This is a genomic window from Mycobacteroides sp. LB1 (assembly GCF_013449725.1).
Classification (GTDB): Bacteria; Actinomycetota; Actinomycetes; order Mycobacteriales; family Mycobacteriaceae; genus Mycobacterium.
Genome location: NZ_JACCFF010000004.1, coordinates 228,244 through 285,914 on the forward strand (window position 1 = coordinate 228,244; position 57,671 = coordinate 285,914).

General features: G+C 64.6%; 47 protein-coding genes and 1 riboswitch (2 of these 48 only partly in view). Of the genes, 21 read left to right on the top strand and 26 right to left on the bottom strand.

Going from position 1 to position 57,671, the window contains the following annotated elements; all coding sequences use genetic code 11:
* The 4 genes from MLB1_RS17315 to moaA form a co-directional block, all read right to left on the bottom strand.
* Nucleotides 1-449: the 5' portion of a class I SAM-dependent methyltransferase gene (locus MLB1_RS17315; RefSeq protein WP_180751075.1), read on the bottom strand. Its footprint begins 340 nt before the window's first position; only the first 449 of its 789 coding nucleotides appear in the window; the start codon lies at nt 447-449; the stop codon falls past the left edge of the window.
* 133 nt (nt 450-582) lie between these two features.
* Complete coding sequence (locus MLB1_RS17320) at nt 583-1,653, bottom strand: transglycosylase family protein (protein WP_180751076.1); 1,071 nt, start codon at nt 1,651-1,653, stop codon at nt 583-585.
* Between the two features lie 10 nt (nt 1,654-1,663).
* Nucleotides 1,664-1,836: riboswitch (cyclic di-AMP (ydaO/yuaA leader) on the bottom strand.
* Between the two features lie 296 nt (nt 1,837-2,132).
* Entirely contained in the window at nt 2,133-2,381 is a 249-nt protein-coding gene (locus tag MLB1_RS17330) for a MoaD/ThiS family protein (protein WP_180751077.1), read from the bottom strand.
* On the bottom strand, nt 2,382-3,374 hold the full coding sequence (moaA, locus tag MLB1_RS17335) for a GTP 3',8-cyclase MoaA (RefSeq protein WP_180751078.1): 993 nt from the start codon (nt 3,372-3,374) through the stop codon (nt 2,382-2,384).
* Nucleotides 3,375-3,466: 92 nt separating this feature from the next.
* Between moaA and MLB1_RS17340 the strand changes: the two genes are divergently transcribed.
* Nucleotides 3,467-3,880, top strand: coding sequence for a cold-shock protein (locus MLB1_RS17340; protein ID WP_180751079.1), 414 nt, complete (start codon nt 3,467-3,469; stop codon nt 3,878-3,880).
* A 28-nt stretch (nt 3,881-3,908) separates the two neighbouring features.
* Nucleotides 3,909-4,601, top strand: coding sequence for a DNA alkylation repair protein (locus MLB1_RS17345; protein WP_180751080.1), 693 nt, complete (start codon nt 3,909-3,911; stop codon nt 4,599-4,601).
* On the opposite strand, the gene MLB1_RS17350 is transcribed toward MLB1_RS17345, so the two are convergent.
* Both MLB1_RS17350 and MLB1_RS17355 read right to left on the bottom strand, forming a co-directional pair.
* On the bottom strand, nt 4,598-5,107 hold the full coding sequence (locus tag MLB1_RS17350) for a DUF2771 domain-containing protein (protein ID WP_180751081.1): 510 nt from the start codon (nt 5,105-5,107) through the stop codon (nt 4,598-4,600). The two genes, MLB1_RS17345 and MLB1_RS17350, sit on opposite strands and share 4 nt — an antisense overlap.
* Nucleotides 5,104-6,882: an MFS transporter gene (locus MLB1_RS17355; protein WP_371750639.1), complete on the bottom strand. Its 1,779-nt coding sequence runs from the start codon at nt 6,880-6,882 to the stop codon at nt 5,104-5,106. Before MLB1_RS17355 ends, MLB1_RS17350 begins: the two co-directional genes overlap by 4 nt.
* Nucleotides 6,883-6,919: 37 nt before the next feature.
* Here MLB1_RS17355 and MLB1_RS17360 point away from each other — a divergent pair, with 37 nt between their 5' ends.
* A complete protein-coding gene (locus tag MLB1_RS17360) occupies nt 6,920-7,657 on the top strand; it encodes a DUF3027 domain-containing protein (protein ID WP_180751083.1) in 738 nt (245 codons plus the stop codon).
* A 77-nt stretch (nt 7,658-7,734) separates the two neighbouring features.
* On the opposite strand, the gene MLB1_RS17365 is transcribed toward MLB1_RS17360, so the two are convergent.
* Both MLB1_RS17365 and MLB1_RS17370 read right to left on the bottom strand, forming a co-directional pair.
* A complete protein-coding gene (locus tag MLB1_RS17365) occupies nt 7,735-8,196 on the bottom strand; it encodes an SRPBCC family protein (protein WP_180751084.1) in 462 nt (153 codons plus the stop codon).
* 41 nt (nt 8,197-8,237) lie between these two features.
* Nucleotides 8,238-8,483, bottom strand: a complete 246-nt coding sequence (locus MLB1_RS17370) for a DUF2530 domain-containing protein (protein WP_180751085.1) — start codon at nt 8,481-8,483, stop codon at nt 8,238-8,240.
* 93 nt (nt 8,484-8,576) lie between these two features.
* Here MLB1_RS17370 and MLB1_RS17375 point away from each other — a divergent pair, with 93 nt between their 5' ends.
* Genes MLB1_RS17375 through MLB1_RS17390 form a run of 4 tightly spaced genes read left to right on the top strand, consistent with a single transcriptional unit; the run spans nt 8,577 to nt 11,492 of the window.
* The gene (locus MLB1_RS17375; protein ID WP_180751086.1) at nt 8,577-9,008 is read left to right on the top strand and encodes a MarR family transcriptional regulator; all 432 of its coding nucleotides are present in this window, start codon (nt 8,577-8,579) and stop codon (nt 9,006-9,008) included.
* 34 nt (nt 9,009-9,042) lie between these two features.
* Nucleotides 9,043-10,353 (top strand): MFS transporter, encoded by a 1,311-nt coding sequence (locus tag MLB1_RS17380; protein WP_180751087.1) that lies wholly within the window; start codon nt 9,043-9,045, stop codon nt 10,351-10,353.
* Nucleotides 10,354-11,166 (top strand): RNA methyltransferase, encoded by an 813-nt coding sequence (locus tag MLB1_RS17385; protein ID WP_180751088.1) that lies wholly within the window; start codon nt 10,354-10,356, stop codon nt 11,164-11,166.
* Complete coding sequence (locus MLB1_RS17390; RefSeq protein ID WP_180751089.1) at nt 11,163-11,492, top strand: DUF2537 domain-containing protein; 330 nt, start codon at nt 11,163-11,165, stop codon at nt 11,490-11,492. The genes MLB1_RS17385 and MLB1_RS17390 overlap by 4 nt, the downstream gene beginning before the upstream one ends.
* Before the next feature lie 43 nt (nt 11,493-11,535).
* Here the strand turns inward: MLB1_RS17390 and sepH are convergent, their stop codons facing one another.
* From sepH to MLB1_RS17425, 7 genes are all read right to left on the bottom strand, one after another.
* Nucleotides 11,536-12,372 (bottom strand): septation protein SepH, encoded by an 837-nt coding sequence (gene sepH, locus MLB1_RS17395; protein WP_180751090.1) that lies wholly within the window; start codon nt 12,370-12,372, stop codon nt 11,536-11,538.
* Between the two features lie 148 nt (nt 12,373-12,520).
* Nucleotides 12,521-13,039, bottom strand: a complete 519-nt coding sequence (locus MLB1_RS17400; protein WP_180751091.1) for a lipoprotein LpqH — start codon at nt 13,037-13,039, stop codon at nt 12,521-12,523.
* Nucleotides 13,040-13,116: 77 nt separating this feature from the next.
* Nucleotides 13,117-13,593, bottom strand: a complete 477-nt coding sequence (locus MLB1_RS17405; protein WP_180751092.1) for a lipoprotein LpqH — start codon at nt 13,591-13,593, stop codon at nt 13,117-13,119.
* Between the two features lie 89 nt (nt 13,594-13,682).
* The gene (locus MLB1_RS17410) at nt 13,683-13,991 is read right to left on the bottom strand and encodes a DUF202 domain-containing protein (protein ID WP_180751093.1); all 309 of its coding nucleotides are present in this window, start codon (nt 13,989-13,991) and stop codon (nt 13,683-13,685) included.
* Nucleotides 13,988-14,341, bottom strand: a complete 354-nt coding sequence (locus tag MLB1_RS17415) for a DUF202 domain-containing protein (protein WP_180751094.1) — start codon at nt 14,339-14,341, stop codon at nt 13,988-13,990. Before MLB1_RS17415 ends, MLB1_RS17410 begins: the two co-directional genes overlap by 4 nt.
* Nucleotides 14,342-14,385: 44 nt before the next feature.
* Nucleotides 14,386-14,760 carry a hemophore-related protein gene (locus MLB1_RS17420; RefSeq protein ID WP_180751095.1) on the bottom strand — a complete coding sequence of 125 codons (375 nt, stop codon included), beginning with the start codon at nt 14,758-14,760 and terminating at the stop codon, nt 14,386-14,388.
* A 49-nt stretch (nt 14,761-14,809) separates the two neighbouring features.
* Nucleotides 14,810-15,142: a hypothetical protein gene (locus tag MLB1_RS17425; RefSeq protein WP_180751096.1), complete on the bottom strand. Its 333-nt coding sequence runs from the start codon at nt 15,140-15,142 to the stop codon at nt 14,810-14,812.
* Between the two features lie 146 nt (nt 15,143-15,288).
* Between MLB1_RS17425 and MLB1_RS17430 the strand changes: the two genes are divergently transcribed.
* Both MLB1_RS17430 and MLB1_RS17435 read left to right on the top strand, forming a co-directional pair.
* Nucleotides 15,289-16,512, top strand: a complete 1,224-nt coding sequence (locus MLB1_RS17430) for a bifunctional glycosyltransferase family 2/GtrA family protein (protein WP_180751097.1) — start codon at nt 15,289-15,291, stop codon at nt 16,510-16,512.
* Nucleotides 16,482-18,362 (top strand): glycosyltransferase family 39 protein, encoded by a 1,881-nt coding sequence (locus tag MLB1_RS17435; protein ID WP_180751098.1) that lies wholly within the window; start codon nt 16,482-16,484, stop codon nt 18,360-18,362. Before MLB1_RS17430 ends, MLB1_RS17435 begins: the two co-directional genes overlap by 31 nt.
* A gap of 20 nt (nt 18,363-18,382) precedes the next feature.
* Here the strand turns inward: MLB1_RS17435 and serC are convergent, their stop codons facing one another.
* Nucleotides 18,383-19,498 carry a phosphoserine transaminase gene (gene serC, locus MLB1_RS17440; protein ID WP_180751099.1) on the bottom strand — a complete coding sequence of 372 codons (1,116 nt, stop codon included), beginning with the start codon at nt 19,496-19,498 and terminating at the stop codon, nt 18,383-18,385.
* Nucleotides 19,499-19,700: 202 nt separating this feature from the next.
* On the opposite strand from serC, the gene MLB1_RS17445 reads away from it, so the two are divergent.
* Together MLB1_RS17445 and MLB1_RS17450 are read left to right on the top strand one after the other, a co-directional pair.
* Nucleotides 19,701-20,738: a diiron oxygenase gene (locus tag MLB1_RS17445; RefSeq protein WP_180751100.1), complete on the top strand. Its 1,038-nt coding sequence runs from the start codon at nt 19,701-19,703 to the stop codon at nt 20,736-20,738.
* A complete protein-coding gene (locus MLB1_RS17450) occupies nt 20,738-22,420 on the top strand; it encodes an FAD-dependent oxidoreductase (RefSeq protein ID WP_180751101.1) in 1,683 nt (560 codons plus the stop codon). Before MLB1_RS17445 ends, MLB1_RS17450 begins: the two co-directional genes overlap by 1 nt.
* On the opposite strand, the gene MLB1_RS17455 is transcribed toward MLB1_RS17450, so the two are convergent.
* A complete protein-coding gene (locus MLB1_RS17455; protein WP_180751102.1) occupies nt 22,421-22,885 on the bottom strand; it encodes a VOC family protein in 465 nt (154 codons plus the stop codon).
* Between the two features lie 48 nt (nt 22,886-22,933).
* Nucleotides 22,934-24,070, bottom strand: coding sequence for a citrate synthase 2 (locus MLB1_RS17460; RefSeq protein ID WP_180751103.1), 1,137 nt, complete (start codon nt 24,068-24,070; stop codon nt 22,934-22,936).
* A 120-nt stretch (nt 24,071-24,190) separates the two neighbouring features.
* Here MLB1_RS17460 and pdxH point away from each other — a divergent pair, with 120 nt between their 5' ends.
* Nucleotides 24,191-24,838, top strand: coding sequence for a pyridoxamine 5'-phosphate oxidase (gene pdxH / locus MLB1_RS17465; RefSeq protein ID WP_180751104.1), 648 nt, complete (start codon nt 24,191-24,193; stop codon nt 24,836-24,838).
* Here pdxH and kstD read toward each other — a convergent pair.
* A complete protein-coding gene (gene kstD, locus MLB1_RS17470; RefSeq protein WP_180751105.1) occupies nt 24,804-26,510 on the bottom strand; it encodes a 3-oxosteroid 1-dehydrogenase in 1,707 nt (568 codons plus the stop codon). The two genes, pdxH and kstD, sit on opposite strands and share 35 nt — an antisense overlap.
* A 73-nt stretch (nt 26,511-26,583) precedes the next feature.
* On the opposite strand from kstD, the gene MLB1_RS17475 reads away from it, so the two are divergent.
* Both MLB1_RS17475 and MLB1_RS17480 read left to right on the top strand, forming a co-directional pair.
* Nucleotides 26,584-27,180 (top strand): TetR/AcrR family transcriptional regulator, encoded by a 597-nt coding sequence (locus MLB1_RS17475; RefSeq protein ID WP_180751106.1) that lies wholly within the window; start codon nt 26,584-26,586, stop codon nt 27,178-27,180.
* A gap of 5 nt (nt 27,181-27,185) precedes the next feature.
* Entirely contained in the window at nt 27,186-27,809 is a 624-nt protein-coding gene (locus MLB1_RS17480) for a GAP family protein (RefSeq protein ID WP_180751107.1), read from the top strand.
* A 3-nt stretch (nt 27,810-27,812) separates the two neighbouring features.
* On the opposite strand, the gene MLB1_RS17485 is transcribed toward MLB1_RS17480, so the two are convergent.
* From MLB1_RS17485 to MLB1_RS17500, 4 genes are read right to left on the bottom strand one after another with little or no spacing between them, the layout of a single operon-like run.
* Nucleotides 27,813-29,561 carry an AMP-binding protein gene (locus tag MLB1_RS17485; RefSeq protein WP_180751108.1) on the bottom strand — a complete coding sequence of 583 codons (1,749 nt, stop codon included), beginning with the start codon at nt 29,559-29,561 and terminating at the stop codon, nt 27,813-27,815.
* A 51-nt stretch (nt 29,562-29,612) separates the two neighbouring features.
* Nucleotides 29,613-30,779: an acyltransferase PE gene (pe, locus tag MLB1_RS17490; RefSeq protein WP_180751109.1), complete on the bottom strand. Its 1,167-nt coding sequence runs from the start codon at nt 30,777-30,779 to the stop codon at nt 29,613-29,615.
* Between the two features lie 57 nt (nt 30,780-30,836).
* A complete protein-coding gene (locus MLB1_RS17495; RefSeq protein WP_180751110.1) occupies nt 30,837-33,809 on the bottom strand; it encodes an RND family transporter in 2,973 nt (990 codons plus the stop codon).
* Between the two features lie 32 nt (nt 33,810-33,841).
* Nucleotides 33,842-35,263, bottom strand: coding sequence for a condensation domain-containing protein (locus MLB1_RS17500; RefSeq protein ID WP_180751111.1), 1,422 nt, complete (start codon nt 35,261-35,263; stop codon nt 33,842-33,844).
* Nucleotides 35,264-35,562: 299 nt separating this feature from the next.
* Here MLB1_RS17500 and MLB1_RS17505 point away from each other — a divergent pair, with 299 nt between their 5' ends.
* The 7 genes from MLB1_RS17505 (at nt 35,563) to MLB1_RS17535 (ending at nt 53,366) form a co-directional block, all read left to right on the top strand.
* Entirely contained in the window at nt 35,563-46,767 is an 11,205-nt protein-coding gene (locus tag MLB1_RS17505; RefSeq protein ID WP_180751112.1) for a type I polyketide synthase, read from the top strand.
* Between the two features lie 182 nt (nt 46,768-46,949).
* Complete coding sequence (locus MLB1_RS17510) at nt 46,950-48,239, top strand: MFS transporter (RefSeq protein ID WP_180751266.1); 1,290 nt, start codon at nt 46,950-46,952, stop codon at nt 48,237-48,239.
* A gap of 62 nt (nt 48,240-48,301) precedes the next feature.
* Nucleotides 48,302-49,279 (top strand): GlxA family transcriptional regulator, encoded by a 978-nt coding sequence (locus MLB1_RS17515; RefSeq protein ID WP_180751113.1) that lies wholly within the window; start codon nt 48,302-48,304, stop codon nt 49,277-49,279.
* Entirely contained in the window at nt 49,276-50,043 is a 768-nt protein-coding gene (locus MLB1_RS17520) for a DJ-1/PfpI family protein (RefSeq protein WP_180751114.1), read from the top strand. The genes MLB1_RS17515 and MLB1_RS17520 overlap by 4 nt, the downstream gene beginning before the upstream one ends.
* Nucleotides 50,044-50,115: 72 nt before the next feature.
* On the top strand, nt 50,116-51,399 hold the full coding sequence (locus tag MLB1_RS17525) for a citrate synthase (protein ID WP_180751115.1): 1,284 nt from the start codon (nt 50,116-50,118) through the stop codon (nt 51,397-51,399).
* A gap of 142 nt (nt 51,400-51,541) precedes the next feature.
* Nucleotides 51,542-52,954, top strand: coding sequence for a DHA2 family efflux MFS transporter permease subunit (locus MLB1_RS17530; RefSeq protein WP_180751116.1), 1,413 nt, complete (start codon nt 51,542-51,544; stop codon nt 52,952-52,954).
* 28 nt (nt 52,955-52,982) lie between these two features.
* Nucleotides 52,983-53,366 carry a MarR family transcriptional regulator gene (locus tag MLB1_RS17535; RefSeq protein ID WP_180751267.1) on the top strand — a complete coding sequence of 128 codons (384 nt, stop codon included), beginning with the start codon at nt 52,983-52,985 and terminating at the stop codon, nt 53,364-53,366.
* Here MLB1_RS17535 and MLB1_RS17540 read toward each other — a convergent pair.
* The 3 genes in view from MLB1_RS17540 to MLB1_RS17550 are tightly spaced (at most 9 nt apart) and all read right to left on the bottom strand, a layout consistent with a single transcriptional unit that may run on beyond the window.
* The gene (locus tag MLB1_RS17540) at nt 53,359-54,828 is read right to left on the bottom strand and encodes an NAD(P)/FAD-dependent oxidoreductase (protein ID WP_180751117.1); all 1,470 of its coding nucleotides are present in this window, start codon (nt 54,826-54,828) and stop codon (nt 53,359-53,361) included. The two genes, MLB1_RS17535 and MLB1_RS17540, sit on opposite strands and share 8 nt — an antisense overlap.
* Nucleotides 54,829-54,837: 9 nt before the next feature.
* Nucleotides 54,838-56,175 carry an aspartate aminotransferase family protein gene (locus MLB1_RS17545; protein WP_180751118.1) on the bottom strand — a complete coding sequence of 446 codons (1,338 nt, stop codon included), beginning with the start codon at nt 56,173-56,175 and terminating at the stop codon, nt 54,838-54,840.
* Nucleotides 56,172-57,671 carry the 3' portion of an APC family permease gene (locus tag MLB1_RS17550; protein ID WP_180751119.1) on the bottom strand. 63 nt of this gene lie beyond the right edge of the window, so the window shows 1,500 of its 1,563 coding nt (coding positions 64-1,563); the start codon falls outside the window, past its right edge — the gene reads right to left on this strand; its stop codon occupies nt 56,172-56,174. Before MLB1_RS17550 ends, MLB1_RS17545 begins: the two co-directional genes overlap by 4 nt.

Sequence of the window (57,671 nt, forward strand, 5' to 3'; positions counted from 1 at the left end):
GGCCGGGTGGCCCGGTGGAGTGCGGCGGCGTACTGCTGATGGTCTTCGTGGTCGAAACAGTGATACACGGCGCTGTCGATCACGGTGTCGAACTTTCCGTCCCAGCCGTCGAGCTTGGTGGCGTCGGCGACCTGGAGGTCGACGGTTACGCCCGCGGCGGCGGCGCGTTCCTTCGCCTGTTCGATGGCGGAGGGGGAGAAGTCTAGGCCGGTGACCGACAGGCCTTGTTGGGTGAGGTAGATCGAGTTCTCGCCGAGACCGCAGCCGATGTCCAAGACGTTGCCGCGCAGCGCACCATATGCGGCGAGCTCCTTGATTCGAGGCTGCGCGTCCCTGATATCCCAGGGCACACCCGCGGCCGGGGCGCCCTCGAACATGGGTTTGCCGTTGTAGACCGCTTCGAATGCTTCGTGGCTCGGTACGTCTGGGGGAGTGGTCGATGCCGTCATGGAGACCAAGGTACGCCTAGAATCCGGGACGTCAACCCCCTTGACAAGGCGCCTACCATTCCATCCGAAAGGGTTACCGTGCAACGAAAATCGCCCCGGCCGTCAGGGCCGGGGCGATTTTCGAATGCGTGAGTTAGCGCTGCGCCAGGGCGAGGATTGCGTCGCTGGCCTTGACATCCTGCGTCTGCATCGCGAAGACGATGTCCTTCAGGTAGGACACTCCGCGACCATCGGAGGGGGTCACATCGGTGGTGCCGGGAGGCAGGTTGTTCGGATCGGGCAGATGACGAACAACACCCGCGATCGACTCGGCGTTTGGCACGCCGTTCGCGGCCACCGGACCGGCGTCGAACGCGGCTTTGCCTGCGGCGAATCCGATGTCCGCGGCATCCGGGACACCCGCAGGAAGCGGAATCTCGGGAGCAGCGGCGGGCTCGGGTGCCGGGGCGGGCTCGGCGGGTACGGGGCCGGACTGGAACTCGTACGGTAGGACCTGATCCTCGGCGGCGGGAGCCTCAGGAGCGGGCGCCTCATCGACGACGGGGGCCTCAGGTGCCGGGGCGGCGACGAAATCGGGGGCCGGGGCCTCCTCGGCCGGAGCCTCGGGCTCGGGTGCCGGGGCGGGCTCGGCAGGTGCGGGGCCGGACTGGAAGTCAACTTCCTGGGCCTCAGGGGCGGGCGCCTCTTCGGGTGCCGGGGCTTCTTCGACTACGGGAGCCTCGGGCGCCTCGGCGACGAACTGCTCGTCCGCCTCGGGGGCCGGTCCGGGTGCGGGCTCGGTGGCCTGCGCCTCATGGTGCGCGGCAGGGGTGATGTTCGCGGCAGGAGCGGTCCGGGGGGTGGAACCGGAGAGGCCACGGCCGCAGACCGGCCAGGCGCCACGGCCTTGGCCTGCGAGCACCTTCTCGGCGATCGCGATCTGCTGTTCCTTGCTGGCCAGGTGAGCGGACGGGGCGAACTGGCCGCCACCGCTGTTGATCCAGGTGCTGGGCGAGAACTGCAGCCCGCCCTGGTACCCGTTACCGGTGTTGATGGCCCAGTTGTTCCCAGACTCGCAGCGCGCGACCTGATCCCACTCGCCGTCGGTGGCTGCGTTGGCCGTCGCGGCCATCATCAGACCGCCACCGACAAGGCCTGCACCTGCTACTGCGACCTTGGCCGCCTTAGCGCCCGCCTTGGTGGGCTTACTGTGCCGTCCACTCATATGTCCGTCGTGTTCCTCTCTGTGACGCACCTGCGAAGTGAGCTGTCGGGTTCGAGCGAGAGGTCGCCCGGCCCGGTTTCCCGGGCTTCACCCCAAGAACCAGTGAGGTTCGTGCTGGAGATCGAGATCTCCGGCGGTTGGGTTCCCCGCCTCCGTCCCTTGATTTACCGACGAGGTGCCATACCCGAGGGACGGAGCTCGGTGCGCGGATATGGACTTCGAATGACCGTACGTGCCCATGCGCGTCTCGTCATGTTGGACATTCCACGGTGTTTCGTCCACGGCGGGGTGGGTTTATTCCCGCCGTGGACGAGGTCTGTGCAGGTTGATGCGTAGCTCCACCGTCCCGTGTCCACGCCGTGACCCGACTGTGACCTGAGGTGGTGTGTCGCATATCACGAAATTTCCTGGAGATCTCTACACGCAACTCTCAGAGTTACCTTAGAACTTCCTTAAGAAGCGGTTGTGCCAGCGCACTTCTACCCGCCAGCGAATGGAGGCAGAACATCCACGACAGCCCCCGATTCGGGCCGGTCGGAACGGTCGCGGACCGCCACGCCGTCATAAAGAAAGGAACAACGCGCCAAAACGCGTTCCAGTTCCGTCCCCCTCGCGGCCAGATGGCGGGTGAGATCGTCGAAAGACGACCCTGCGGGGAGTTCGACGATCTCTTCCTGCCGACCCGCCGCGGTCGCGGCGGCAGCGAAGTATCGGATTCGGATGCTCACCTAGCCGCCGATCGCGCTCATGGGACGATCCGGCTGCAGGAAGGTTGGGTCGTTGATGCCGTGGCCCGGCTTCTTCGCCCACATGGCTGCCTGCCATGCCGATACCACCGCGGCGTCGTCGGCGCCCGAGCGGAGCAGTCCGCGCAGGTCTGTCTCGGTGCTGGCGAACAGGCAATTGCGTACCTGGCCGTCAGCCGTCAGTCGAGTGCGGTCGCAGTCCCCGCAGAACGGCCGTGACACGGACGCGATGATTCCGACCGTAGCGGGACCCCCGTCCACCAGCCAGCGTTGCGCTGGGGCGCTGCCGCGGGGTGCCGGATCTTCGGTCAGGGCGAATTCGCGGCTCAGCGCGGCATGGACCTCTTCGGCCGTCACCATCTGGTCCCGGCTCCAGTTGTGTTCGGCGTCCAGGGGCATCTGTTCGATGATCCGCAGCTCGTATCCGTGGTCCAGGCTGAACCGCAACAGCGAGACGGCATCTTCTTTGTACTGCCCGGGCGTCAAAACCGCATTGAGCTTTATCGGTGTCAGCCCGGCGGCAGTGGCGGCCTCGAGCCCCCTGAGGACATCTGGCAACCGGTCCCGACGGGTGGTCGCGGCGAAACGGTTGGTGTCCAATGTATCCAGTGACACGTTGATGCGATCCAGTCCGGCATCCCGCAGTGCGGTGGCCTGACGTTCCAGGCCGATGCCGTTGGTGGTGAGCGCGATGTCCGGCCGCGGTGCGAGGGCCGACACCGCCGCGACGAGCTTCGCTATATCCCTATATATCAACGGCTCCCCGCCGGTGAACCGGACGCTTCGGATCCCCAGCTGGGTTACCGCGATACCGATGAGGCGAGTGAATTCGTCAGCGGTGAGCAGTGCGTCGCTGCGCAACCAGTCGAGTCCCTCTGCGGGCATGCAGTAGGTGCACCGCAGATTGCACCGGTCCGTCAATGACACTCGTAAGTCAGTGGCGACCCGGCCGTGGGAATCGATGAGCGGGGTCATATTGCCAGCGTAGCGGCCACTTGCGCGGTCCGAGTAGGATGACCAGTCACCGCGTCCTATCTGGGGCGCGTTAATTATGTGAGGTGAGTGCAGTGCCAACCGGCAAGGTGAAGTGGTACGACGCCGAAAAGGGCTTCGGCTTCCTGTCGCAGGAGGACGGCGAGGACGTCTATGTCCGCTCCTCGGCGCTGCCTGCTGGAGTGGAAGGTCTCAAGGCCGGGCAGAAGGTCGAGTTCGGCATGGCCGCCGGCCGTCGCGGGCCGCAGGCATTGAGCGTCAAGCTGATTGACCCGCCGCCGACGGTGTCCAAGCCGCGCCGCGAGAGCGTCGGCCCGGTCAATCACAAGCACACCACCGACGAACTGCACGGGATGATCGAGGACATGATCACCCTGCTCGATGGCACGGTGCAGACCGAGCTGCGCAAGGGGCGCTACCCCGACCGCAAGATCGCTCGAAAGGTGTCCGAGGTCGTGCGCGCGGTCGCTGCCGAGCTGGACGCCTGACCTGACGCCCGTCCGCGCCGAGGATGTGATGGCGGCGCTGGACGCCATGGGTGATCCGGACCGTGCCAAGAAATCGGCCCGGTTCTTCAAGACCGGGCCGGGTGAATACGGCGAAGGTGACGTCTTCGTGGGTGTGTCCGTGCCGGCTCAGCGCACGCTGGCGCGGCAGTTCCGTGGCATCGGGCGCAATGAGGTGACGCGGCTTCTGGCCAGCGGGGTACACGAGCACCGATTGACGGCGCTGATCCTCGCGGTCTGGGAGTTCGAACATGCCAAGGGTGCGCAGCGGCAGGACTGGGCGGACACCTATCTCGAACAGGTCCGCGCCGGCCGGGTGAACAACTGGGATCTGGTCGATTCCTCGGCTGAGCAGATCCTTGGCGAATGGCTTGTCGGCCAGGACTATTCGCTACTGCTGGAGCTGGCCGCCGAGGGCGACCTGTGGCGTCGACGGGTGGGTATCATCGGCACGTTCGCCTTCACCAAACGCGGTGATGTGCAACCCCTGCTTGCCGTGGCACCTTTGGTGATCGAAGACCGTCGTGACCTCATCCAAAAGGCTTACGGCTGGATGCTGCGCGAGGCCGGAAAGCGTTGCGGCCCAGAGATGCTTCTCGGGTATCTGGACGTGAATGCCGCAGCCATGGGTCGGACCGCGTTGAGCTACTCCACCGAGCATCTTGATGCCGAGGTGCGCGCGGGCTATCGCTTCAGGGGTTAGTTCTTCCAGACCGTCGCCACGGACCAGATGGCGCGCGCACGGAAGACCTGCTCGCCGAGCTCGTTGACGCCGACCGTCGGCACCGATACCTCAATCCCCACCAGTTTCCTCCCGGAATCGTTGACGGTGGGCACGGTGACTGCCGTGCGGTGATCCCGATGAATGGTCTCGTCGGCGTACTTGATCGACGGGTCTGTCAGGTCGGCGTACACCGGCTTGACCGACCACGGGCCCTTGGCGATCTGCCCATCAACCGAAAGCTGAACGGGTTCAATGCTGTTCACGGGAAGCTCGGCGATACGGCCTGGCGGGTCACAATCGGTGAGTGTCCGGTCGCAGTAGAGCAGCGGCGCAACCCGCACCAGCGTGCCGTGGGTGAACGCGCTGATCTCGGGCCGCTCCTTCGGGCCTTCCCTGTACTCGCGCAGCTGCCAGGCGATGAACCCGACCATGGCCGCGGCCGTCAGCACCAAGACGACGGCAAGTGCCGCCAGCTTCATCTTCACGCGATTACCTTGCCACCCTCTTGTTCGGCCATCACCGGGCGGTTGCCGCCCAGGCCCGGAATCAGTGATGCGCCACGGAAACTGGCCAGCGTCTGCGCCAGGCCGAGGATGAGCACCGCCGACACCACGGTGAACCCCACCCACAGATCGGTGTAGATCATCACGCCGATCGCGCCGCCGAGCACCCAGGACAGCTGCAGCAGCGCCTCGGACCGCCCGAACGCCGACGCACGGGATTCCTCGGGCAGGTCGTCCTGCAGCGAGGCGTCCAAGGAGGCCTTCGCGATGGCGCTGACTCCCGAGGTCACCAGTGTCGCGAACACCACGACCGCCAGGACGCCCGCCATCGCCGCCGCCAATGCCACTACCGTCACCGCGCTGGCGCAGCGCACCACGAGCAGGGCGGGACGGCCGAGCTTGAGCCGGGCACTGGTGGCGTTGCCGGCGAAATTGCCGATGGCTGCGGCCGCGCCGATCATTCCCAGTATCGCGAGCTGTTGGAAGCCATGCGCGTCATGGGATTTAGCGACGAATGCCGGGTAGAGGGTGAGGAATCCCACCATCACCTTGATGGTGCCGTTGCCCCATAGCGCGGTGATGATGTTGCGGCCCAGTGGCTGGCGGATCTTGTCCTGCTGCTTATGAGAGCGTCGCAACAACACGGTCGGGTGTTCGCCGTCGTCGCCGTGATAGCCAAAGGTGGTGGGCACCTCACCGGCGGTTACCTCGACCCACTTCGGGATGCGCATGGATGCCCAGGCGCCCACCGCCGCGGCCGCGATGATGACGAAAAGCGCTCCGGGTAAATGAAATAGCCGAGTAAACGCGAGTTCGAAGCCCGCGGCGATGGCTCCGCCCACAATGGTCCCGCCGACCAGGCCGAAGGTGGTGAGTCGGGAATTGACTCGCACCAGGTCGATGGTTGGGGGCAGCACGCGTGGTGTCACCGCGCCACGTAATACACCAAAGGATTTGGACAGCACCAGCATTGACAATGCGCATGGATACAACACCCAAGGCGGGAAATTGCCGCTGGCGGTGTCGTAGTTGGCGATCATGATGACCGCGAGCACGGCGCGCAGCCCGAACGAGGCGGCCAGCGCAACCCGGCGCCCGTGTTGCAGACGGTCCAGCGCGGGACCGATCAGCGGGGCGATGACAGCGAACGGTGCGATGGTGATGAGCAGATACAACGCCACCTTGCTCTTGGATTCGGCGGTGGCGGCGGCGAAAAAGAGCGTGTTGGCAAGGGCCACTGCCATCGCGGCGTCCACCGCGAAATTGGCCATGACCGGATAGGTGAGCGCGGTCAGGCCCGACTTGTCAGCACCGTCAGCGGTGGCGGCCTTGTGGAACAGCCCGTACATGCGGGAGCCCATCTCACGGCTGCGCATCGCGGCGACGCGGGTGACGGTCAGCTTCGACGGGGCCTCGTGCTCGGTCGGGGGCCGTCGCCGCGGCCGCTCACGGCGTTCTTCCCCTAAAGGTGGCAGGTAGCGGTTCGATGAGCCGCTTGCGCGAAGAGGGTCCCGCGTCGATGAGCCGCTTGCGCGAAGAGGGTCCCGCGTCGATGAGCCGCTTGCGCGAAGAGGGTCCCGGTTGGAGCCGCCCGTCGGGTAGTTGGCCATACCGGGGTGGGAGTTGGCATCGCGTGCGTCGGATTTCGGGGAATCCTGACCGCGCTGACCTGGCTGGGAGCCACTACCGTCCTGGCGCTTCCCGAACCGCGCGTAATCCGATTGTCCTCGCGCAGGCGGCCCATCCGTCTCCCGCATGTGTCGATTGTCCCTCACGGTGAGAAGATGATCAGCGATGGACATCACTATCTCCGGCCACGACGCCCTCTACAGCTGTATTGAGCAGGCGCGTACTGCCGTTATCGAGTTCAGTGGGGAGACCGTGGGCAAATACCTCGGGGCCTCCTCCGAGGACGCCGATCTACATGCGTTGACCCACCGTTTCGAGGCCGACCTGCCGGGATATCGCGGGTGGCACTGGGAGGTGGTGATGGCCGCGGCACCTGGTGCCAGGGCCGCGACCGTTAGTGAGGTGGTGCTCGTTCCCGGCACGGAGGCGCTACGCGCTCCGAACTGGGTGCCCTGGGATGAGCGCATCCGCCCGGGTGACCTGGGCCCGGGTGACTTGCTCGCGCCGCCGCCGAATGATCATCGTCTGGTGCCCGGATACACCGACGGCGGGGATCCGGAGGTCACCGAGACTGCGGGTGAGATTGGGCTAGGGCGCAAGCAGGTGCTGAGCCTCACCGGTCGCCTCGATGCCGCGCAGCGCTGGTTCGACGGCAATTGGGGCCCGGATACCGAGATGGCGCGTGCCACCCGCAGGGTGTGCCGGTCCTGCGGTTTTTATCTGCCGCTGGGCGGATCGCTGGGTGTCGCGTTCGGCGTGTGCGCCAATTCGATGTCGGCTGACGGTCGCGTCGTACACATCGAGTACGGGTGCGGTGCCCATTCGGATACGCCGCAGCCGGTCAACTCGGCAACGCCGTTGTACGAGCCCTTCGACGACGGCGTCCTGGACGTCGACGCCTGACGCCCGCCACCGAGCGCGAGCCTGACGCGGAAATCGGGCACGAAAACCGCGTCACGCCCGCACTCGGCGTTTAGGGACTAGGCCCCTTCCGCGGCGGCCTTGATCTTCGACAGCGAGGTCCGCATGCCCTCGAGCAGCACCTCGTCGAATACCTCGGTGCCGCCGAACATCAGGTTCTGCAGATTGGTGGAAACGGCCGACCGTTTGTCACCCAGCACCCGGCGCTCGACGATCCTGGTGCCTCCTTGTGCGGTGGGCTCGAGTTCGTAGCTCCACTCGCTCAGGTTGTCCTTGATGAACCAGGCAAGTCGCTTGTTGGGCTCGACGGCGGTCAGTACGGCCCGTGTCGGCCACACCTTCCAGCCCTTGCGGTTGTAGTTGATGACATTGGTGCCCGACTGGACGGGGCCGCGGACGAACATCTTGCGGGTCTGGGGGCTCCAGCGCGGCATGTTGTCGAAGTCGGCGATCAAACCCCACACCGTGTCCACGGGCGCGTTGATCTCGACGGCGGCTTCCAGCAGTGATGCGTTGGGCATGAGGATTCCTTCTCTTTCTGGGGTCTGACGTTGGATTCGGGCTACAAGCCGGTTTGTGCGCCGCGTGAACCGCGCCGGGCCGCGCGCACTTGCAGCAGGACGATGGTGGTGCCGAGGGCGCCGGTACCGAGCCCGGCGAGCGTGATGGGACGCCAGCCCTCGAACGCAGGGATGGTGAAGGCAAGGATGTTGGCGATCACCCACAGCACGGTGCCTGCCACGACGACCGGCCACGGATTGAGCAGTGCGGCCGGGAGCGGGGGCGGTTGGGGCGCGGGGGTGTCCACTAGATGCGCAGCATACGCACGGCGCGACGGTGGGTGGGGCGCTAGTCGGGTTTGTCCCTGTGAAAGCCCTGGACGTGCAGTAAGGTTTGGGCCGTGAGCGACCCCGATGCCCGGCTGGCCAGCGATCTGTCGCTCGTTGTCATCCGCCTGGCCCGGCATCTGAGGTTTCGTCGAGCTGAATCCCCGGTCTCCCTGACGCAGTTATCGGCATTGGCCACATTGCTCAATGAGGGCGCAATGACGCCAGGTGCGCTGGCCGCCCGCGAGCGCGTGCAGCCGCCGTCGATGACGCGGGTGATCGCCTCGCTGGCCGAGCTCGGGATGGTGGAGCGCTCGGCGCATCCGACCGACGGACGCCAGGTTGTTGTCTCGCTTTCGGAGGCAGGCGCCGACATCGTTCAGGCCGATCGCAGTGCCCGCGAGGAATGGCTGCGTGAGCACCTGACCGATTTCACCCCGGAGCAACGAACGGTGCTGCGGGAGGCGACCGACCTGTTGTCGGCGCTGGTCAATGAAAACGGTTAGCTGACAATCTCGTTAGTCTCTAAAATGATCTCCTGTGGCAGATCGCGGCGGGATATTCGTATCGCTGCGCACACGTAACTACCGGCTGTGGATCAGTGGCCAGATGGTGTCGCTCATCGGCACCTGGATGCAGCGTGTGGCGCAGGACTGGCTGGTGCTGGACCTTTCGCACGGCAATGCCTTCCTGCTGGGTGTGGTGATGGCGCTGCAATTCGGACCGACGCTGCTGTTGTCGGCGTGGGGCGGGGTGTTGGCCGATCGCTACGACAAGCGGCGAATGCTGATGTTCACCCAGACACTGATGGCTCTCTGCGCACTGACTGTGGGTGTCCTGCAGGTCACCGGGCTGGTGCAGATCTGGCACGTGATGACCGTCGCGTTCGCGATGGGTTGCGCGGCGTCGATCGAGGCGCCCACGCGGCAGTCCTTCACCATCGAGATGGTGGGCCCCGAACACCTCCCCAATGCCGTGGGGCTCAATTCGATGGTGTTCAACCTGGCCGGCATCGTCGGCCCGGCGATCTCCGGGGTGCTGATCGGGATGATCGGGACCGGCTGGGTCTTCCTGCTGAACTTCGTCAGCTTCATCGGCGTGGGGATCGCGCTGTGGCGTATGAATCCAGACGAACTGCGCACCAGTGACCCGGTTCCGCCGGCAAAGGGCCAACTACGCCAAGGGTTCTCCTATGTCTGGCACCGGCGCGATCTGACGATGATCATGCTGACGGTGTTCCTGGTGTCGACTTTCGGGCTCAACTTCTCGTTGTCGCTCGCGGTTTTGGCGCGGGAGACCTTTGGTCAGGGTGCGGAGTCGTACGGTCTGCTGTCCACGTCCCTGGCGATCGGCACGCTTCTTGGTGCGACTATGGCGGCCCGCCGCACCAAGAAGGTGCGGCTACGGTTGTTCTTCAGCGCGGCAATAGCTTTCGGAATTTCCGAGTCAGTGGTCAGTGTGATGCCGACCTATTTCGCGGTGGCCGTCGCGCTCATCCCGACGGGGCTGCTTGCGCTCACCTTCACCACCGCGGCGATGAATATCATTCAGCTGTCCGTGGATTCGCAACTTCGGGGAAGGGTGATGGGCATTTACATGGTGGCGTTCCTGGGTGGTACCCCGCTGGGTAGTCCGTTGGTGGGTTGGTTGGCCGATCTTCATGGAGGACGGATGCCGCTGTTGGTCGGCGGGGTGGTGTCGGTGGCCGCCGGATTGGCGTGTGCGGCGTATCTGCGCCGTCATCCGTGTCCGGTTGTCGTCGAGGAGATTCCGGAGACCGACGATGTCGTTCCGCCCGCTCCCGCCGCAACCCCGGTGTGTGAGCCGACGCCGCTGGCAAGGCGGGGCTAGATGCTGGTCGTTGATGTAGACAACGCAGCGGACCCGCGGCTCGACAGCTTCCGTGATCTCAATAGCGTCGACCGCCGGCCCGATCTGCCCAGCGGCAAGGGTCTGGTGATCGCCGAGGGTGTACTGGTCGTGCAGCGCATGCTGGCCTCGCGTTTCGCCCCCTTCGCATTGTTGGGCACGGACCGCCGATTGACCGAGCTGGCAGGTGATCTCGAGTCGGTCGACGTGCCGTACTACCGGGCAAGTGCCGAGGTGATGGCGGAAGTCGTCGGGTTTCATCTCAACCGTGGGGTTCTGGCGGCATCGCGGCGTCCCGAGGAATTGGCGGCCGCCGAGCTGATGGAGAGCGCACGCACGGTTGCGGTGTTGGAGGGTGTCAACGACCACGAGAATCTGGGCTCGATTTTCCGCAACGCCGCCGGGATGGGGGTGGATGCCGTGTTCTTCGGCAGTGGATGCGCCGACCCGCTGTACCGGCGGGCGGTTCGCGTGTCGATGGGGCACGCGCTGTTGGTGCCGTTCGCGCGTCTTCCGGAATGGCCGAAGTCATTGTACCGGTTGCGGGACAATGGATTCCGGTTGCTGGCGATGACGCCTGCCGGTAACTCGCGGGCGCTGGCCGAAGCGATACCGCCCTTGCGGGACGAGAAGGTGGCGTTGATGGTGGGCGCCGAGGGGCCGGGATTGACCGACGTCGCGCTGCGTGCCAGCGATGTGCGGGTGCGCATCCCGATGGCTAACGGCACCGACTCGTTGAACGTCGCGACCGCTGCGGCGCTGGCCTTCTATGAACGCGCTAGGCTCGCGCCATGAGTGCCGATGAGGCCCCCGTAAGCGGGAGGCGCGCCGAGCTTGCGGGAAGACCATCGGGCAGCGCCGACACGCCGTGGGCTGAGGGGATCGTGTCGGCGATGTGTGTGGCCGTGGTGGTCGCGGTCGGTGTGGTGGTGCTGAGTCTCGGGCTGGTGCATGTGCACCCGCTGTGGGCCGTACTGCTCAATATCGTTGCAGTGGCCGGCCTTTCGCCGACTTTATGGGGTTGGCGGGAGCGCCCGGTGTTGCGGTGGTTCGTGCTGGGTATCGCGATCGGAATCGCTGGCGGATGGGTGGCCGCCGTGGCAACCGCGCTGATCACCTAGACCGCAGCGCGGTGTCCGGCCCGCGGGCTGGATCCGTCGGCCGCTAGTTCTGGCCGCCGGAGCGAACGCCCAGCAGTACGTCTTCCCATGTCGGCACTGCAGGCTTGTTCCGCCGTGAGCGTCGAGGTGCGGGGACCGACTGGGTGTCGGCTTGCTCGTGGGCGACCACGGGTTCGGGCTCGCGGACGGGTTCGCGGACGGGTTCGCGATCACGTTGCGGCGCGCGGTGCTCGTTGAACAACTCCGGCTCGGGATCGGGGAGCAGGGGAGCCACTGGTGCGACGGGGCGCAGGCTGCGCGTGAACGTCGGGTCGATCAACTCGCGCGCGGAATCGTCGAGTGCGGTCACGGTGCCGCCGTGGGCTCCGGGAGTGAACCGGTAATGAGCCTTGTTGTCTGACCGCCCGGCACGCCATTGCAACTGGACGGTCCAGCGTCCGTCCTCGACCTTCCACGCGTCCCATTCGATGCCGTCGGGGTCGAGTCCGCGTGCGAACATCGCGCCGGCCACGGTGTCGGATAGCGTGTTGACCGTGGGGCCGTCATTGCGGACGGGGTGGGCCGCGCTGGCCATCTGGGCCGCGCGCTGTCGTTCCAGTAATACGGGATGGGCGAACCGTTCAATCCGCGATACGTCGACTCCGGCGGTGGAGGCGACCTGTTCGACGGTGGCGCCGGCACGGATGCGAGCCTGAATTTCCCGGGGTCGCAACGAGCTCTCCATTTCGATCTGAATCTGCCCCAGACGGGACAAATCACCGCGTGCGGCGGCACGGAGTCGGTCGTCGGCGTCAATCGCGAACTTGTCGGCGCTGTTGGCGTCCTGGCAGATCACTCGCTTGCCGTCGACTGATAGGCCGATGACTTTTAGTTCGCGCATGATGCCCTCCTCGCCCTGGCCTGGATGACCCAGTTCTTCGGGACCTTAATGCAGGTAGAGGGCCATTCCGTGGTGACACGCGGGGGTGGGGGCTACTTGCTTTTGCGGACACTTCGCGCTATGTGACGCAAGTGGCAGATGTTGTTTGCTATCGGGGGCACGCCGCGTCGACCCGGAACGGCTTGGTCCCGGCGTTCTTCATCGATGATTTGTTGAAGCCCATGATCGTGCCCTCGACGGTGTAGCGATCCCCGTCCTTGGTTGCGGTGGCGACCTCACCCTTATGCGGGAGACTTTCGATGTAGATGTACCGGGTGCCGTTGACATCACCCAGATTGACGGCATCGACAGTCGGGGGATCGCCCTTGAGGATCACCCCACGATCGTCGGTGACTTTCCCGATGGTGATGAATACCCCGTGATCGGGGCCCGGCGAACATCTGGTGGGAGCGTCGGTCTGCACCGTCTTCCCGTCGACACTTATCGTTGCGGTCGCGCCCTTCGGCTTACCGGGACTGGTTGGTGTGGCGCCGCGTACCGGTCCGGTGTTGGGCATTCCGTCGACAGAGGTGCCCGAGATCCTCGTGATACCCGTGCTTTTGGAGCACCCGGTCAGTCCTGCAGCGAGCACTGCCGCCCCGAGGATGGCCATGGATATGTGTTTCACGCTGCCCCCTGTGGTCTCTGGAAAAGACTAGCCGGGCAACACAAGTGCTGCCCGGCTAGGCCGATATCTCGTTGCCGCTATGGGCAGGTGACTTCGATTTCGAACGGCTTCTCGACAGGCTGCATGGGGTTGGCCATGTCGACGCCGGTTGCCGTGCCGCTGATGTTGTACTTCTTGCCATCCTTCTTCGCGGTGGCCTTGCCGCCCGGCGCGCCCTCGGCGTAGCCGAGCGTGACGCCGTTGATGTTGCCGAGGCCCACCGACGTCACGCTGGGTGCATCGCCTTCGCTCAGCACGGCCGCGACAGCTTGCATTCCGCTGCCGATGGCGATGTTGAACTTGCCGCCGGCGGCGGTGCAGGCCACGGATCCCTCGAGCTTCTGCTCCTTGCCGTCGATGACAACCTTGGCAGTGCTGTTGGTGGCGACGGAGCCTCCATTGCCACTCACCGTGGTGCCCTTGGTTTCGGACTTGTCCTTATCGCTCGAACAGCCGACCAAACCTGCGGCGATAATCGCCGCGCCGCCAATGGCGACCACAAGCCCACGCTTCATAGCGTTCTCCTTATGTGTGATGGGGGTGGAGCCGAACAGGACAAAGTATGGGGCGATAACGGAACGCGGTCCGCGGAACGCGGGTATACCTACGTAACCAGATTTGAAATGTCTATACCTGCTGACAGCAGGGCTACCGCGACCGTCGTCACGGTGGTCAGCGCGATGACCTTGCCGCCGTGGTACCAGTGCCCGCGGGCCAGCGAGTAATGACGCACCGTGCTGATCGCGACGATCCCGAGCACGACCGCTGATGCGATCAATGACGCCCCCGCGGTCTGCTTGTTGATGAGCGCATGGGTCATGAGCACAGCGGCAGTTCCGGCGGCGGCCAATCCGGTGCGGCGCCAGGCCAGCGCGGTGCGCTCGGCGGCGTTGGTCTCGTGGGCCCGCGTCATCGGTAGAAGACCGCAATCGACGCGAGGATCGCGACCAACCCGATGCTGACGGCGAGCAGGGGCACCAGCATGGTGCCCCGGAGAGGTTGGGCCCGGTCCATCCGTTCCTTGACATCGCGCCAGTGGAAGTAGGCGCCGATCGATACCACCACCGCGAGCGCCAGACAGGAGGCCGCGAGCACATGCCGGACGCCGGAGTGATGAAACGGTTGGACGAGGGTCTGGACCGCTACGCCTCCCGCGAGTAGACCGAGCGCGGTGCGGATCCACGATAGAAATGTGCGTTCGTTGGCCAGGGTGAATCGGTAGTCGATCGACCGGTTCTCGTCGTCGGTGGGTGGCTCCGTCACACGTGCCAACCTAGCCCGGGGTGGCGTCGGGTCCTACCGGTGTTCTAACGTTCGGATGCCTCGACCGCCCATCCGCAACGAATCATGAGATCTTTCAACGGTTGTCGTAGACGTGCAATGTCTGCCGCCACGTCCGGGTGGGCCTTCAGGTACTGGAGGACCTGTTCGTTCGGCCGCACCGCATCCGATTTCACTGCCGTGTACGCGTCTCGGACGTCGGGGTGTTCGTCCATGTAATCGGCTGTCGTGAGAGCCACCCCGGCAGCGACTCGTTGGTACCCGGCCGCATCGCAATTGATGACGGGCGGTGCCGGCTCGGGCTCGGCGGCGGCCTGTGGCACCCCGCCGAGTATCGCCGCCGTAACCCCGATACCAGCCAAAAGCCCTGCACGGCGGGTGTGTTCATTCACAAGCCTCATGACAACTCCTTTTCGGGCAACAGGTACCTACTGCTGTGTTCGGCCGACATCACGTCGGCCCATACCTGCCGGGCCATTTACCACCGTCCGGCGCGGGTGCGGGGGCAGTCGGCGGATGCGGTGGCCGCGGTACCGGACCACGGCATATCTTCGGAGTTCCCGCCGTCCCGCAGCCGCTGATCGGTGGCGAGAAGCTCGAATCAAAGGACATCCCGATCGGCACGCACAGATCCATCGACATGTCATAGGTCATGCCCTGCGGACACTCGGCGGCTGCCGACGCGTCGGGTGAGCCGACGATGGCTGCCACCAAGGCGCCGCCGGTCAGCATGACTGCCGCCACACCTGCACCGGCACGTCCGATCGCGGTGATCACTCCCATATACGGACCCCTATGTGGGTTTGAGCATGACCAACGAACTTCGTGGTCCGAGCATACGGAATGCGCCCGGTTCCGTCGCGGCGTTCACAGGAGACTCGCAGCGGCAACCCAGTGACACCGGAGCCCCGGCAACCATTGTTTCTGTCGTGACCAGTGTGATGCAGCCGATCGACATCAAGACGGCGCCTACCGCGATACTCGCGACGACCCTCGACATCGTGATCCCGGTGTACAACGAGGAGAACGACCTGGAGCCCTGCGTGCGCCGCCTGCATGCGTTCCTGGCCAACGAGGTTCCGTACACGGCACGCATCACCATCGCCGACAACGCCAGCACCGATCGCACCCTGCAGATCGCGCATCGGCTTGCCGACGAGCTCGACGACGTCGACGTGCTGCACCTCGAGGAGAAGGGGCGGGGACGGGCCCTGGCTGCGGCCTGGCTGTCTTCGGATGCCGAGGTCGTCGCCTACTGCGATGTGGACCTGTCCACCGACCTCAACGCGCTGATGCCGCTTGTCGCACCGCTGATCTCGGGGCATTCGGATGTCGCCTACGGCTCGCGGCTCAACCGTAATTCGCGGGTGGTCCGCGGCCCCAAGCGCGAGTTCATCTCACGCACCTACAACTTGATCCTGCACGCCTCGCTGCAGGTTCGGTTCTCTGACGCACAGTGCGGATTCAAGGCAATCCGCACCGATGTGGCGCGCCAACTGCTCCCGTTGGTCGAGGACAAGGAATGGTTCTTCGACACCGAGCTCCTGGTGCTCGCGGAGCGGGTCGGCCTGCGCATCCACGAGGTACCCGTCGACTGGGTGGATGACCCGGACAGCCGCGTCGACATTGTTGACACCGTGCGCAAGGACCTGCTCGGCATCTGGCGGCTGGGTCGGGCACTCATGCTCGGCACCCTGCCGCTGGAAGAGCTACGCCACAGCCTCGGCCGCGAACCGCTTGTCGAGGGTGTTCCTCCCGGTATGGTCGGCCAGCTGGTTCGGTTCGGAATCATTGGTGCGGCAAGCACATTGGCCTATGCCATGCTATTTCTGGTGTTGCACGGGGTGGTGGGGGATCAGGCCGCCAACTTCCTGGCACTGCTCGTTACCGCCGTCCTAAACACCTCGGCCAACAGATTCTTCACCTTCGGTGTGCGGGGGCGGCACAATGTCGCCAAGCACCAGTTCCAGGGCCTTGTCATATTCGGCATCGGGCTGGCCCTGACCAGTGGTTCGCTGGTCGCCATGCATCACCTCGTCCCGGATGCCGCCAAGCACGTACTGCTGATCGTGCTGACGGTGGCCAATCTTGTTGCGACGCTGGTCCGATTCGTCGGATTGCGATGGGTCTTCCGAAGCGCGAACACGCGATGACGCGGGAGCGGATCAGCGTTGGTCTTCTGCTGATCGGCACCGCGGCGGCATATTTGGTCAACCTCAGCGCCAACGGCTGGGCCAACTCCTTTTATTCGGCTGCGGTGCAAGCGGGTTCGGTATCCTGGAAGGCCGCGTTCTTCGGCTCCTCGGATGCCGCCAACTCGATCACCGTCGACAAACCACCCGCCTCACTGTGGCTCATGGAACTGTCGGTGCGCATCTTCGGACTGAGCAGCTGGAGCATCCTGGTGCCCCAGGTGCTGCTCGGTGTGGCATCTGTGGGCTTGCTCTACGTGATCGTCCGCCGATACTTCGGGCATGCGGCCGGTCTGCTGGCCGGGCTGGTGCTCGCGGTCACTCCGGTGGCGGTACTGATGTTCCGTTTCAACAACCCGGACGCCCTGTTGGTCTTCTTGACGATCGCCGCGGTGTGGGCGACGTTGCGCGCCATCGAAGACGGCCGCACCCGCTGGCTGATTCTGGTCGGGGTTCTGGTCGGTTTCGGGTTTCTGACCAAGCAGCTGCAGGTCATGCTCATCATCCCGCCCGTCGCGTTGACCTACCTGATCGCGGGCCCGGTGAGCGTCGGGAAGCGACTGGCGCAACTTGTCGGATCAGCTGCAGCGGCAGTGGTTTCGGCGGGATGGTGGATCGTCACGGTGGAACTTTGGCCACCGGGCTCGCGCCCGTGGATCGGCGGTTCGCCCGACAACTCGATCCTGGAGCTCACCCTTGGCTACAACGGCCTGGGCCGCATCAACGGTAACGAGAAGGGCAGCGCCTCGGGTCCGCGTGAGGAGATGTACGGCTTCGGTGGCCATTTCGGGAGCGAGCCCGGGATAGGCAGGTTGTTCCAGCCTGCGCTCGGCGGGCAGATCGCCTGGCTGTTGCCCACGGCGCTGGTCCTCGCAGTGCTGGGAATTATGCTGTTAAGCAAGGAGTCTCGGTCGGATACGCGGCGCGCGGTGCTGCTTGTGTTCGGGCTGTGGGTATTCACCACGGGTGCGGTGTTCAGCTACATGCAAGGCATCTTCCACCCGTACTACTCGGTGGCACTGGCGCCCGCTGTCGCCGCTCTCGTGGGTGCAGGGTCAGCCCTGGCCTGGCGGGAGCGGGAAAAAGCCTGGGTAAGAGCAGCTCTGGCGGTAACACTGGCTCTCACCGTGGGGATGTCCTGCATGCTGCTGGGTCGGTCACCTGAGTTCCTGCCGTGGCTGCGCTGGGCGGTCCTCGGCCTGGGAGTAGTGACGCTGGGCGGTCTTGCGGTGAACAGATACCCGAAAGCCGTCGCGGCCGTGGCGATCGTCGTCGCACTGGCGGGTCCGATCGCGTACTCCGCCCAGACCATCGCCACACCGCAGAGTGGAGCGCTTCCTTCGGCCGGGCCCGAGGTCAAGGGCGGCGGCTTCCCGGAGTTCCCGGATATGCCGGAAAGGCACCGACCCGAGTTCGAACGTGGTTCGAAGCGCGGTGGCGGTCTGTTGGACGGAAGCACCCCAGGCCCCAATATCGTTGCCGCCCTGGAGGGCAACGCCGACCGCTACACCTGGGTGGCCGCGGCGGTCGGCTCCAACCGTGCGTCCGGATACCAGCTCGCTACCGGCCGTCCGGTGATGCCCATCGGTGGTTTCAACGGCACCGACCCGTCGCCGACCCTGGCGCAGTTCCAGCAGTACGTCGCCGACGGGCAGATCCACTATTTCCTGGGCAATGACGGTGGCGGCGAGGGGTTCGGAGCTCCCGGCAGCGAGACCTCGAAGTCCGTCCAGGAGTGGGTGCAAAACACCTTCACCAAGCAGATCGTCGATGACGTCGAGGTCTACGACCTCACTGTGCGCAAGCCGTAGCCACTACCGCCGAGTGTGAGTCAGAGGCGCTCGACGACCCAGTCGACGCATTGCGTCAGCTTGGAGACGTCCTCGGGGTCGATGGCCGCGAACATCGCCACTCGCAGCTGATTGCGACCCAGCTTGCGGTACGGCTCGGTGTCCACAACGCCGTTGGCGCGCAGCACCTTCGCAACGGCCGCCGCGTCCACGTCATCCTTGAAGTCGATGGTGCCCACCACCTGTGAGCGCTGCGCCGGATCCGCCACGAATGGCGTGGTGTACGACGTCGCCTCGGCCCAGGAGTACAGCCGCGAGGCCGAGTCGGCGGTCCGCTTGGTGGCCCAATCCAGGCCGCCATTGCCCAGGAGCCAGTCGATCTGATCGGCCAGCAGCAGTAGCGTGCCGATGGCAGGCGTGTTGTAGGTCTGGTTCTTGAGGCTGTTCTCCACCGCGATCGGCAGCGACAGGATGTCTGGCACCCAGCGTCCGCTGCCACCGATTTCCTCCACCCGCTCCAACGCGGCTGGGCTCATCAGTGCCAGCCACAGCCCGCCGTCTCCGGCGAAGTTCTTCTGCGGCGCGAAGTAGTAAGCGTCTGCCTCGGTGATATCCACCGGCAGGCCGCCGGCACCCGAGGTGGCGTCGATGAGCACGAGTGCGTTCTCGGAACCAGCGGGACGCTGTACCGGAACCATGACACCGGTCGACGTCTCGTTGTGGGCCCAGGCGATCACGTCGGCGGACGGATCCGAGACGGGGGCCGGCGCGCCACCCGGCTCGGCGACCACCTTGATCGGGTCACCGACGAACGGGTTCTTCGCCACGCAGGAGGCGAACTTGGCGCTGAACTCACCGAAGGTCAGGTGCAGCGACCTATCGCGGACCAGGCCGAAGGCGGCGGCATCCCAGAACAGGGTGGAACCGCCGTTGCCGAGAATCACCTCGTAACCATCGGGAGCCGAGAACAGCTCCTTCAGGCCCTCGCGGACGCGACCGACGAGGTTCTTGACCGGTGCTTGCCGGTGCGAGGTACCAAAGAGGGAGGCTCCGGCGGTTACGAGCGATTGCAGCTGTTCGGGGCGCACCTTGGAGGGGCCACAGCCAAAGCGTCCGTCGGCGGGCAGCAGGTCAGCGGGGATCGTCAGTTCAGACACGGCTACCAGCCTAAACGGTCACCCATTGAGAGCTGCGTCACATAAAACAGGCCCTGCAGAGAACGTCACATGGGACCATTGGTCTCAACTCCTGGCTATGGCTGCTTCGGTCTGTCTACACTCGCCCAGAGCTTGTAGACTTTCAAGTAGCCCCCGAAACGTAAAAGTTCGCAGGTCCGTTACCTAATCAAAGGAGATTGGCATGTCGCTCCGCGAGAAGCTCCGCGCGAAGAAAGAAGTACGCGCCGACGCGAGCTACGTCCAGGTGCTCGAGACCCTGTCGCACGGCTCCACGCACCGGAACTTCGATCCCTTCATCGATATCGACTGGGATAGCCCGGAGTATGCCGTCGTCCCCAATGACCCCCGCTGGGTGCTTCCGCACCGGACCGACCCGTTCGGCCGGCACCCCTGGTACCAGGCGCAGTCGCTGGAGAAGCAAATCGAGATCGGTATGTGGCGCCAGGCCAACGTCGCCAAGGTTGGTCTGCACTTCGAGAGCATCCTGATCCGCGGTCTCATCCAGTACGCGTTCAGCGTCCCCAACGGCTCACCGGAGTTCCGGTACCTCAACCACGAGTCCATCGAAGAGTGCAACCACACCCTGATGTTCCAGGAGATGGTGAACCGCCTCGGTGTCGATGTGCCCGGTATGCCGCGCCTGCTGCGCTGGCTGTCCCCGTTCGTTCCACTGGCCTCCACGCCGTTCCCCGAGATGTTCTTCGTGGGTGTGCTCGCCGGTGAGGAGCCCATCGACCACACGCAGAAGAACGTGCTGCGCGAAGGTGACAACCTGCACCCGATCATGAAGCGGGTCATGGAGATCCACGTGGCCGAGGAGGCCCGGCATATCTCCTTCGCGCATGAGTACCTGCGCAAGCGCGTCCCGGCCATGCACTGGTTCAACCGCTTTGTGCTGTCGATTGCCACCCCGATCACCATGCGGGTGCTGATGGGCGCGATCATGACGCCGCCGCGCAGTTTCGCCAAGAGATTCGACATCCCGCAAGAGGTGATGAAAGAGATCTTCTGGAAGAGCCCTGCCTCGCGGCAGACGATGAGCGAGGTCTTCTCCGACGTCCGGATGCTGGTCAGGGAAACCGGGATGATGAACCCGGTGGCCAAGTTGGTGTGGCGGGCAATGCACATCGATGGTCGCGCCGCCCGCTACCGCAGCGAGCCGCAGCGCGGCCCGTTGGTGAACTACACCGAGGCAGCACCGGAAACCGTTCCCGCCTGATGCCACACGTCGTTACCCAGGCGTGCTGTAACGAGGGCTCCTGCGTTTACGCATGCCCCGTGAACTGTATCCACCCAACGCCTGATGAACCCGATTTCCTCAAGGCGGAGATGCTGCACATCGACGCCTCCACATGCGTCGACTGCGGTGCCTGCGTAGCTGCTTGCCCGGTGGATGCCATCAAGCCGGACTCGGTGCTCAAGGAAGAACAGCTGCCCTTCCTGCGCATCAACTCCGAGTTCTACCCGCGGGAAATCCCGCGTGCCAGTTTGGCTCCGGTCATCCAGGCACCGCCGGTACGTGAGAGTGGACGCTCGCTGAAGGTGGCCATAATCGGCTCCGGTCCTGCGGCCATGTACGCCGCCGACGAGCTGCTGACCCAGCCGAGCGTGAAGGTCAACATGTTCGAAAGGTTGCCCGCCCCGTATGGTTTGGTACGTGCCGGGGTTGCCCCCGATCACCAGCAGACCAAGCGGGTAACCAAGCTCTTCGACACGATGGCCGCACAGTCCAACTTTGAGTTCTTCCTGAACGTCGAGGTGGGTAAGGACATCACCCACGACGAGCTGCTGGAGCATCACCATGCGGTGATCTACGCCGTCGGCGCGTCCTCGGACCGTCGCCTGGACATCCCGGGCCTCGAGCTATTGGGCAACGCCACAGCCACCCAGGTCGTCGCGTGGATCAACGCACACCCTGACTACACCGATTTCCGGGTCGATCTCGATCACGAACGCGCCGTCGTCATCGGCAACGGGAACGTGGCTCTTGACGTCGCGCGGGTGCTCACCGCGGATACCGATCGCCTTGCGCGCACGGATATTTCGGACACCGCGTTGGCCGCGTTGCGCAGCAGCAAGCTGCGTGAGGTCGTCATCGTCGGCCGTCGCGGCCCCGAGCACTCGGCGTTCACGCTGCCCGAGCTCCTCGGCCTCGTTGGTCTGCCCGATATGACCGTGGTCATCGACGAAGAGACGGCGAAGCTGGTCGACGAGGCGTTGGAGACGCATCTGGAACCGCTGACCAGGCAGAAGCTGGAGGTGCTCAGCACCCTCCCGCGTGAGGCGCGGGAGCCGGGCGGGAAGACCATCCGGTTCGCCTACAACCGCACCCCCGTCAAGGTTTTGGGCGCGAGTCGGGTTGAGGGCGTCGAGTTCCAGCAGGGCGACTCCGTGGACACAATTGCGACGGGTCTTCTCCTCACCTCGATCGGCTACCGCGGTATCCCGATGCCCGATGTGCCGTTCGACAACCAGCGTGCCGTTATCCCGAATGAGCAAGGGCGCGTGATGGATCCGGCTACCGGCCAGGCGTATCCCGGTACCTATGTGGCGGGATGGATCAAGCGCGGTCCCACCGGATTCATCGGGACCAACAAATCTTGCTCGCAGCAGACCGTCACCTCGATAGTCGAGGATTACAACGATGGACTGCTCGCCGATCCTGCGCAGCGGCTGTCGGGACTGTCCAAACTGATCCGCCGGCGTCAGCCCACGATCGTGGATCACAACGGCTGGCTGGCGATCGATCGCGCGGAGATTGCGCGCGGTAAGGGCGAGGGTCGCCCGCGCGATAAGTTTGTCTCGGTGCCCGAGATGCTTCGCGCCGCCGCGACCGCTCCGCAACCACCGTTGTGGCGCAAAGCGATTCGCGGATCGGCGTTAGAAGACCTGTTGCGGTAGTCAGACTCCTTCGGCCGCGCACCTCTTGAGCTCTTCGGCGTCGACAACCTTGACCGGCTGACCCATCGACCACTGGTGGCCGAACGGGTCCTTGATGACGCCGAAGCGGTCACCCCAGAACTGGTCTTCGAGCGGCATCTCGATGGTCGCCCCGGCGTCGACGGCGCGCTGGAACCACTCGTCGACATTGCGCACCGTGAGGTGAATGGTGACCGGGGTGCCGCCGAGGGCTGTCGGGGTGCTGGATTTGCCCTCGTTGTACTCGGGGAAGTCGTCGTTCATCATGATCGTCGTGCCGTTGATCTTGACGGCGGCGTGCATCACCTTGCCGTCGGGAGTCTCCAGCAGTCCGAGCTCCTCGGCGCCAAAGGCGTTCTTATAGAACTCGATCGCAGCGCGGGAGTCCTCGACGATGATGTACGGGGAGACGGAAGGCTCAACTGGTGGGAGGTCGGGGGAGGTCATGTGACCTACCCAACCACCTCACGCGCAGTGACGCCAGGAGTTCAGAGGCTAAACACTCAAGCGAGAGTTCAGAAGCCCGAATCCCTCCACGGATTCGATCGGGCGCGGCTCGGGCCCGATATACAGCGCAGCCGGGCGTACCAGCTTGCCGAGGCGCTTCTGCTCCATGATGTGTGCGCTCCAGCCTGCGGTGCGTGCGCAGGTGAACATCGCCGGCATCATCCTGGTCGGTACCTGCGCGAAGTCGAGGATGACCGCGGCCCAGAACTCGACATTGGTCTCGATGACGCGATCGGGACGACGCTCCCGCAGCTCGGTCAGGGCAGCCTGCTCGACGGCGGCGGCGACCTCATAGCGCGCGGCCCCGAGGCGCTTGGCGGTGCCACGCAGTACCCGAGCACGCGGATCCTCGGCGCGGTATACCCGGTGGCCGAATCCCATGAGTTTCTCGCCGCGATCCAGGATGCCCTTGATGACGCCGCGGGCGTCGCCGGTCTTCTCGGCTTGTTCGATCATCGGCAGCACGCGGGCGGGTGCGCCACCATGTAGCGGTCCGCTCATCGCGCCCACCGCGCCCGATAGCGCGGCGGCAACATCGGCACCGGTGGAGGCGATGACCCGGGCGGTGAACGTCGAGGCGTTCATACCGTGCTCGGCGGCCGACACCCAGTAGGCGTCGATGGCCTCAACATGCTTCGGGTCGGGCTCGCCCTGCCAGCGAGTCATAAAACGTGATGTCACGGTGGAACATTCGTCGATCATCCGCTGCGGTACGGCCGGGTGGTGGAGACCCCGGGCCGACTGCGCGACATACGACAGCGCCATCACCGACGCACGGGCCAGCTGATGACGCGCGATGGTGTCTTCGGTGTCCAACAACGGCTCAAAGCCCCAGATCGGTGCGAGCATGGCCAGCCCGGCCTGTACGTCTACGCGGACGTCGCCGGTATGAACCGGAACGGGGAACGGCTCGGCCGGTGGGAGTCCTTGGCCGAACTTGCCGTCGACCAACAGTGCCCAGACATCACCGAAAGTGACGTGCTGGGCGACCAGATCTTCCACATCCACGCCGCGATAGCGGAGCGCGCCGCCGTCCTTATCGGGCTCGGCGATCTCGGTGGCGAAGGCTGTCACGCCTTCCAGGCCAGGTGCGAAATCCGCTGGTAGCGGCGCTGCAACTGTCATGATTCTCGACTCCCTACCTGTGGGTAACAACTCGGTAACGCGATTCTCGCACCCGCAAATAAGGGCGATTCTTAGTCACCTCGGTGTCTCTTAGATGTCTCGGTAGCACTCGCCTGTAGCGTGATTTTCGTGAATGAATGGCTGCGCTCGGACTATCGCCCCGGAGAAAAGGACGGCAGCGGCGATCTGGATGTCGACTGGCTCGCCGATGGCTGGCTTGCCTTGTTGCGCAAATGGTTTGACCTCGCGGTGTCCTCGGGCATCCCCGAACCTAATGCGATGGTGCTCGCTACCGTCGACAACGGCAGGCCGGTGACGCGCACCGTGTTGTGCAAGGGATTCGACTCCGCGGGTGTGACGTTCTTCTCAAACTACGACTCCGCCAAGGGGCGTCAGCTCGACCATGCGCCGTACGCGAGCGTCACCTTCCCTTGGTACGCGCTGGGACGACAGGTGCATGTACGCGGCCGGGTGACCAAGGTCGATCCGGTGCAGACCGCCGACTACTGGGTTAACCGGCCCCGCGGCTCGCAGCTGGGGGCATGGGCGTCCCAGCAGTCCGCACCCATCGGATCACGAGAGGCGCTGTTGGCGCAGCTCGATGACGTCACCCAGCGGTTCGCCGATGTGGACGAGGTGCCGGTGCCCGCGCAGTGGGGTGGTTATGTGATCGCGCCCGAGACCGTGGAGTTCTGGCAGGGCCGGGAGAACCGCATACACAATCGGATTGTGGTCACGGGTGCGCAGGTTCAGCGGCTGCAGCCGTGAGGTCGAGCGCGGCCAGATAACCGAAGACAAGGGCCGGTCCGATCGTGGCGCCCGGCCCGGCGTAGGTGTGCCCCATGAGCGCGGCGCTCGCGTTCCCGGCGGCGTAGAGGCCGGGAATGACGGAGCCGTCGGGACGTAGTGCGCGCGCGTTGGCGTCGGTGTTGATACCGCCCTTGGTGCCCAGATCGCCGGGCACTATGCGGGCCGCGTAGAACGGACCCTGGCTCAGTTCTCCCAGGCTGGGATTGGGTTTGTTGGTGATATCCCCGTAGTAGTGGTCGTATGCGGATTCGCCGCGATGGAAGTCCTCGTCGCGTCCGGTGCGTGCGAACTCGTTGAATCGACCGATCGTGGATTCGAGTGCGTCTGCGGGTACACCGATCGTCCGGGCGAGCTCGGCGATGCTGTCCGCCTTGATGATTGCGCCACTGTTCAACCAGGATCGGGGAAGCGGAGCGCGCCCGGTGATACCGGCGAAGGTGTACCGGTTCCGATACGTCTGGTCGAAGATCAGCCATGCGGGCAGGTTCTCGGCGGGGCCGGTTCCGGAACCGAACCGGCCGCCGAACATCTGATGGGTGGCTTCGACATAGGGCAGCGACTCGTTCATGAATCTTCGCCCACGGCTGTTGACGAGAATGCTTCGGGGCAGTGATCGTTCGGCGAGCGCGAACCACGGTCCCTTTGGTAGCGGAATCGAGGGCGCCCACCACGCGTCGTCCATGAGAGACACTGCGGCACCGGTTGTTTCGGCGGCGAGGATGCCGTCGCCGGTATTGGAGGTGGCGCCGATCGACCATTGTGCGCCCGCGGGTTCCCGGTGGTACTTTTCGCGCATCTGGGCGTTGTGGTCAAAACCGCCGCAGGCGATCATGACGCCACATCGCGCGGTGATGGTGCCCTGATCGGTGATGACTCCGGTGACACGACCGTCGGTGACGACGAGCTCACGCAGCGCGGTACCCAGCCGGACGGGGATTCCGGCCTCTTTGATGCCAACGAAAAGCGATGCGACAAGGGCGCTTCCGACTCCGACGAGATGCTGCCGTCGTAGCTTGGCGACCGCCGTGCGGGCGCCGATCCGAAACATGTGCCAGGGGCCGCGCCAATGCCGCAGGCCGGTGCTGAGCCATCGGTAGTCGGATTGCTTGACGACGACGTTCATGGGTGCCTTGGTGTAGAACGGCGCCATGGTGTCGACGTCTGATCCGAGCCGTCGGGCATCGAATGGCTTGGGTTCGCAGGATCTTCCGCCGGGGCGGCCGCCCGGGGCCTCGGGGAAGTAGTCGGAATAGCCGCGCACCCATTCCAGGTTGAGCGCGGAGTTGTCGGCGAGGAACTTCAGCGCCTCGGGGCCTCGGTCGATGTAGGCGTCGATGCGGTCCGTTGCGGCGAACGGGCCGATGATGTGGCGCAGGTAGGTGCGCGCGTCCTCGAGCTCTTCCGTCGACGATTCTCCGGACGATTGTGCAAGGAAATGGTTCCCGGGGATCCAGACGCCACCTCCCGATCGTGCGGTGGAGCCACCCCACTGAGCGGCCTTCTCCAGAATGACGACCGACAGGCCGTGCTGCTTTGCGGTTATCGCGGTGGACATGCCGGCGGCGCCGGAGCCCACCACAACGACGTCGTAGGTCTCGTCCAACGCAATCACTCCTCTTGGGATCAGCATCGACAGTTGGTATCAATATGATAGTAACTGTCAAATTGCCATAACGTACGGCTTTGTGTCAAGGTCTTCAGATATGACCGGCTCGCTGCGATCGCGTCAGCGGATGAGAGTGCGCAGCGATATCTACAGCGCCGCAATCGCACTTTTCGCCGCACGCGGGTTCCAGGCGGTGACCACCGAGGAGATCGCGGCCGCGGCCGGCGTATCGGCGAGCACCTACTTCCGTCATGTCAACGCGAAGGAAGACCTGCTGCTCGACCCCCTGCTCATCAGCGGAGACGCGATCACCGCCAGGTTCTCCCAAAGACCTCCGGATGAAGCGGTTCCCATCGCGTTGTCGGCGGCCATCGCGGAGCGCAGTGCCGAGGTTGACGACGCCGAGCTGCAACAGTGGCGCACGGCGATATTGACGGCCCCGGAGCTGATGGCCCGGGTATCGCTCATCTCGGTACAAGACCGCCGGCAGCTGACGGCTATCGCGGCGGAACGGATGGGGCTGGATGCTGTCGCCGACCAGAGACCCGGGCTGATCGTGCACATGCTCCTCGCCGCCGCCGAATATGGCTTTCAGCGCTGGCTTGGGCCCGACTCGACACAGTCTCTGGGAGCCTGTGTCGAGTCGGCGCTCACGGCGGTCCTTGATCTACGCACAGAACGGCTACAGCCCTGACCTCGATGTGGCTCACCCTGTTGGTGATGGCGGTGGCGGTGAGCTTCGAGCCGTTCCGCCTCGGTATGACCGTGCTGATGCTGAGCCGGCCACGTCCCGGGCTGCAGTTGCTGGTGTTTCTGTGCGGCGGCTTCGTGATGGGCATCGCGGTGGGATTGGTGGTGCTGTTCGGTCTGCGCGGCACGGTTCTGGGTGCGGCGCAGTTCACGCTCCCGCGTGTGCAGTGCGCAATTGGCGTGCTGGCGTTGGTAATTGCGGCCGTGCTGGTATCAAAGGTGCGGGCGCCGGGCAATATGCGCTGGCCGACAATCGGCCCCTCGCTGTGGGTCGCTTGGGTGGCCGGGATGGGGATTGCCCTGCCGTCGGTCGACTATCTGGCGGCGTTGGCGATCATTCTGGTATCGGGGTGTCCCGCAGCCACTCAGGTCGGCGCGCTGCTGTTCTTCAACGTGGTGGCGTTCGCCGTGGTGGAGATTCCGGCGGTGGCGTTCCTGGTCGCGCCGGAGCGCACCCGCGGCCTACTGGCAGCATTCAACGGCTGGGTGCAACGGAATCGCCGGCGCAATATGGCGCTGGTGCTGGCGGTGGTCGGATGCGTGCTGCTGGCTGTCGGCATCGCAGGCATCTGACGGCTAGGCGTCCAGTCGGGTGAACTGGTCCTGCCAGTACCGCTCGACGCAGGCGGCGCGCTGGATCTTGCCGCTCGTCGTGATGGGAATCGACCCGGGCGACACCAGAACGAGGTCCTCGACATTGAGACCGTGGATATTGGATATCGCGGAGGTGACGTCGCTCTTGATCTCGCTGAGCCAGTGCATCGCCGCTGCGTCTGAGTCTCCTCGCTTCTTGAGCTCGACGACGGTGACCAGCTTCTCGGTGCTTTCCAGCTGGACCGATATCGCCGCTACCCGACCACGTGTGATCTCTTGGACCGTCGCCTCGATGTCCTCGGGATAGTGATTACGCCCGCGGATGATCAGCAGATCCTTGATGCGCCCGACGATGAACAGCTCACTCTCGGAGACGAAACCCAGGTCACCGGTTCTCAGCCACGGCCCGGCGGTTGTGCCGGGCGTCGGGTCGATGAGCGTTGCGCCGAAGCACCGCTGTTCATCCGGTGGCCTGCCCCAGTAACCGGCCGCGACATTGTCGCCATGCACCCAGATCTCGCCGATCACGTCAGGCGGGCACTCCCGGTGTGTGTCGGCGTCGACGATCCGTAACACGGGTGACTGCGGCAGTGTGTAGCTGACCAGTGCCGAGCCGGTTCTGCCCCGAATTCGCCGAGCGCGGCCGGTGGACAACTCGTCGGTATCGAAGCGGACCGCATCCGATGATGCGCTCCATTTGCCGCTCGTCACGAAGACCGTTGCCTCGGCCATCCCATAGGACGGACGCAGCATATGGTCCCGAAAGTTGAAGTGAGCAAACCGATCGGCGAAACGTTCCAAGGTGGCCTGCTCGACGCGTTCTGCGCCGTTGATGATGCCCAGTACGCCGCCGAGGTCGAGCCCGGCGAGGTCACTGTCGGCGGTTTTGCGGGCGGCCAGATCGAAGGCGAAATTGGGTGCCGCAGAAAAGGTATGAGCACTCTGGGCCAGCGCCTGCACCCATCTGGCGGGTCGTTCCAAAAATGACACCGGACTGCTCAAGTCGGCGTGGTAGCCGCCCAGGATCGGTGCGCAGACGCCGAGCACCAGGCCCATATCGTGATAGAAGGGCAGCCACGACACGATGGTGAGATCGGACGGGATGGTGACACCCGAGCGTGCGAAAAGACTGCTCATCAATTGCTCGAAATTGACCTGAAGGTTGCGATGCGAGAGCGTGACCCCGGTCGGTATTCGGGTCGAGCCCGAGCTGTACTGCAAATATGCGATATCGGGCGGGTGAGCCGTCTCGATGCTTGGCCCAGTGTCAACGTCCAGGTTCATCGCATCGATTTCGACGAGCTTCGGAACGATGTGTAGGTGCGCGCCGTCGAGGTACTGGGCGACATCTTCGGTAACCGCGGATGTGGTGAGCACAAGTGTGGGCGAGGTGTCGTCGAAGACGGCACTTACCCGATCAAGACTTGAGCCGCGGTGCGGCATCGGCAGCGGCACCGCGATCAGCCCGGCCTGCATGGATCCCAGGAAAGCCAGAATGTAGTCAAGGCTCTGCGGGGCCAGGATCACTGCCCTGTCGCCGACCGACGCGTGCAGGCTGAGTTCGCGGGCCACATTCAAGGTGCGGCGGGATAGTTGCGACCACGTGAGGCTTTCGGAAACACCGGCCGGGTTGTCAGCGAATTCGGTGAAGGTGAATGCGATGTCGTTCGGGCGCAGGCTGGCACGGCCGTGCAACATCGAGAGAATCGATGACTGGGGTGTCGGCGTCACAGGGTCATGTCCATAGTCATGTCGGTACTGATTGGGTTATCGGGGGATTCGTCAGTGCGCGCCGTCGGCGCGGGTGCCATTGCCCAGCACGGCCAGAGCGCCACTGGTGATCTGTGAAAGCGGATCGGCACCGCCGCCGAAGGTCGCCTGATTGGCCGGCGCCGTGACTTTTGCGGGGTCGAAGCCGTGCACCGGGTCCACACTGATCGGTGCCGTCGCCGGGTCGTCGTTACGCGAATAGCCGGCATCCACTCGGGGCTGCAGGATCGCGTCGAGCCGGTTCAACGTCTCCTCGGGGACGCCGAGGTACTTGAAGCCCAGCACCAGGGGAAGGTGCTGCTCGGGGATGAAGTACGTCGTCGTCGTCGCGCCCTTGGAGTTGACCTCCGTGACGATGTTGCGCGCTGGAATCATGCTCGGGTTGGTGAACGCGATCGCCGTGTGACCGGTGGCCAGGCCCGCGATGGCGTTGGCGACCGCAAACAGGTTATCGGGTCGGTCCGGCCAGTCGGCGATGCTGTCGTAGGCCGAGATGAACTGGTCGGTGTGGTACTGACTCTCCACGGGGGCGGGTATGGGGTAGTCCATGAACGGCACGACGGAGCCGACGGGGAAGTTCTGGGTCAGGAAGCTCTCGCTGAAGGGGCTTTTCGCGATCGGGTCGCCGAACGTCGCGAAGGTCAATGTGTCCGGTGCCGGTGCGGTCGGATCCGTTGCCAACGCCGATTTGACGGCGTTCAGCACAAGCGCTCCCTCGGACAGCCCCATCGCCGTACCGGGACCGCCGTTGCGAATGGCGTTTTCGAGGTTGGGTTCTCCGATGTCGACCGACTGGCCGATGCTGGGGCCGTCCAGACCGAGGCCGGGCAGGATTTTCTCGCCCACCGGGCCGATGCCGGGGAAGAAGCGTTCCAGGGTGTGGCCCTGAATCTGTCCTGCGGGATACCAGATGTTTGCCCGTTTCATGCCCGGGAACCAGTCCTTGCCGGTCATCCGGATGTACTCGTCGTAGGGGATGCCCAGCACATGTGCGCCGCCCAGGGCGTATGCGGTCCGGTCCGGCGATACCGGCGCGGCCATTGGTATCCCGCTAGCCGAAATCCCGGGAATCGGTGGTCCCGGAACTTGCGGGTCATCGGCCACCGCGGACGGGATGCCGAAACAGCCTGTCATGCTGGCGACTACCAGCAGGGCCGCTCCTGCGAGGAGGTCTTTCATCCGTGCTCCTGACCGCTCGGCTTCATTTTTCAGTCTCACATACATGACGAGTGCCTGCTAACCCCGTCGCTTGCTTACCCGCGATGGCCACCAGTTCGCCTGCCCCACCAACGCCGCGATGGCAGGAACCGTGATGGTCCGTACCACAAAGGTATCCAACAGAATTCCCACGCCGATGATGAAGCCGCCTTGGACCACGATCCCGATGCTGGAGAAGAGCAGACCACCCACCGATGCGGCGAAGATCAATCCGGCCGCGGTGATGACACCACCCGTCGAACTCAAGGTACGGATGATGCCGTACCGCAGGCTGTGCGGTGACTCGTCGCGCATTCGCGATACGAAGAGCATGTTGTAATCGGCGCCCACCGCGACCAGCACGACGAAGGCCAACGGCGGCACGGTCCAATGCAACTGTTGGCCGAGGATGTATTGGAACGTCAGCACGCCGATACCCATCGCCGCGAAGTACGAAATCACCACCGAACCGACAAGATAGAGGGGAGCGACGATCGCCCGCAGGAGCACCATCAACGTGAGCAGAACGATGATGATCGTCGCCGCGATGATGAATCGAATGTCCTGCTGGTAGTAGTCGCGCGTGTCTCGTAGGGCGACGGGGAACCCGCCCATCGATATCGTGGCGTCGGCCAGAGTGGTGTTGGGCTGGGCACCCCTGGCTATGCCACTGATCTCGTTGACCTGGTCCATCGCCTCGGGGCTGAACGGGTTGAGCTTCGTTTGCACCAAATACCGCACGGAGTGGCCGTCCGGTGAGATGAATGCCTGTGCGGCCCTTTGGAAGTCCGGATTGTTCAGCACCTCTGCGGGGATGTTGAAGCCCGCCTGTGATGGGTCCGCGGCGTTGTTCTTCATCGTCAGTAGGAAGTTCGATGCCTGGTTGAGACCGTTGACGATCACCTTGATCTGCCCGACGAGTTGATCCACACCGCCGGCCACCTGCTGGCTGCCGCCGGCCAGGCGGTCGGCGCCCTGTCGCAACTGGTTGAGGCCGGCCTGCGGGCCGCCGGGCTTGTCCAGGCCCATGGCCTGCAGCCCGTTGACGACGCTCAGGAGCGAGGTGTTCAGCTTGGTCACCGTGGCGGAGAGGGTTGCCTTGTTGCCCTGGGAATTTCCGAGCTGATGAGCGAGCTGATTGATTTCGTCCAGGCGTCCGCTGTTGCGCTCGCCGACAAGCCGCTCGAGCTGGCCGCGGGTGGTGCTGCAGGAGTCATCGGCATCGCAGACCGGGTTGGCCTGCAGCGCGTTCAAGACCGGGTTGATCCAGGCGAACATGTCCTTTGCGGCGCTGAAGTTCCAGCCCATGTCGTTGGCGAGCGCGTTGATTGCGTCGACGAGCTTGGCGGCGTTGTCCACATTCCGCACCAGCTCGTCACCGCCGGATTTGGTCTTCAGCGAGGCCGACGCGTCGAGCAGACTCTGCAGACCCGGGACGATCTTGTTGAGCTGGGTGCGTAGGTCGCTGAGGCTGTCGGCCAGGGTGTTGGCCCCGGATGTGAGTCGATTGAGGTCGCTGTTGCGTTGGCTGATCTGGTTGGAGCCGTCGGCCAGCCGGGTGCCGACGAGCCCCGCCTGATAGGTGGCTCTGAACTCCGGCGGCACCTCGCCGAGTGGGCGGGTGACACCGCTGACCAGGCCCACGTTCGGCAGCTGGGCGACACGGGAAGCCATCTGTTCCAGGTCGGCGAGGGCCTGCGGGGTGCGCAGGTCACGCGGTGACTGGATGAGGATGTACTCGGGGATGGACTGACTGAGGGGGAAGTGGCGTTCCAGCGCGGCGTACCCGACAGAACTCGGTGCCGACGCCGATACGGCCTTGCGGTCGTCATAGTTGTAGCGCGCGAGGAGCGCGCAGCTTCCCAGCAGGACCAACACCAGCACACTGGCAACCAAGTGTGGAATTGGCCTGCGGACAATGCGTATGCCGGACCGTCGCCAGAACCCGGCAGTCAGTTCGCGCCGGGGTTTGACCCAACCGCGTGGCCCGGCGAGCACCAGGATTGCGGGCAGCAGTGTCATTCCGGACAGGTACGCGACACCGATCCCGATCGCCGATGACACTCCGACCGTTTTGAACACGCCCATCTGGGCGAAGCTCAAGAACAAGAAGGTGATGCCCACCGTCGTGGCGGATGCGGTGATCACCTTCCCGATCGACATCATCGCGGCCCTGACCGCCTGGTCGTAATCCTTACCCGACCGCAGATAGTCGTGATAGCGGCTGATGAGGAAGACGGCGTAGTCGGTCCCGGCGCCGGCCAAGATCGCGCTCAAGAACACAATCGATTGGTTTGAGACCCCTGCGCCGGTCGCTTGTGAGTAGCCCGCCACCACTGCCTGTGCGATCACCAGTGACGACCCGATCGTCACCAACGGAAGCATCATCGTGAGCGCGCTGCGATAGACCAGTAACAGCACGGCGAGCACCAGGATGCCGATCGCGAGTTCGATCGGCAGGCGATCACGTTGACCCGCGACGGTGAGGTCGGCGACGGTGGCCGCGGGACCGGTGATGTGTACGGCCGTCGGACTGCCGTCGATGCTGTGCTGGATGAGGCCGGTTACCCGGTTATAGGAGTCGAAGGCCTTGGGTGTGCCCAGCTCGCCCGCGAGGCCCACCGGCAAAACCCAGGTCTTGTTGTCCTGACTTGTCAGGAACTTTCGAAGTTCGGGCGTGCTGATGAAGTCTTGCACCGATACAACGCCGGTCAGGTCGTGCCGGAGTGCGTCCACCACCTTGCGGTAGGTCGCTGCGTCGTTGGGCCCCAGTCCGTTCTCGTTGATGAACACGACGAGGAGGAGGTCATCGTTGCCCGATTCGTGGAACGCCTCGGTCATCTTCTTGGCGGCAACACTTGATGGTGCGTCGCTGGGCAAGATGGCGAGTGGATGCTTCTCGGACATCTCGTTCAGCGAGGGGAACGTCAACGGCAGGGCGATCGCCAGCGCGACCCACACGCCGATCACCGCCCATGGCCACCGCACCACGAGATCGGCTAGCCGCCGCATATCATCCTCATCCTTACTCCGACATTGCCAAGCTACGCGACGCGTCCCCAGTGCCCGCTGTCAGCGACCCGCACGCACACAGACTTCATGGCCTCCATGTAGCGGAGAGCTGATTTCTCGGCGACCGGGTTGTCGGGATGCATGATCGCCATCACGGTGCCTTCGCCGTACCGGAATATGTAGACAGTCAACTGATAGGAGAATCGGCCGTCGGGATAGATTCCGATGTTGTTGGCAAGGCCCATCTCGCCTGCCGCGAGAATGGCGTTGAGCGGGGCAGCGCCGCCATGCAAGAAGTTCGTCACCGGAAAGTTCGGCTCTGGCCACTTCAACCACGGGGCCAACTCCAGTACCCGGTAGTAGGGCACTCTCGCCATGTCCAGACTGGAATCGAAGGCGGTTTGCGCCGCATAGGCGGCATCGTTGAAGGAGGTTGCCGCGATCGGCACGACGATCGGGATCAGGCCGGTGAACCAGCCCTGCGTCATGAAATTGTCGCTGGCCGTGCGGGAATCCCTCGGAGTGAGCCCGTAATACGTTAGAGCCCCGGTGAATTCGTGCTCAACCAGGCCGAGGCAGGCGAACAAGCCGCCGACGAAGCGCGCGCCGGCCGCCGAGCAGGCCGACTCGAAACGATCGGTCTGATCTGCGCTCATCAGAGCCAGGGAGGTCATATCGCTGCGGGTGGACTCGGACGGGCTGCCGAGGGGAAGCGGAAACTCGGGAAAGGTCCCGTTGTTGTTCTCGGCGAAGTCGATCCATGCGCGCACCCCCGGCGAATCCAAGGTCAACGTTGACGTGAATTCCCTTTCGCGCGTACAGAAGTCGTCAAAGCTTCCGGCATCGGGAAGCGCCAGGGCCTGGCCGCTCGCGGTCAACGCCGAGTACATCCCGTTTGCTTCCATCATCGTGGTGCCGATCAGTGTCGCGTCCCCGTGGACGTGATCCATGGCAGCGAAGAACGTGAAGTGATTTTCGTTCTGGATGATTCCGAAGGTGAAGCATCCCCATTCCAGGGGGCTCGGTATATCCACGACATGACCGCGTATTTCGTCAACTGTCATGTGACCCTGATCGACCGGCGCGAATTCAATGTCAGCTGGATCGATGATCGCGTGCCTGACGAACTCTCCGTCGTCGGTGTGCGCAAACCAGCTGCGGAATGTGTCGTGCCGTCGCAGATATGTGTTGAGGGCGTGGTCCATTGCGGGAATATCGCACTGACCGGGCACATCACAGCTGGCGATGATTTGCCGGGAAAAGTTTAGTCCCGAGGCTGTGCGTTCGTAGTAATTACGAAGATGCTGGCTCTGCATGTAGCTGATTGGCACCGAACTCACAGGTGCTTGTAGGGCTTTCTCGGCGGCAGTGGGGGTAGGGTGCCAGGAGGTGACGGAGCCGGGACTTAACGTCCATTCATTAAGTGCGCCAACGGTTATCGTGCCTATGCGCAAAACACTGTCCCTCTCAATCGGCCGGGCCCCGCGTCCGGTAACACTCGTTGCCGGATCAACATACCCTCGGTTCGGCGAACTGTGGACCACCCGGCGAAACTGGGAAAACATATGCGGCACATGGCATACCGGAAATAACTAGAACTTTGAGTCCGGGTAAATTGATTTTTGGTAACACCCGTGGGCGTGATCTTGTTCGGCTAGAGTCGCGTTCACACCCCCCGACGTGCCGCGTCACATTGGCGAGCGACGACGTCTCGGGTCACTTTCTCATCCGCCGACGCAAGGAGGCCCCCAGTATGAAATCCGCCGAATATCCGATCGGGCCAGCGCCGAGTTTCGCAATCATCGGCTACGCAGCGCGTTTTCCGGGTGCCGCGGACGCGGACGAGTTCTGGGATGTGCTGCGTGAAGGCCGGGACGCGATATCGGAGGTGCCTGCCGACCGATGGGATGTCGACGAGTTCTTCGACCCGGAGCCTGGCGTGCCCGGCAAGATCGTGACCCGTCGTGCGGGCTTCGTCGATGACGTGACGGGGTTCGACGCACCGTTCTTCGGTATGTCGACGCGCGAGGTCAGATTGATGGACCCGCAACACCGGCTGCTTTTGGAGATGGCGTGGCGCGCGGTGGAGCATTCGGGCACCGCGCCAACGGCTTTGGAGAACACCAACACCGGTGTGTTCGTTGGTTTGGCCACTCACGATTACCTGGGAATGGCCTCCGATGAGCTGACCTATCCCGAAATCGAAGCCTATATGGCCATTGGGACGTCGAACGCTGCGGCCGCGGGCCGGATCAGCTACCGGCTGGGGCTGCAGGGACCCGCGGTTGCCGTCGATACAGCGTGCAGCTCGTCGTTGGTAGCAATTCATCAAGCGTGCCAAGCGCTTCAACTCGGAGAGTGCGACCTCGCACTGGCCGGCGGCGCGAATGTTCTGCTGACCCCCGCAACAATGATCACGTTCTCTCACGCGCATATGCTCGCGCCCGACGGCAACTGCAAGACCTTTGACGCGGCCGCAGACGGCTACGTGCGAGGCGAAGGCGCAGGTGTCATCGTCATCAAGCGTCTTGAGGACGCGATCCGCGACGGCGACCGGATCAGGGCCGTGATCCGGGGTAGCGCGATTAACCAGGATGGCGCATCGGGCGGGTTGACGGTGCCCAATGGCGTTGCTCAGCAGCGTGTTATCGCCGATGCGCTCAGGCGTGCCGGCGTCGCGCCCAGCGATGTCGGGTACCTGGAGGCACACGGCACCGGGACATCGCTGGGCGATCCGATCGAGGCTCAGGCAGCCGGTGCGGCGTATGGCATTGGCCGCGAAGCGAACGATCCACTGTTGATCGGCTCGGCGAAGACGAACATCGGACATCTGGAGGCGGCCGCTGGTATCGCGGGTGTCATCAAGGTCATCCTGTCGCTTGAGAACGAGCTGCTGCCGCAGCACCGCAACTTTCAGAACCCGTCACCGCACATTCCCTGGGACCGGCTGCTGGTGGAGGTCGTCAAGGAGGCCACCCCCTGGGAGCGCAACGGGCGGCCACGCATTGCGGGAATCAGCTCGTTCGGATTCGCCGGGACCAACGCTCACGTCATCCTCGAAGAGGCTCCGGAGCGGGCAGCGGCACCGATCGAGACGACCGGGGAGCACCGGTCGGATGTCGCCGACGGTGCGGCTCCGCGGTCGGATGTCGCCGACGGTGCGGCTCCGAGATTCAGCATTCTCCCGCTCTCAGCGCGGACGCCCGCGGCATTGGCGCAGGTCGCCGATCTGTACCGCAGCTGGTTGAGCGAGCACCCGGAGGCCACCTTGGGGGATGTGTGCTTCACCGCCGGAGTCGCGCGAGCACACCTGGAGCACCGGGCCGCCTTGGTGGTCAATTCGAGAGAAGCTGCCGTCGAGCTGCTCGGCGCTGTCGCGGATGACCGCCCGGCGCCCGGTCTCGGTAGGGGAGAATCCCATGACACGCCGAAGACGGCGTGGCTGTTCACCGGCCAAGGCAGCCAGTACCCCGGTATGGCCCGTGAGTTGTTCGACACCGAACCGATCTTCGCCGAGACACTGAGTCGATGCGCGGCCGTGGTCGCTGATGTTCTCGAAAAGCCTTTGCTGGACGTGATTTTCGATGTGGACGGTCCGGAAAGAGAAGAGACGCTGCGGCAGACGTCCTACGCGCAGCCCGCCTTGTTTGCGGTGGAGATGGGTTTGGCTCGGCTCTGGCAATCGTGGGGCTTCGAGCCGGACGTGGTGCTGGGGCACAGCGTGGGCCAGTATTCGGCGGCGTGCGTTGCGGGCGTGTTCAGTCTCGAGGACGGCGCGCGGCTGATGGCCGAGCGCGGCCGCCTATTCGGCAGTCTGCCTGCGGGCGGTCGGATGGCCGCGGTGTTCACCGACTCCGCGCGTGTCGAGAGCCTGACCGACGAGTTTCCGAGTCTGTCGGTTGCCGCCTACAACGGTGCCAACACCGTATTGTCCGGGCCCGCACAGGATCTGGAAAAAGCGGTGGCGGGGCTAGTGGCAGGCGGAGTCCGATGCGACTTTCTGGAGACCAGTCACGCGTTCCACTCGGCCCTGCTGGACCCGATCCTCGATGAATTCGAGTCATATGCGAGTCAGTTCAATTACAAGACTCCACAACGGATTCTGATCGACAACCGGACCGGCGCGGCGCTCGGCAGGAGCGTGAAACTCGATGGCGCCTATTGGCGTCGCCACGCGCGCCAACCGGTGGAGTTCGCCAAGAGTGTGCGCACCCTCGCCGACATGAATTGCAAGGTGTTGCTCGAGATCGGTCCACAACCGGTGCTCACCGCCGCAGCCTTGCGGGCCTGGCCCGATCCGGCCACCGCACCACGGGCGATCGCGTCCCTGCGTCGAAACACCGCAGACCACCGACAGATCACCGAAGCCGCTGCCGACGCATACGTCTTGGGGTACCTGCCCGAGTTCGGCGCGTTCCAGCACGGGCACGCACGAAAGCTCGACCTACCCACCTATCCGTTCGAACGTCGCCAGTATTGGTTCAGCGACAACCGAGACAACCGAGATGCCCCGAACCAACAGCCGCGCATCGGCGGACCGCGCACCGAGGCTGTCCGGCTACTCGAGGACGGAAAGATCGAGGAACTCGCGAATCTACTCGACGGTGCGGGCGGCGACGGACAGACTCTGAACGTGCTGACCAGGCTTGCGGCGCAACACAACCAGCAGCGCAGCACCCAAACCATCTCGGATGACCGCTACCAGTTCCGCTGGGAGAAGTCGCCCACGCCACTCTCCGGTAAGGAAACCGGCGCGGGCATTACCTGGCTTCTCATAGGCGAGGTATCTGGCGCGGCTGCGCCGCTGGTCGACGTGCTGACCGCACGTGGGCATCAGCATCGGATCCTCGGGTTGCCGGCGTCCGACGCCGACGAGCAACAGCTCGCAGATGCGTTGCGCGCTGCGGCGGCAGGCGCCTTGGCGCAGGAACAAACGCTACGCATCGTGCACGTCGCGGCACTCGACGCGGGTACACCCTCGACGCGGTCGCTGCTGCGGATGCAACACCAAGTGTTGGGTGGAACGCAGCGGCTCTTCCGTGCCGCAGCCGCCGCTGAACTGCGGACTCCCATCTGGGTGGTCACCCGTGGCGCACTGCGAATCACCGACGCGGACACCGTGGCGCCGGAGCAGAGTGCCCTGTGGGGATTCGGCCGCGCGGCCGCGCTGGAGCTTCCGCAGGTGTGGGGCGGACTCGCCGATCTGGCTGATGCCAGTGCTGACGAATGGTCACAGTTCATCGGTCGCGCCTCGGCATCGAGCGACGTGGCCGTCAGGGAGGACCAGATCGCGTTGCGCGATCAAGCGGTCTACGTTCCCCGGCTGGTTCGGCGGGAGGAACTGCCCAGCGGTAAACCGCTGGAAGTGCGTGATAACGCAACATATTTGGTGACCGGAGGGCTGGGTTCGATCGGACTGGAGATCGCCGGGTACTTGGCCGCCCGCGGCGCCAAGAATCTGGTGCTAACGAGTCGGCGCGAACCCAGCGAGGCCGCGAGGCAGCGCATCGACGCACTGGGCGCACAGCACGGCTGCAAAGTCCGGGTCGTCACCGCCGACGTCGCAGATGCGCACGACGTGGCACGCCTGCTGGCGGGCGTGCAGGCTGAGCTACCGCCGCTGGCGGGCATCGTCCACGCTGCGGGCGAGATCGGCACCACCCCGCTCAGCGGCCTCGACGACGCAGAAGTAGACCGCGTCTTCGCCGGTAAGGTTTGGGGTGCTTGGCATTTGAGCGAAGCCGCCCTGGGCGACCCGACCCTGAAGCTCGACTTCTTCATCAGCACCTCCTCCATCGCATCGGTGTGGGGTGGCTTCGGCCAGACCGCCTACAGTGCGGCCAACGCCTTCCTCGACGGGCTCGCCTGGCGTCTGCGGGAGCAAGGCATTGCCGGAACCAGCGTCAATTTCGGTCCGTGGACGGCGGGCATGGCCGACGCGGAATCCCGTGCGCGACTGGAACAACGTGGGATCAAGACGTTGTCGCCGGCCGATGCCCTGGCCGGCCTGGCGGACGTCGTGGCGGCCTCCGCGGTGCAGGGCGTCATCGCCCGCATCGACTGGGCGCGTTTCCTGCCGCTGTACCAGCAGGCAGGGAGACGAGCATTCCTGGCGGAGCTAGAGCGCGAGGTGCCCTCGCATCTGACCGCGTCGCCGGCGGTCACGCAGTCGGGCAAGACGCAGTTGGTCGAGCGGCTCACGAACGCTCCCGTTCAGCAGCGCAAGAAGCTCTTGACCGACTACCTGCGCGACGCGGTGGCAGAGGTGACGCGCGTGGACGTATCGGAGATCCGCGAGGATGCGGGGTTCTTCGACCTCGGCATGGATTCGCTGATGGCCGTCGAATTGCGACGTCGCATGGAACAAGGCGTGGGCAAGGAGATACCCGTCACCCTGGTGATGGATCATCCACGCATTTCCGATGTTGCCGACTACCTGCTCGGCGAGGTGCTCGGGCTCAACGAGCAGGTCAAGTCTGCGCCTCGGCAGGCGACGACACGCACGGACGAACCGATTGCGATCGTTGCGGTGTCGTGCCGATTCCCCGGTGCGCCCGACCCGGAAGCCTTCTGGGACTTGCTGTCCGGCGGTGTCGACGCGATCCGGGAAGTCCCGGAGGACCGTTACGACATCGATGAGTTCTACGACCCGGATCCAGAGGCCGCGGGCAAGACTTACACGCGCTTCGGTGGATTCCTCGACGGAATCGATGGGTTTGATCCTGAATTCTTCGGCATCTCCCCGCGTGAAGCAGTGTGGATCGAGCCACAGCAGCGGCTGATGCTGGAAACGGTATGGGAGGGCTTGGAGAGGGCCGGCTACTCGCCGGCCGCGTTGCGCGGCAGCCGAACCGGCATCTTCGCGGGAGTGGGCGCAAACGAGTATGCGCACCTGCTGTCGTCGGAGTCGCTCGACAAGATCGAGCCCTACTTCATCACCGGCAACGCGCTCAACGCCATCTCCGGCCGGGTTGCCTTCGCGCTGGGACTTGAAGGACCGGCGGTGGCTGTCGATACCGCATGCAGCTCGGCCTTGGTGGCCGTTCATCAGGCCGTCCAGGCACTGCACTCCGGCGACTGCGACTTGGCATTGGCCGGCGGTGTGAACGTCTTGTTGAGTCCGGTGACGGTGATCGCGGCCTCGCGCGCCAGGATGCTGTCGCCCGTCGGGCGATGCAAGACGTTCGATGCGTCCGCCGATGGCTACGTGCGCAGCGAAGGCTGCGGAATCCTCGTGCTTAAGAGGCTGAGCGATGCGCAGCGCGACGGCGATCGGATCTGCGCGGTCATTCCCGCCAGCGCAGTGAACCAGGATGGCGCCTCCAGTGGTCTGACGGTACCCAACGGCGGTGCACAGCAACGGCTTATCGGTGCTGTGCTGGACCGGGCCGGTCTGGAAGGCGGAGACGTCGACTACCTTGAGGCGCACGGCACGGGTACTCCGCTGGGTGATCCGATCGAGGTTCAGGCGGCCGCGGCGGCCTACGGTGGCTCGCGTGATGCGGACCGGCCGCTGCTGATGGGATCGGTGAAATCCAATATCGGTCACACCGAATCGGCATCCGGCGCAGCAGGTCTCATCAAGGTGGTGCTGTCGCTTCAAAACGGGGTGTTGCCGCGGAGCCTGCACTTCGACAAGCCGTCGCCGCATATCCCATGGGACTCGCTACCAGTGCGGGTCGTGGACGAGGCGATTCCGTGGCAGGCCAACGGCAGGCCGCGGCGCGCCGGTGTGAGTTCGTTCGGATTCACCGGAACCAACGCGCACGTGCTGATCGAGGAGGCGCCGGAACAACCGGCGGCCTTGGACGAAGGTGCTACCGACGTCACAGATGGCGCGCCGGAACCTCAGGGCGACCAGGCGAGTGTGCTTCCGCTGTCCGCGAGGTCACCGGAGGCACTGGTCGCGGTGGCGCAGCGTTATGAGTCATGGTTGGCCGCCCATCCGGATGTCGCCATCGAGGATGTGTGCCTCACGGCGGGGAGAGGCCGGTCGCACTTCGAGCATCGCGCCGCGCTGGTCGTGGGTTCGGTCGAGGCCGCTCGCGAGGGGCTGGCCGAGCTGGTCCAGAACCGTCTGCGCCCCGGTGTCGTTCGTGGCGAGCATACGAATCATCCGACGACGGCATGGCTGTTCACCGGGCAGGGCAGCCAGTATCCCGGGATGGCGCGTGAGTTGTTCGACGCAGAGCCGGTTTTCGCCGAAACCGTGACGCGTTGCGCTGAAGCAGTCAAGGACATCGTGGCGCGTCCGTTGCTTGAGGTGATGTTCGCTACCGATCGCGAAACCGGTGGAGAAGCTGGGAAAGTCCTGCGGCACACGTCATTCGCGCAGCCGGCGATCTTCGCCGTCGAGATGGGCCTGGCCCGGCTGTGGCAGTCGTGGGGCATTGAGCCCGATGTGGTGCTGGGGCATAGCGTCGGCCAGTATGCGGCCGCATGCGTGGCAGGAGTGTTCAGCCTCGAAGACGGTGCGCGACTGATCGCCGAGCGTGGCCGACTGTTCGGCAGCCTGCCCGCGGGTGGGCGAATGGTGGCGGTGTTCAGTGACGCTAAGCATGTCGAGCAGATCGCGGGCGAGTTCCCGCGAGTATCGGTCGGTGCCTACAACGGACCGAACACCGTGCTTTCCGGTCCGGGCGAGGACGTGGAACATGCCGTCGCGCGCTTCGAGGGAGACGGAATCCGCTGCACCTGGCTGGAGACCAGCCACGCCTTCCACTCGGAATTACTGGATCCGGTGCTCGATGAATTCGAGTCGTACGCAGCACAGTTGGAATTCGCGGTCCCTACGTTGCCTCTCGTCTGCAACCGCACCGGTGCTGTGCTCACGGCTCAAACCCCGATCGACGCCCAGTACTGGCGACGGCATTCCCGCCAACCGGTGCAATTCGCCGAAAGCGTTCGCACCGTGGCGGCACTGGGTTGCGCGGTGTTGATGGAGATCGGTCCGCAACCGGTGCTGACCGGGGCCGCGGTGCAGGTCTGGCCGGAGCACTTGGCCGCACCTCGGGCAGTCGTCTCGCTGCGTAAGGGCATCGACGACCGGCGCCAGATCGCCGATGCACTGGCCGCGGTCTACGTCAGCGGCCACCGACCTGATTTCGCTGCGCTGCACCGTCGACCCCATCGCACGCTCGAATTGCCCACGTATCCGTTCCAGCGCAGGCGTTTCTGGCCTAAGACGTCCGGTATCGCGATAGACGGTCCCGCGGTCTCCGGAATCCTGGGAAGTGGGAAGGACCTCGCCTCTGGCGATTCCGTCTACACCAGTCGGTTGTCGGTCAAGTCGCAGCCATGGCTGTCCGACCACGTCATCTACGGCACCGTCGTGGTCCCCGGCGCTACGTATGCGGCGATGGCCTTGGCTGCGGTCGGCGCTCCGGCACGGGCCAAGGATGTGTTCTTCTACGAGCCGATCATCCTGCCGGAGAAGAGCTCTCGCGAGGTACAGCTGTCATTGCATCCGCTCGAGGATGGCGGTGGGTCGAAGTTCCAAGTGCACAGCCGTCCATATGGTGAACGCGATGCCGAATGGTCGTTGAACGCCGAGGGCACGGTTGTCACCGGCATCGACGACAGCACGGATAGCGTGGACAGCACAGCCGAGTCGACGTCTGAGGAGGAGCCCGTTGATGCGGCCATCGAGCGGATGGAGCGCATGCGTCCGCACGAGTTGTTCGAAACCTTCGCCGACCTGGAACTGGCATGGGGCCCAACCTGGTCCGGTTCACTCAAGTCGCTGTGGCTTGGTGAGGGTGAGGCGATCGGCGACGTCCTTGTCGGTGAGGAACTGGCCGAACAGCTGGGAACCGAACCGATGCACCCGGTGCTGATGGACCTGTGCACCGGTGTCGCGTTCCCCGCGTTCCCCGCCCTGCTCGCGGCAGAGCAGGGCGTCAGTGATCTGTTCCTGCCCTTACGGTATGGGCAGGTGACGTTGAAGGAGAAGATGCCTCGGCGGTTCTACTGCCGAGCGCGGTGGCACGAGAGCGCCCTCGACAGCGAGACCCAGGTCTTCGATCTCGACTATCTCGATCGGGATGGCCGTCATCTGGGCGGGATTCGTGAGTTCACGGTGAAACGTGCGCCTCGCGAGGCGCTGCTGCGCGGTCTGGGTGGCGACGCCACCCGACTGCTGTACACCCTTGGCTGGCACGAGGTTCCGGCACCGCCCTCCGAAGACAACACAGCCGAGGCCGAAAATGCAAGTGGCACCTGGCTGATCGCCGGATTCGACGAACTGGCCGCCAAGGTGCCGGGCTGCATCCCGCTGCATCGGACCACTGATTCGGAGCTATTGGGACAGGTGTTGGTACAGGCGAAGGAGAGTGGTCTGCCGTTCTCCGGCGTCGTGTGGCGCGCTGCCGCGCCCAACCCGGAGGAGTCGAGCACCGATATCGCCGCGCGCGTCGAGGCCGAGATCGCCAACCTGCTCAGCGCCGTGCATACCGTGCAGGGCGGTTCCCAAAACGGCGGCGTGAAACTGCCCGGCGGGCTGTGGATCGTGACCGAGGGGGCTGTGGCCACCGAATCGGGCGAGCCGGTCGATCCGGTGCAGGCCGCGCTGTGGGGATTCGGGCGAACCACGATCAACGAGGAACCGGCGCTGCGCGCCAGACTCGTCGATTGCGACGGATCGCCTGAGGCCGTGCAGGCACTGGCGAATTTGTTGGTTACTCCGATTGAAGAGCCGGAAATTGCACTGCGCCAAGGCAAGCTGCTGGCCTCCCGGTTGTTGCCGTGGGCACGCAGCGGGCATCTCACGGTGCCGCGCGGAGGTGACTACGTACTGGCTCCCACCGAACGTGGTGCGATCGACAACCTGAGGATCACCGAGAAGGACGTGGCATCGCCGGACGAGGGCTACGTGCAGGTGCGGGTTGAGGCCGCGGGTCTCAACTTCCGCGATGTGCTCAACGTTCTCGGGCTCTACCCGGGCGATCCCGGACCGATCGGCGGCGACTTCGCCGGTGTCGTCACGCAATTGGGTGAGGGTGTCACCGGAGTCGAGGTGGGCCAGCGGGTCTACGGCTCCATGCAGGGTGCTTTCGCCAGCCGATTCAACGTGCCGGCCCAGTTCCTGGCGCCGATTCCCGACGGGATTAGCGCGGTCGAGGCCGCCACGATTCCCGCTGCGGCGCTGACGGTGCGGCTGTCATTCGACTGGGCGCAGCTCAAGCCGGGTGACAAGGTGCTCATCCACGCCGCCAGTGGTGGCGTCGGGCTGGCGGCCATCCAGATGGCCCAACAGTTCGGGGCAGAGGTGTTCGCCACGGCCAGCACCTTCAAGCGTGCGACACTGCGTAAACTGGGTGTCAAGTACGTGTACGACTCGCGCACAACCGATTTCGCCGATCAAATCTTGGCGGACACAGACGGTGCCGGCGTGGACGTGGTGCTCAACAGCCTGACCAGCGAAGGCTTCATCGAGGCGACGCTGCGAGCCACCGCCAAGAACGGCCGTTTCGCCGAGATTGCCAAGCGCGATATCTGGACCCCGGAGCAGATGACCGAGGCCCGTCCCGATATCGCCTACGAGATCGTCGCGTTGGACACGGTGATGTTCCAAGAGCCCGAACGCATTCGGGCTCTGCTGACCGAGGTGTCGGAGGGATTGGCCAAAGGCGAGTGGACGCCATTGCCCGCCGAGATCTACCCGCTGACCGAGGCCAGGACGGCGTTCCGCCGCATGCAGCAGGCCCGGCACATCGGCAAGATCGTGTGCCAGATGCCGAATCCGCTTGCACCGCGGCCGGATCGAACCTATCTGATCACCGGTGGTCTCGGTGCGATAGGTCTGCACACCGCGGCGTATCTGGCCCAACTCGGTGCCGGTGACATCGTGCTGACCAGTCGGCGTGCGCCGGATGCGGCTGCACAACAGCTGATCGACGACATCACCGAGCGGTACAAGACCCGCATCCATGTCTTCTCGGCCGATATCGGCGAGGAGTCCGAAGTCGCGAACCTGCTGCAGCGGATTCGCGCGGAGCTGCCACCACTTGCCGGGGTGGTACATCTGGCGGGTGTGCTCGACGATGCGCTGCTGGGTCAGCAGAGCGTGGAGCGATTCCGAACAAGTTTGGCGCCCAAGGCATTCGGTGCCGGTTACTTGGACAGGTTGACGAGGGGCGACGATCTGGACATCTTCATCGTGTCCTCCTCGGTGTCGGCGTTGTTCGGTTCACCGGGTCAGTCCAACTACGCGACCGCGAATGCACTGCTCGACGGTCTGGTCGCGCAGAGACGCTCGCAAGGCTTGCCCGCCACCGGTATCAACTTCGGTCCTTGGGCTCAAGGTGGCATGGCTTCGTCCGAGGCCGCGACCGCGAACATCAGTGCGCAGGGCCTGATTCCGCTGGAACCGTCGGCGGCACTCGCCGCTCTCGCCGAGGCCATCGCCAACGGAACCGGCCAAGCCACCGTCATCAAGGCGAACTGGCAGCGTGCCGCCAAGGTGCTGGGTAGTTCGCGTCCGCCGATCCTGGACCTGGTGTTGCCGAGTGCCATCGGGGAGGTGACCGGTGATAGCGAGTTGCTCAATCAGCTGATGGAGATACCGGTGCCGCAGCGGGCCGGTTTCGTCACCGAGTTCCTTCAGCGCGAGGTGCAGAACTTCTTGCGGTTGGCGCAACCGCCGGCTGCAACGAATCGGTTCCTGGACCTCGGCACGGACTCCCTGATGGCGATCGAACTCCGCAATCGGTTGCACAGCCAGTTCGGCGGCAAGTTCACGATCAACGCGACAGCGGTATTCGACTACCCGACCATCGGGGGGCTCGCCGAGTATCTCGTGGGCCAGCTGCCCGACGCAGGTTCAGAATCGGGCGACGCAGAGTCCGTCGAAGGGCCTGACGTGGGTTCGGAGTCGGGCGAGGCAGAATCTGTCGAAGCGCCCGAGTCGAAAGATGAACCGGCCGACACATCCGTTCACGCGGTGACGACATCGGGCTAAACCCGACGGCGAGCGGGAAGATCCGGCGGGCGGAGTGCGTTAACTACTACTGGCTCGGCAAGTTCACTACCGTGGACGTCGGTCCGGATGTCGAGGTGTGTGTCAGCCAGTAGCGAGAGGGGAGGCCCGGTGGTGTGTGGCCGGGCCCTGGCGAGTGAACGGGCACTGCCCTGAGAGGTTTGATCGCCGACGTCACGCCGCTCCGTAACCCGGATTTCCGGCGTCTGTGGCTGGCCGGGGTGGTCACGGTTATTGGGGCGGGTCTCACGCTCTTCGCTGTTCCCGTGCAGATCTATGCGCTGACACAGAGCTCGGCGTATGTCGGACTGACGGGTGTTTTCGGGCTGGTTCCGTTGGTGGTGTTCGGCTTGTGGGGCGGCGCACTTGCCGACCGGATGGATCGTCGGACCCTGCTGATCATCACGGCGGTGGGGCTGGGGGTTTCCTCGGTGCTGCTGTGGGTGCAGGCCGCTTTGTCGGTCAACAACGTGTGGGTGGTGTTGTGCCTGCTCTCGGTGCAGCAGGCGTTCTTCGCGGTGAACTCGCCGACCCGCGCCGCCGCCATCCCGCGCATGCTTCCGCTCGATCAGCTGCCCGCCGCGAACGCCCTGAACATGACAGTGCAGCAGTTCGGGTTCATTGCCGGACCGCTGCTGGCCGGAATATTGCTCAAGTGGGTGGATCTGTCGGCGCTGTACATGATCGACGCGATTGCGTGTGTGGCGCCCATCTGGGCGACGATCCAGCTGCACAAGATGCCGCCGAGCGGTGTGTCAAAAGACGCGCGCACCAATGGTTTCCGCGATGTTCTCGACGGCTTTCGGTATTTGGCAGGGCACAAGATCGTGCTGATGTCCTTCGTGGTGGACCTCATCGCGATGATCTTCGGGATGCCGCGGATCCTGTTCCCGCAGATCGCCCACGAGGGGTTTGGGGATCCCGCCGACGGCGGCACCGTCATCGCGTTGTTGTCGGCGGCAATATCGGCGGGCGCGGTGATCGGCGGGGTGTTCTCCGGCTGGTTCCACCGGATCGACCGGCAGGGACTCGCGGTGGTGGTGAGCATCGTGGTGTGGGGGCTGGCGATGGTGGGCTTCGGGCTCACCGCGCATGCGCCGTTGCTGTGGCCGGCGCTGTTTTTCCTGATGATCGGCGGCATCGCGGACATGGTGTCGGCGGCCTTCCGGACGACGATCTTGCAGTCGGTGGCGACCGACGATGTGCGCGGCCGATTGCAGGGCGTGTTCACGGTAGTGGTCGCCGGGGGACCGCGGGTCGCGGACGTTACGCACGGTGCGGTCGCCGCCGTGGTGGGTACGACGGCAGCCGCTGCCGGTGGTGGCGCCCTCGTGGTGGTCGGGGTGGTCATCGCCGCGCTGCTTGTGCCCGTGTTCGTGCGGTTCCGGACCTCGTCCGCTGAATCCCCGCGTCTGCTCGCGGCCTCTGATGAGCAGCGGCCGTCGGATTCCTGATGTCCTAATTTGTGGGGTACCTGACCTAGACGCCATTGCGCAGGTGGCGAATAGTGGAAGCCGTGACCCGATCTGTAGTAATCCTGGGGTTCCCGGGAGTCCAGGCCCTCGACCTGGTCGGGCCGTACGAGGTGTTTGCGAGTGCGTCGCAGTACTTGACCGGCGCGCCCGGCTACGACGTATCGCTGGTCTCGAGCGACGGCGCCGCCGTCTCCACCGGCTCGGGCCTGGAGCTGGTCACCCGTCCTCTGCCGGATCCTGGTGAGGGATGCGACACGTTGCTCCTGCCGGGCGGTGTCGGTGTGGCCGCGGTCCAACGGGACGCCGCCCTGATGGACTGGATTCGCGCCTCGGCACGGTCTGCCCGCCGAGTGATCAGCGTCTGCAACGGTGCGTTCCTGGCCGCCGAGGCGGGTTTGCTCGACGGGTGTCGGGTCACCACACACTGGGCGTTGGCCGACACACTCGCAACCGAGTTCCCGAGCGTCACCGTGGATCCCGATCCGATTTTCATCCGCAGCTCGGACAAGACATGGACGGCGGCCGGTGTGACCGCGGGTATCGACCTGGCGCTGGCGCTCGTCGAGGACGACCACGGCGCGGAGGTGGCGCAGACCGTCGCGCGCTGGCTTGTCCTCTACCTGCGCCGCCCGGGTGGACAGTCCCAATTCGCCGCCCCGGTATGGATGCCGCGGGCCAGGCGCATGCCGATCCGCGATGTTCAGGAGGCCATCGAGGCCGAGCCGGGAGCTTCGCATCGGATTGGTGAGCTGGCGCGCCGTGCGGCCATGAGCCCGCGGCATTTCACCCGGGTGTTCACGGCGGAGGTGGGCGAGGCGCCGTCGGCCTATGTGGAACGCATCCGGTCCGAGGCCGCGCGCCGCCAGCTCGAAGAGACCGACGACACCATGACGGTGATCGCAAACCGCTGCGGGTTCGGATCTGCGGAATCCTTGCGCCGCAACTTCGTTCGCCGCATAGGCGTATCGCCCGACCAGTACCGCAAGACCTTCTACCGAACCGAAAGGACTTCCTTATGACCCAGATCGCGATCGTGCTGTACCCCGATTTCACCGCACTGGATTTCATTGGCCCGTATGAGGTCTTGCGCTTCATGCCCGATACCGAGGTCCGATTCGTGTGGCATCAACCGGGGCCCGTCACCGCTGATTCCGGGGTGCTGGTCATCGGTGCCACGCACTCGTTCGACGAGACGCCGTCGCCCGATGTCGTACTGGTTCCTGGCGGCCCGGGAACAACCATGGCCGCGCGCGACGAGGAATTGTTGGAGTGGTTGCGCCGGGTTCATCCGGCTGCCGCCTGGACCACCTCGGTGTGCAGCGGTTCGCTGGTGCTGGCGGCGGCCGGTCTGCTTGAGGGCCGCCGGGCTACCTCGCATTGGTCGACGCTGCCCGCGCTCAAGGCGTTCGGGGTGACACCGGTCGGCGACGAGCGCATCGTGCACACCGGTCACGAAGGTCTCGTCACCGCGGCGGGCGTATCCGCGGGTATCGACCTGGGGCTGTGGCTGGCGGGCCAGATCGCGGGGGAGGAGCGGGCCAAGGCGATCCAGCTGAGCATCGAGTACGACCCGCAGCCGCCCTTCGATTCCGGGCACATGTCCAAGGCCAGCGCGGCCACCAAGGCCACCGCGACAGCGGCGCTGGCCAGGGATGTGTTCAGGCCGACCATCATGGCGGCGGGTGCGCTGCTGGTGTGGGACCGCGCCCTGGAGGCGGTGCGTTCGCGGACGGTTGGCCGTCGATCGCTTCGCCCGCGCTCGACCTCTCGACCTCGACCCTGACCAGGCGCCCTGAAGGCGGAGCGACTACCTTCTCTATGAACGTTCTTGCGGAGCCGCTGAACCTCAGAAGGGATGCCTGTGGCCGACAACAATGATTTCGCTACTCTCCAGTACCCCGGAGGCGAAACCAAGCTGGATATCGTCCGTGCGACCGAAGGCTCGGATGGCTTCGCGTTGGGCAAGCTGCTGGCCGATACCGGCTACACGACATTCGATGCGGGCTTCGTCAACACCGCATCGACCAAGAGCGCCATCACCTACATCGACGGTGACGAGGGCATCCTGCGCTACCGCGGTTACCCGATTGAGCAGCTGGCCGACAAGTCCACCTTCATCGAGGTGAGCTATCTGCTTATCTACGGTGAGCTGCCCACCCCGCAGCAGCTGGAGGATTTCACCACCAAGATCCAGCGCCACACCCTGCTGCACGAGGACCTCAAGCGGTTCTTCGACGGCTTTCCGCGTAATGCACACCCGATGCCGGTGCTCTCCAGCGCCGCGAACGCGCTCAGTGCCTACTACCAGGACTCGCTGGACCCGCATGACGACGCCCAGGTCGAGCTGTCCACGATCCGCTTGCTCGCGAAGCTGCCCACCATCGCGGCCTACGCCTACAAGAAGTCCGTCGGGCAACCGTTCCTGTACCCGGACAACTCGCTGACTCTCGTCGAGAACTTCCTGCGGATGACGTTCGGCTTTCCGGCCGAGCCGTACGAGGTGGACCCGGAGATCGTGCGGGCGCTCGACATGCTGCTGATCTTGCATGCCGATCATGAGCAGAACTGCTCGACCTCGACGGTGCGATTGGTCGGCTCTTCGGACGCCAACCTTTTCACGTCTGTCTCCGGTGGCATCAACGCGCTGTGGGGTCCGCTGCACGGCGGTGCGAACCAGGCCGTGTTGGAGATGTTGGAGCGCATCCGCGCCGAGGGCGGCGACACTCACGACTTCGTGCGCAGGGTGAAGAACCGCGAAGACGGCGTCAAGCTCATGGGCTTCGGACACCGTGTCTACAAGAACTACGATCCGCGTGCCCGCATCTGTAAGGAGCAGGCCGACAAGATCCTCGGCAAGCTCGGCGGCGATGACCAGCTGCTTGAGATCGCCAAGGCGCTTGAGGAAGCTGCGCTCACCGACGATTACTTCATCGAGCGCAAGCTGTACCCGAACGTCGACTTCTACACGGGTCTGATCTACCGGGCCATTGGCTTCCCGACGCGCATGTTCACGGTGCTGTTCGCCCTCGGCCGGCTGCCCGGCTGGATCGCGCACTGGCGCGAGCTGCATTCGGAGCCGGGCAAGATCGGCCGTCCGCGCCAGATCTACACCGGCTACGGAGAGCGTCAGTACCCGTAGTCCTTTCCGCCGATCGCGCAGTTAGGCACGCTTCCACTCGAAGGATGTGTGCGTAACTGCGCGTTCGTTTTTTAGTGGGTCGACGGACGGTGTGATGTAAATCTGTTTGCATCGCTAACAGTTGTAGTTTCACAATAGTGGCGTGGAAGCAACCATTGGCGAGTTGAGCGAGCGTCGCAAACTCGTCATCCTGGGGTCTTGCTGCCTGAGTCTGCTCATCGTGTCGATGGATTCCACCATCGTGAACGTCGCACTGCCGACCATCCGAGCGGATTTCGGCGCCAGCACCTCGCAGCTGCAATGGGTCATCGACATCTACACGCTGGGCCTGGCCTCGCTGCTCATGCTGTCGGGGGCCGCGGGGGACCGGCTGGGGCGCCGGAAGGTTTTCCACATCGGGCTCTCGATTTTCGCGGTGGGTTCTCTGCTCTGCAGCGTGGCGCCTACCGTCGGGTTGCTCATCACCGCGCGTCTGCTGCAGGCGGTGGGCGGCTCGATGCTCAACCCGGTTGCGCTGTCCATCATTTCGCAGGTCTTTACCGGCCGCGTGGAACGGGCCAGGGCGCTGGGGTTCTGGGGCGCGGTCGTCGGGATATCGATGGCCCTGGGCCCTATAGTCGGCGGGCTGCTGATCGAATGGGTGGGCTGGCGGGCCGTCTTCTGGATCAACCTGCCGGTGTGTGCGCTCGCCTTCGTGTTGACGGCGATCTTCGTGCCGGAGAGCAAGTCGGCCACGATGCGCGATATCGACCCGGTGGGGCAGGTACTCGCGGTGCTCTTCCTGTTCGGCATCGTGTTCACCCTCATTGAAGGCCCCTCGCTGGGGTGGACGACGCCGCGATTGATCGCGGTGCTGATCACCGCGCTGGTGGCGTTCGCGGTGTTCCTCCGCTACGAGTCCCGGCGGCGGCACCCGTTCATCGACTTGCGCTTCTTCCGCAGCATCCCGTTCGCCTCGGCCACCCTTACGGCGATATGTGCGTGCGTGGCATGGAGTGCGTTCCTGTTTACGATGTCGCTGTACCTGCAGGGGGAGCGACACTTCTCCGCGATGCACACCGGATTGGTCTATCTCCCGATTGCCGTTGGGGCGCTAGTATTCTCACCGATCTCGGGACGCATGGTGGGTCGGTTCGGCGCGCGGCCGTCACTGCTGGCGGCGGGCACCTTGTTCTTCATCGCGTCATTGCTGCTCACCCGGGTGTCGACGGCGACACCGATCTGGGAGCTCCTGGTGGTATTCGCCATTTTCGGTGCGGGGTTCGCCATGGTGAATGCACCGATCACGAATGCCGCGGTCAGTGGGATGCCGCTGGACCGGGCCGGCGCGGCCTCTGCGGTTACCTCCACGAGCCGCCAGGTGGGTGTGAGTATTGGTGTGGCACTGTGCGGTTCGATCGGTCCGCCCGCCCTGTGGTTCATGTGTGCGGGACTCGGGCTCGTTATCGTTACGCTGGGCATCGTGTCCACTTCTGCGGCTGCGGTGCGGTCGGCCCAACGGCTCGCGCCGCTCATAGCGGGCACCGCGGCTCGGGAGGTGGCGCGTGCCGGATAGACCGCTCGCGGACGAGGTATGGCGCACCATGGCGAGTCTGGTGCTCGATAACCGTGATGGCTGGCGACGGACGGTCGTCGAGGCGACGGGGCTGCCATTCAGTCGGGTGCGTATCCTGAGAAGGCTTGCGCGACAGCCCATGACGGTAAAGGGAATCGCAGAGGCCACGGCCCTGGATGCCCCGGCGGCCACGGTTGCGGTAAGTGACTTGGAGCAGCGCGGGTTGGTGGTCCGCCACATCGACCCCGACAATCGCCGATGCAAGCGGGTGTCGTTGACTGATGAGGGCCACCGTGTCGTGGCTGCCATCGCCGAGCTGGATGACCCGGCTCCGGCTGCGCTGGCGGCCTTGAGTGAGGTCGAACTGACGAACTTGCGGGTGATCTTGGAGAGAGCCGCGGCCCTCAGCTAGCGTCTAATACCGCCATCGCGGCGTGATATCCGCCGAGCCCCGATACGCCGCCGCCGCGACGAGAACCCGAACCGCACAGCAGAATTCGTTTGTGATTCGTGGACACACCCCACCGCGCTGCGGGCGTATCCAGCGGTTCGTCGTCCTCGGCGAACGGCCAGTGCAATCCGCCGTGGAAGATGTTGCCTGATGTCATCCCGAGGGCCTCCTCGAGGTCTGCGGTGGTTTTGGTCTCGATGCACGGTCGGCCCTGCGAGTCTGTTGCCACCACATCGGTGATCGGCTCGGCCAGTACGGAATTAAGTGACGCGAGTACGGCGGCTTGCAGCTGTTCGCGGGTTGCATCCAGCCCATGCGGAGTATGTAACCCGAACACCGTCAATGTATGTGCCCCGGACGCACGCAGCTCCGGCGACAGAATGCTCGGGTCGGCCAAGGAATGACAGTAGATCTCGCAGGGCAGCGGGTCGGGGATATGTCCGCGGGACGCCTGCTGGAACCCGCTCTCCAGCTGGGTGAAGGTCTCGTTGATATGAAAGGTGCCACCGAAAGCCTGTTCCGGCGTGACCTTTTCATCGCGCAGCCGAGGTAGGCGGGTCAGCAGCAGATTCACCTTGACCTGCGCGCCGGGCTGTCCTTCGGGGGCGTTTTCCCCAAGTAGCCGGGCCAGCACGGTGGGGCTGACGCCGCTGAGGACGTGGTTGCCCACCGCGATGTGCTCGTCGTTGCCAATCCGGTACTGCACCTCGCCGCCGGGATTGATCGCGAGGGCCTCAGCCCCGGTGCGTAATTCGGCACCAAGTCGTCGCGCTGAGGATTCCAGCGAGCCGGTGACGGCGCCCATGCCGCCCACGGGGACGTCCCACGGGTTCATCTGGTGGTAGAGGAAGCAGATGTTCTGCCGCAGCGACGGGTCATCGGCGCTCGCGAAGGTTCCGATCAGTGCGTCGGTGAGCAGGACCCCGCGTTGCAGATCATCGGGTGCGGCCGCGCGGATCACCTCGCCGATGGGCGTCTCGACAAGCTGTTCCCAGGCGCCGGCGCGGACCTCGCTACGTCGTCGCAGCGGTTCCAGTATGGAATCCCACAGTGGCCGGGTCACCGTATCGCAGAGTGCCCCGAATTCCGCGAAATCATCTGTACTGGCAAGGAATCCACTCCGTCCACCGTCAGCTGGGTCCGGCGTGTATGACGCGTACTTGCGGCGCGCCAGCTGCACCGAGAGGCCCAGGTCGTTGATGATCTGCCGCGGAAGCAGACTCACCAGATACGAGTACCGCGATAGCCTCGCGTCGACGCCCTCGAACGCGGGCGCCGAAATCGCGGCCCCGCCGAGCACTTCCAGCCGCTCCAGTACCAACACCCGTTGGCCCGCTCGGGCCAGATACGCGGCGGCGGTCAAGGCATTGTGCCCGCCCCCGACGATCACGGTGTCGTACCTGGCCGATCCGCTGGCAGTCATGGAGAAACTCTACGACGCGCCGACCGGTCCAACGATGTCTTTCAGTACCGCCTCGAACTCGGTGCAGAACCAGTCGACGTCCGACCGCGAAAAGGCCAGCGGCGGCCTGATCTTGAGGACGTTGCCATCCTGCCCACACACCGAGATGAGGACTCGCCGTTCGCGCAGGGCGTTCACGATCCGGCGTGCGCCGGCGCGGTCCGGGGTGCGGGATACGGGGTCGAGCACGATCTCGACCCCCGTGTAAAGGCCGGTGCCGCGGATATCGCCGAGCTCGACGTGCTGTAGCGCAAGGGAGCGCAACTCGGAGCGCAGTGCTGCACCCACCTCGGCGGCATGCAGCTGGAGCTTCTCGTCCTCGATGACGTCGAGTACCGCCGATGCCGCTGCCATAGATACCGGATTTCCACCGAAGGTGTTGAAGTACGGCACTTCCCGGGAAAATGGGGCAAGGACCGCAGAGGTGGCCGCCATGGCCGCCACCGGGATGCCGTTGGCCATGGGCTTACCCATGGTGACCAGGTCGGGCACCACGCGGTGGCGGGTGAACCCCCACATCGCTTCCCCGGTACGCCCGAATCCGGGTTGTACCTCGTCAGCGATGAGGACACCGCCGGCCGCACGCACTACCTTCACCGCGGGCTCCAGCACCGACGCGTCCGGGTAGATGCCGTCCGAGGAGAAGATGGTATCCACCAACAGGCAGCTGAATCCGTATCCTGCGGTGTGCAATTCATCGATCGCACGGGAAACGGCGGCGGCAAAGTCAGTGGCCAGATCGCCAGGTCGTGTCCGGTAGCTGTCGGGTGCCGGCACGGTACGGACATGCGGTCCGAGAGAGTCCCCGCCGAGTGATGGGGAGACGGCGGTGACGGCGGCCGTGTTGCCGTGATAGGCATCGCTGGTCACGATAACTCCCGTTGCCCCGGTGTACATGTGGGCTACGCGCAATGCCAGGTCGTTGGCCTCAGAACCTGTGCATGCATACATCACCTGATCAATGGCGCCGGGCATCGTCGCGAGTAGCCGCTCGGAGTAGTCGACGATGCCCTCATGCAGGTATCGGGTGTGGGTGTTGAGGGTGGACAGCTGCCGGGTGACCGCCTCGACCACATGAGGGTGACAGTGGCCGACACTGGCGACGTTGTTGTACGCGTCCAGATAGCGGTTGCCATCGGTGTCGAACAGGTGGCTGCGCTCTCCGCTCACCAGGTGGACCGGGCGTTCGTAGAAGAGTCGGTAGGAGGGGCCGAGTACCCGTTCCCGCGCGGAGATAAGAGCCTCCGTGGCCGGGTCCTCGTCCTGCCCGGAATAGCTGTTTGAGTCCATGATGTTCGAAAAGCTCATCGTTCGGGTGCCTCCTCCAGGACCGTTCTACCGAGGTCCTCGTAGCGGTCGGGTGCGGTGTATTTGAGGAAGATGGCCAAGGCGATACCGCCGAGACCGGTTGCCCCAACCACCCATGGGATTGACGTGAAGATCCAGTCGCCGGCCGCGGTGCCGGCCGCGAACGACGCATGCTGGGCCAACAGGACGACGACGTACACCATGCCCAGGCCACCCAACAGCGGTGCGACCAGCGTCCGGAACCAGTGCGCGGTCTCGGGATGGTTTCGTCGCACGTGGAAGTACGAGATCACGGCGAAGGCGGTCAGGGCCTGGACGATCATGATCGCGGTGGTGCCGAGCAGGGCCATCAGTCCGTAGAGACCGGTGTACGGATCGCGATGGGTGAATGCGAAGAACAGCACCACCACGGTGGCGAATACGGTCTGGACGATGCCCGCGATATGCGGCGAGCCATGTGCGGTGTGCGTGGCCCCGATGGTGCGGCGCATCCCGGGGATGACGTTTTCGCGTCCGATCGCGTACAGGTAGCGGGCGGCACAATTATGGAAGGCCATGCCGCAGGCGAATGAACCCGTCATCAACAGGACCTTGAACAGGTTGACGGCCCACACCCCCAGGTGCTGCTGGACGGGGCCGAAGAAGATATCGCCCGCCGTGGACGAATCCTGGGCCAGCGCCACGGCGTTGTCCGGTCCGGTGCCAACGATCGCGAGCCACGAGACGAGGACGTAGAAGACGCCGACGCCGACAACCGAGGACACCACCGCGATCGGGATGATCTTCTTGGGGTTCTTGGATTCCTCGGCGTACATGGCACTGGACTCGAATCCGACCCAGGACCAGAACGCGAAGAACAATCCGACACCGGCCGAGCCGGCGACCGTGAGGGGTCCGGCCGGGCCGTCGACAACTCCGCTGAGGCTGTGAAAGCCGTTGAGCGGGTTGAGTGAGCCCCAGGACCAGCCTTGTGGGCCGCCCCCGGTGAACAGTACCGAGAGTGCCAGTAGCGACAGCATCAGTATTTCGGTCACCAGGAATACACCCAGTACGCGGGCGGCAAGGCTGAGATCGAAGTAAGTGAGCACCGCATTGACGGCCAGCATGACCAACGCCAGGAGGACCCACGGGATGTCCAGGTGGAAGAACGTCAGGAACAGGTCGTGGCCGAAGAACGAGAAGATCCCGACCAGTGACGCTTCGAAGACCATGTACGCCAACGTGATCAGGAACCCGGCTCCCAGCCCGACGATACGGCCGAGGCCATGGGAGATGTATCCGTAAAAGGCGCCCGTGGCGACGATGTGCTTGGACATCGCCGCGTAGCCGATGGCGAAGAGCGTCAGCACGATGGTGGCGACCAGGTAGCCGGCTGGTGCATAGGCACCGTTGCCGAATCCCACGGCCATCGGCACATTGCCGACCATCGCGGTGATCGGTGCGGCGGTGGCCACCGCCATGAACAGCACGCCCATCAATCCGACGGCGTTCGGCTT

Bases quoted from the DNA above. Each gene is read 5' to 3' on its own strand.
- MLB1_RS17320 (WP_180751076.1), bottom strand. From the start codon at position 1,653: ATGAGTGGACGGCACAGTAAGCCCACCAAGGCGGGCGCTAAGGCGGCC.
- moaA (WP_180751078.1), bottom strand. From the start codon at position 3,374: ATGACCCCGCTCATCGATTCCCACGGCCGGGTCGCCACTGACTTACGA.
- MLB1_RS17345 (WP_180751080.1), top strand. From the start codon at position 3,909: ATGGCGGCGCTGGACGCCATGGGTGATCCGGACCGTGCCAAGAAATCG.
- MLB1_RS17355 (WP_371750639.1), bottom strand. From the start codon at position 6,882: ATGCGGGAGACGGATGGGCCGCCTGCGCGAGGACAATCGGATTACGCG.
- MLB1_RS17360 (WP_180751083.1), top strand. From the start codon at position 6,920: ATGGACATCACTATCTCCGGCCACGACGCCCTCTACAGCTGTATTGAG.
- MLB1_RS17365 (WP_180751084.1), bottom strand. From the start codon at position 8,196: ATGCCCAACGCATCACTGCTGGAAGCCGCCGTCGAGATCAACGCGCCC.
- MLB1_RS17385 (WP_180751088.1), top strand. From the start codon at position 10,354: ATGCTGGTCGTTGATGTAGACAACGCAGCGGACCCGCGGCTCGACAGC.
- MLB1_RS17390 (WP_180751089.1), top strand. From the start codon at position 11,163: ATGAGTGCCGATGAGGCCCCCGTAAGCGGGAGGCGCGCCGAGCTTGCG.
- sepH (WP_180751090.1), bottom strand. From the start codon at position 12,372: ATGCGCGAACTAAAAGTCATCGGCCTATCAGTCGACGGCAAGCGAGTG.
- MLB1_RS17405 (WP_180751092.1), bottom strand. From the start codon at position 13,593: ATGAAGCGTGGGCTTGTGGTCGCCATTGGCGGCGCGGCGATTATCGCC.
- MLB1_RS17410 (WP_180751093.1), bottom strand. From the start codon at position 13,991: ATGACGCGGGCCCACGAGACCAACGCCGCCGAGCGCACCGCGCTGGCC.
- MLB1_RS17420 (WP_180751095.1), bottom strand. From the start codon at position 14,760: ATGAGGCTTGTGAATGAACACACCCGCCGTGCAGGGCTTTTGGCTGGT.
- MLB1_RS17425 (WP_180751096.1), bottom strand. From the start codon at position 15,142: ATGGGAGTGATCACCGCGATCGGACGTGCCGGTGCAGGTGTGGCGGCA.
- MLB1_RS17435 (WP_180751098.1), top strand. From the start codon at position 16,482: ATGGGTCTTCCGAAGCGCGAACACGCGATGACGCGGGAGCGGATCAGC.
- MLB1_RS17445 (WP_180751100.1), top strand. From the start codon at position 19,701: ATGTCGCTCCGCGAGAAGCTCCGCGCGAAGAAAGAAGTACGCGCCGAC.
- MLB1_RS17450 (WP_180751101.1), top strand. From the start codon at position 20,738: ATGCCACACGTCGTTACCCAGGCGTGCTGTAACGAGGGCTCCTGCGTT.
- MLB1_RS17455 (WP_180751102.1), bottom strand. From the start codon at position 22,885: ATGACCTCCCCCGACCTCCCACCAGTTGAGCCTTCCGTCTCCCCGTAC.
- MLB1_RS17460 (WP_180751103.1), bottom strand. From the start codon at position 24,070: ATGACAGTTGCAGCGCCGCTACCAGCGGATTTCGCACCTGGCCTGGAA.
- kstD (WP_180751105.1), bottom strand. From the start codon at position 26,510: ATGCTGATCCCAAGAGGAGTGATTGCGTTGGACGAGACCTACGACGTC.
- MLB1_RS17475 (WP_180751106.1), top strand. From the start codon at position 26,584: ATGACCGGCTCGCTGCGATCGCGTCAGCGGATGAGAGTGCGCAGCGAT.
- MLB1_RS17480 (WP_180751107.1), top strand. From the start codon at position 27,186: ATGTGGCTCACCCTGTTGGTGATGGCGGTGGCGGTGAGCTTCGAGCCG.
- pe (WP_180751109.1), bottom strand. From the start codon at position 30,779: ATGAAAGACCTCCTCGCAGGAGCGGCCCTGCTGGTAGTCGCCAGCATG.
- MLB1_RS17495 (WP_180751110.1), bottom strand. From the start codon at position 33,809: ATGCGGCGGCTAGCCGATCTCGTGGTGCGGTGGCCATGGGCGGTGATC.
- MLB1_RS17505 (WP_180751112.1), top strand. From the start codon at position 35,563: ATGAAATCCGCCGAATATCCGATCGGGCCAGCGCCGAGTTTCGCAATC.
- MLB1_RS17520 (WP_180751114.1), top strand. From the start codon at position 49,276: ATGACCCAGATCGCGATCGTGCTGTACCCCGATTTCACCGCACTGGAT.
- MLB1_RS17525 (WP_180751115.1), top strand. From the start codon at position 50,116: ATGCCTGTGGCCGACAACAATGATTTCGCTACTCTCCAGTACCCCGGA.
- MLB1_RS17535 (WP_180751267.1), top strand. From the start codon at position 52,983: ATGGCGAGTCTGGTGCTCGATAACCGTGATGGCTGGCGACGGACGGTC.
- MLB1_RS17540 (WP_180751117.1), bottom strand. From the start codon at position 54,828: ATGACTGCCAGCGGATCGGCCAGGTACGACACCGTGATCGTCGGGGGC.
- MLB1_RS17545 (WP_180751118.1), bottom strand. From the start codon at position 56,175: ATGAGCTTTTCGAACATCATGGACTCAAACAGCTATTCCGGGCAGGAC.